The sequence below is a fragment of the Kaistia defluvii genome (genome assembly GCF_040548815.1).
Taxonomy (GTDB): Bacteria; Pseudomonadota; Alphaproteobacteria; order Rhizobiales; family Kaistiaceae; genus Kaistia; species Kaistia defluvii_A.
In genome coordinates this window covers 55,947-107,045 of sequence record NZ_JBEPSM010000004.1, presented here as the reverse complement: position 1 = coordinate 107,045, position 51,099 = coordinate 55,947, and the positions used below count along the sequence as shown (strand labels likewise).

Below are 51,099 nucleotides of genomic sequence, written 5' to 3'. Positions count from 1 at the left end.
TTCCGGATGCGGCTGCCCAGCGTCGTCTCGTTGAAGAGCTATGTGACGCCGACGCGAAATCCGGCCTTCACGCGCTTCAACGTGTTCCTGCGCGACCGCTTCCAGTGCCAGTATTGCAGCACCCGCGAGGACCTGACCTTCGACCATGTAATCCCGCGCGCCCATGGCGGCCAGACGACGTGGGAAAACGTCGTCGCCGCCTGCTCGCCCTGCAATCTGCGCAAGGGCAGCCTGACTTCGGCCGATGCGCGCATGTGGCCGCGGCAGAAGCCGTTCCAGCCCAGCGTCTCCGACCTGCACAACAATGGCCGCGCCTTCCCGCCCAACTATCTGCACGACAGCTGGCTCGATTATCTCTACTGGGATACGGAACTGGACCCGTAAACCCACCCTTTCGCAGCCATTGTCCGAGTCTTGCCGCAGCTGATCCGCATCACCGATCCCGCCGATCCGCGCATCGCGCCCTATTGCGCCGTACGCGAGCGCGACCTGGTCGGGCGCGACGATCACTTCATCGCCGAGGGCGAGGTGGTGCTGCAGACGCTGGTTCAATCGGAGCGCCACCAGCCGGTCTCGCTGCTGCTCGATGAAAAGCGCGTCGATGGCCTGTCAGCCATCACCAATCGCCTGGCGGACGAGGTGCCGGTCTATGTCGCCAGCCAGGCGGTGCTCGACGGCATTGTCGGCTTCCACATCCATCGCGGCATTCTCGCGCTCGGCCACCGGGCGCCCGCGCCTGTCCCCGACGCGCTCTTGGCCGGCCTCGAGGGCAGGGCGCTCGTCGTCGTGCTGATGGGCATATCCAACCACGACAATCTCGGCGGGATCTTTCGCAACGCCGCGGCCTTCGGCGCCGACGCGATCCTGCTCGATGCGCAATGCTGCGACCCGTTCTATCGCAAGGCGATCCGGGTCTCGGTCGGCAACACGTTGACCTTGCCGCATGCCAGGCTCTCGCCGGATGACGATGTCGTGGCGCTGCTGGAAAAGTATGGCTTCACGGCGGTGTCGCTGAGCCCGAATGGCGAATATCGGCTGGCGGAGCTGAAGCGTCCGCCCCGCGTCGCGGCGCTGCTCGGCACGGAAGGTCCCGGCCTCGACGCCGCCGTGCTGGCCCGCACGCTGACAGTGCGGATCCCCATGGCGCCGGGCGTTGATTCCCTCAACGTCGCGACGACGAGCGGCATCGTCCTGCATCAGCTGACGCAGGCGACCGGCGACGAGTAGAGCGGGTGGTACCTTCACCTCTCCCTGAGGGAGAGGTCGGAGCGGAGCTCCGGGTGAGGGTTTAGGAAACTTCCGGTGAGGCCGTAAACCCTCATCCGCCGGCCTCCTTCCGTCGACCTCTCCCTCAGGGAGAGGTGACAGGCTGTACGTCTGCCTTACGCCTGCCGCAGGCCGGCGCGGAGCAGGGCGGCGGCGATGATGGCCGAGACGACGGCGTTCCAGCCGGCGAAGGACAGGCCGAGCACGCGCAGCGCTGCCTCGCCGCAGTTCACCACCTTCGTCTTGCCGATCTGCGCCAGAAGGTCGCCGGCATTCCCTGTCGTCGCCAGGCCGCCGCCGCAATCGGCCGGTCCGAGCCAGAACTTCCATTCGACGCCGGCGTGATAGAGGGCGAGGCCGAGCCCGGCGAGGAAGATCAGGCCGGCCAGGACGAGTAGCGCGCGTGCGAACCCCTCGGATTTACGGGCGAGGAGCAGCAGGATCGCGACCAGCAGGACGGGCAGGCCGAGATAATAGGGGATGCGCTGTTCGAGGCAGAGCTTGCAGGGCGCATAGCCGCCGAAGATCTGGAAGCCCCAGGCGCCGAGGATCGCCGCGAGGCCCAATCCGAAGCTGAGGACGGCAAGCGGCAGGCGGCGGGAAGAACTATCGGCCATTCAGGTCTCGCTTTGATCGATGCGGTCTGCTTCTAGCCCGGTGGGGTCGAAGCTGTCGACGTCCCGGTATTTCACATCCGCGTGGGGTGGGGATAGCGCCTCGTGGGGGAGGCCCCGACAATTGGGCATAGGCGCGAAAACGCCGTTGCTTCTGGCGCAAGCCTGACTATAGTCGCGCCGTCGCAGGCCACTGGCCAGCGCGTTGCGGGCGTGGTGGAACTGGTAGACGCGCCGGACTCAAAATCCGGTTCCGAAAGGAGTGTCGGTTCGATTCCGACCGCCCGCACCATATCATTCAGGTGAAGCCTATCCTAAGGGGCTGTTTTTACAGCGCTTTTTGTTTGCCTGCCTCTTGACCATTGACCCCATGCCCTGATCTCGTGTTACTTACCGGGATACATACCGGGTTACAAAGGGGTCTTTCGTGGGGCGACCGAGAGCGGATTCGAGCGACCCGATGCGCTACCTTCAGGTGCGCTCCGGCCTCTATCGCTACTACCGCCGGGTGCCCCTTTCGCTCCAAGGAATCGACGATCGTTTCCCCTTCGTCCGGATAGCACTGAAGACTGCCGACCTGCGGGTGGCGATTGCCAAGCGCGATGCGCTCGAGCATGCCGATAACGAGCTTTGGGCTTCCTATCTGGGCGGGCAGGGCGTCGATGCAGCGCGGGCGCGCTACAGGACAGCGGTCAAGCTGGCGGAGGCCATGGGCTTCGCCTATCGGCCGGCAGCCCAGATCGCGGACGCCGAGTCGGTCGAGCAGATCCTGAAGCGGTTTGGCGCCATTGGCGGGCGGGATGCGCCGGCGGCGGTGGTCAATGCTGCGCTTGGTCTGGTCGACAGGCCGCCCGTCACGATCTCCCAAGCCTTCGAGATCTACAAGAATGAGATCGTCGCGGACACGCTGCTGGGCAAGAGCCAGAAGCAACGCCGCTCCTGGACGAACGTCAAGAAGTTCTCCGTTGCGCTGTTCGTCGAGCTGGTCGGGGACAAGCCGATCGAGGACGTCACTCGCGCGGATGCCAAGAAGATTTATGATCACTGGCGCGAGCGGATCGCGCCGGCCGAGGGCGTGCCGACGCACACCGCCTCGATTGGAAACCGGCATCTCGGCAACCTGCGCGTCCTCTATGGCGAGTATTTCTCGCACTTGGGCGAGGACAAGAAGAACCCCTTCGCCGACTTCAGCTTCTCTGAAAAGGTCCGGCGCAAGCGACGCCCGCCGTTCCAGCGGGAGCATCTGCTGCGGTTCCTGCAGCCTGGTGCGCTGTCGGCCATGAACGCCGAGGCAAGGGGCATCTTTCTAACCGTGATCGAGACGGGCTGCAGGCCAAGTGAGATCGCCAATCTGAAGCCGGACCACATTCTTCTGGACCACGAAGTGCCCCATATTTCGGTCGAGCCTAGCGTCGATCCTGAAGACCCGCGGGAGATCAAGAATCACAATTCCGTTCGGCGCATTCCCCTCATAGGGGTTGCCCTGGCCACCATGCGTGCCTTCCCGAACGGCTTTCCCAAATACCGCGACAACAACGACCGGCTATCCGCTGCGCTGAACAAGTTTCTGCGGGAAAATGGCCTTATGCCGTCCCCTCAACACACGGTCTACAGCGCGCGCCATGCCTTCGAGGATCGTATGCTGATGGCCAGCTTCGACACGGAGCTGCGCAAGATCCTGATGGGCCACAGCATCGACCGTCCCGAATATGGCGAGGGCGGCTCGATGGCCTGGCGGCTCGAGCAGCTCAAGCGGATTGAGCTGCCCTTTGATCCCGTGATTGTCTCGCTCTCGCGAGGGCGGCGGTCATAACGTCCTGATCGCTGCTGAGCTTTTCAAGCTCGCGCTCGAGCCGGCGATAGAGTGGCACGAGGCGGTCGCCGTCGGCCCGGCTCGTCATGATGGCGGCGAGGGTGTCGAGGCATTCATTCAGGTTCTCGACGGTCGGGGTCATCGGCGCGCCTATCGCCCGCCAACGTCTGGCGCGGGAGAGACAGGACGCAGACGGGATGCAACCAGTGCCTTCCGATTTGCTGCAGTCTTGAGCACAACAAGACCGACGTCGCCGTCGATATCGCCTGCTTCCGGCGCAACGCCCATGGCCTCGACAATGGAACAGCGAATGGCGCAACGGACGTAGCGACGCCCTTCGCGCTTGGTGTAATAGCCTCCGCCATTCTCGATCTCTGCGCGGGTGTAACGTCCCGCCCAAGGCAGAGGGAAGGCGTAGCCGGCATTTTTCGGCCGCCAGAAGGTGACGTAACGCTTCCCTCGCCATTCGGGCCGGAAGTCAGCGACATAGTAGAACTCGTCGTCAGCAGCTTGTGCCTCAGGCGCGGGGCGCTGGAACTTAGACCCATCGGGGTCGAAGCCGTGCTCCAGGCACAGCATGCGCGCGAAGGTCGAGCCCAAGCCGAAGATCTTCATCGCCACAACCCAATTGGGGGACTTCTGCAGCTCACGCTTACAGAAGCTGCGGGAGTTCAGGAGAATGATATCGGCGGGTAGCGCCGCCATCGTCTTCCGGAACCTTTCCCATTCTTGCTCGCGGGTTTCGCCCATCACGTTTCCCCCTTCGGCACGGGAGAGGCGCGGCCCGCGTCCCGGGCTGTCGCAGCCAGTGACAGGGCGCCTTCGCAGGCGTTCTGGCGCGTCATGCTGCTGCCCTTTCTGTCTCGACATGTTGGGTCCACTGGCGGGCTGAGGCTGTCGCCATGCCGGGAAAGGATCGGCTGCGTTCCTTCCATCTCTCCGGGCCGGGCGGCATCCGATGCACGCGGTTCCACGCCTTCCATTCCGGACTGTCCTTGTCAGGCAGGGCCAGCTGTTCAGTAGCCACCAGTCCCGGAAGGCCGCGAAGATACCAGCCCGTCGCCTTGAATTCGGGATGACCAAACCAGTGCGGTTGCACCATTTGGGGTCGAGGGAGATCAACCGGCATTCGGGCGCGCGCGAGGTCATGCATTTCCGGGTTCTCGATTGCCACGCGCGGCACGGGTGCATTCCAGCAGGCAAGGAAAAGATCCACGCCAATCTCGAATTCCTCAATCATGCTGGGCCATGTCCGGCCTTTCGGCAGACTTTTCGGCGGGGTCATCTTGCCCGCGCCCGAGAGCCAGCGCCGCCCGGATCGGCACAGGCGCGTGCAGGGCGGGTGTGCCACGACCAGCAGATCCCAATCCCAGCCAAGATACTCCCGGATATCTCCGACGAGGTGCCGGTTGCTTCCATCTTCGGCAGGCAGGAGATCGTTGGACCATGCGTCATGGCCCAAGGCGGCGAAGGCGCGGCGGAATATGCCGGAGTATTCGCAGCCGACCAGGACGCGCATGGGGCTTGCCATGCTCATTCCAGCACCCGATTGGCCATGCTGTCGGTGGCTTGGCCACCGGCGGTGATGTGGGCCTCGAATTCCGCACGGCATTGTTCGGGCGTGCGTGCGTTCTCGTCCGAGTCGACGAAGCCTTCGTTGTCGTCGATCAGCGCCTGATAGGTTGGGGCGAGGTCGGGGATGGCGCGGGTGAGGTAGTGGAGGACGTCCGGCAGGCGCCGGGTCTCGTCACCGATGCCGTGCGTCAAATGGCTGATCGCCACGCCCAGATCAGCACGGTCGATGCTGTCGTCATCGTAGCCGGAGCCGGAGCCGGAGCCGGCGATGGAAGTGCTGTCGCACTCTCTGCATCTCAACATGATTGCTTCTCCAGCCATGCCTCGAGCGCGGCGATGGCCGCCGGGTCATCGGCGTTGCCCGCGCTGAGGCGAAGGACGATGTCGGTGGCCTGGGCCAGCAGAACGACCGCCTCGCGCGGCGGCGGCACCTTCTCGTGGCGGGCGGTGCGGATCAGCGACCAGGCTTCGGCGATGTTGTCGCCGGCGAGGTCGAGCGCGCCGAGGTCGGCGGTCGTGCGCGCGCTCATGCCGCCCACCCATAGGCGAACAGGCCCAGGGCGCCGATGCAGAGGGGCGTGCAGAAAAAGGCCAGCCAGTCGGCGCGATCACTGGCGTGAATCGCACCAATCATTTCGATGATGGTGGTCATGGGGATCTCGTCGAAGGACATGATCGTCCGGCGACGCGGCTTCGGCGGAGGGGGAGGGCGCCGAAGCCGCGCTGGCCTGACGATCGGTGTCAGGCGGCGATGCGGTCGTTCGACTTGCGCTCGGCGAGCTGGCGGGCCTGCGGGCCGTACATCAGGATCTCGGCCTGGGTGAAGCCGCAGAGCTTCAGGTGGCTCTCGTCGCAGCTGCCGTTGATCGAGGTCTGCTCGATCATCTCGCTGGCCATAAGATTGTGGATGCCACCGGTGCGGCGGGCCAACTCAAGGGCGGTTTCGTTGCGGCTAGTGCGGCGGGCTCGCAGCGGGGTATTGGGGGTATGCATGGTCGCTCCATCGGAACCGGGTTCGGTTCGGCGCGCTAGGCTGATGCCTGTGCCGATGGGCCATAGTCAACACGATGCGTGTTAGGTGTCAACACGTATTATGTTGGTCGGCGGTGCATTCATTTCCAGCTGCACGCCGCTTGGAGTTCCGCGATCTTGTCTTGAAGCCCGGCTATCTGAAAAACAGTCTCCACTGGGGATTCACCGTATGGCACGACACGCATTGCCAACACCTCGCGATTTAAGAGGGTGCGGATGAACGGAATCGCGTTTGCGCCATTCCAAAGTCCTGCAGCCTCATGGTCGCTAGATATTTGCCAAGCGCCTGTCTTCCTTCCAAAATCGTCGATGCGCCATTCCACGCGCGTCTGGTCGGAGCCCAAGAACGTCTCCCAGGTGACGAGTACACTTGTGGTCTTTTCGTAGCACCTAACCCATAGCGTAGGCGTAACAGAGCGCTTGAATCGATCTTGGATGCTTGTCCCGCGCACCGAGAGGTAAACGTCGTCGGTCCCTGCAATCTTTGACTTGTCGTGTGCAACCTGCCAATCGCTCCGGGCGACATCAGAAACGGGCGCCTTCGTCGGATCTCCAGAGGGCTTAGAGATTGCGACGGGAGCACTTTCCAAAGAGATTTTCCCGTTGGCCTTATTAACCTCTGGGTCGGCGTCGACCTCTTTGTCGAAGCATCTGAGACGCTGCGCGTCGTCTGAAAGCCTGGCACAAATGGCAAGGCGGCTGCTCAAATCCTGAGCCCACAACGGTTGTTGAAACGCCCCAATTGCAAGTCCAACCAGTGCTGCTAAAGCCCGCCCGCCCAATCAGCTCACCACACCGAAGCGCCTAACCACTCTGCCGATAACATTCAAGTCGGCCAGGTTGCGCTCTTTGGGCGCGTGTTTAGGGTTGTCAGATATCACTCTCACCACAATGTCGTCGTCGCGTGGGTTGGAGGCTACCTCGAGGCGTTTCACAACCACGCCGCCAAAATCGTCAGTTAGGGCATATATGCCATCAGGTGAAGGAAGCCTGTGTCGGGTGTCGACGAAGACGAAATCGCCCTCCGTTAGTGTTTTCGACATCGAGTCTCCTTGCACGGGGAGAATGGCGATATCGCCGGGCTTTAGGCCGAGGGCTAGCAGAACTTCTGAGGGTAGACGCCAGTAGTCACGTATGTGTTCGGCGGCAAAGGTCATCCCGTGCTGTCCGGGGACGCCATGGCTAACGATCGAGACGCCCCCGCCACCCATTCCGCCTGTGACATCAATCTGCGCGATTGCATCGGATGGAATGCCTCGACGGCCAGTTTCCGAGCCTATGGTCGCCTGATCATCGGTTTGGACGTCCGGATCAAACTCCTGTCCGAGTGGCACACGCTTAAAATCAGACTCGTCGCCGGTCAAAAGCCAAGCCGCGCTGACCCCGAATTTTCGGCTGTACTTCTTGGCCATCTCTGCATCGTAGCCGTTCTGACCATTCTCATGAGCGGCGTAAGAAGATGCCTTCAGGCCTAGCGCAGCCGCAGCCCTGGCAGCTGAAGAAAAGCCAGCGTTCAACCGAGCCTGTCGCAGGCGTGTGCCTTGAGTGTCCATACCGACCACAACATCATATATGTCAACACTAATCATGTTGACCAGTCAACATGATGCGTGTAACTGTTCGGTCCATGCACACGATCGGCGATCTCATCTCGGCCTTCGACGGCAACACCAAATTTGCGGCGATCATCGGAAAGAATGCCTCAACGGCATCTGAGATGAAGCGGCGGAATTCCATCCCGCTTGAGTATTGGCCGAGAATCATCAGAGCCGCTCGGGATCTGGGGATCGAAGGGGTGTCCAATGACACCTTAGTCGCGCTGCACCTCGGCAAGGACGTCGCAGCATGACGCCTGACGAAATTCTTCGCCGTTTCGACGGCTCCGACTTTCCGGCCGTGGCCGGACCGCCAAGCGACCGCCACCTTCTCCCGGCGGTCGTGACTACCCTTTGCGCCACTCTCCGGCGCATCGGGCCTTTCCTCCCAAGACTTGGAGCGGGCCGGCACTACCTCCTTCAGCCGCGCCCGCTCCATTTTGGCCAGGATCCACATCCGGACGGTCGACATCTTCGAGGGCCTCCCTGAGCCGCTTCTGACGCTCCGTTTCTGACAGATCTAAACCGTTCCCACGCCGGGAAAGCCGCATGGCTTTTCCCAGCTCGGGAAAGCTTTGCCCGAGGCCAATATGTCCCGACCCATTTCCGACGCATGGTTCCACCGCGTGAAATCCGCCACCCGCGATCTCGTCCAGGCCTGCGGCGGCGTGGTGCGAACCGGCGAGATCTCGCACAACTCCAAATCCGAGGTTTCGCGCTGGCAGACAGCCACAGACGAAGCCATCATTCCGCTCCCGGCCGTGCTTGTGCTCGAGGCCGATTGCGGCCTGCCGCTCGTGACGACGGTCATGGCGGATCTGGGCGGGCGCCGGCTGGAGGGGCCATCCGACCAGGCGGGAAGCGCAACCGCCGTGCTCGGCCACTATGCCGACACCATGCGGGCCGCATCCGAGCTGATGGCTTCGACCGCCGCAGCGCTGGCCGACGGCAAGTTCACCGGCGCCGAGCTGGAAATCCTCGACCGCAACGTCGGCGCTCTGGAGCGCGCGGCGGCTGGCCTACGCTTCTGCGTTGCGAGCGCCAAGGGCGGGTCTGCACTCAAGGTCGTGGGCGAGGGCGCCTGACATGCGCGCCGTTCCGCAGTCGCAGCCTGCCCGCGACCGGTTCTGGCTGGCGATCGCCATCCTCATCCTCTGGCTCGCCTGCGGTGCCGGCCTGCTGATCGGCGCCGTCGAGATGTACCAACGTTCCCTCAAGCTCTGGTGGCCCGCATGACCTGGAAGCAAAGCCGCTCCGGCCTCGCGATCGATCTGGTGGATCCCGACCTGTCGGCGATCGACATTCATATCGACATCGCCATTCCGCTCTCGCTCATCAACCGTTTCGACGGCCACGCCAGCAACCAGGCTCTCGCCGGCTATTCGGTTGGCCAGCACTGTATCAAAGGTGCGGACGCGATCCTGCACGAGACCGGCGGCGACACCGACGCCGCGCTCGCCTTCCTTCTGCACGATGCGCATGAGGTCTTTTCCGGCGACATCACCACGCCCGTCGCCGAGAGCCTCGACCGCATGGCGCTCGACACGCTCGGCCGCCCGGCGAACGGGATCATCCGGCGCGCGATCAAGACGATGAAAGCCCGGCTGGACGTGGAGATCTACAAGCGGCTCGGTCTCGACTGGCCGCTTTCCGCGCACCGCGCCCATCTCGTCGCCGACATGGACCTGCGCATGCTGCGGGCCGAGCGAGACGAGCTGATGCGCCCAGCGCCGAAGCCTTGGGGCAATGCGATCGAGACGGCCTTGCCGATCCCCAGCCTCGGCTGGCGCGACTTCCTGTCGATGCGGCCGGCCGATGTGCAGGTTGGGTGGATGGATCGGCTCGTGGACTGGCACCCGTGCATTGGCCGCCTTCCCAAATGGGAGGGCGCGGCATGAGCGAGATGGGTCACAACAGCGGCGCTGACGACGAAGTTCAGGGCGTCGCCGCGGCGCAGCTGCGCTCGATAGTCGAGCGGATCGAGCGGCTGGAAGACGAGAAGAAGGCGATCGCCGACGACATCAAGGATGTCTACGGCGAGGCCAAGGCCAATGGCTACGACACCAAGGCGCTGCGCAAGATCGTGGCGCTGCGCAAGCAGGACGCCAACGAGCGCGAAGAGCAAGAGGCGATCCTCGAGCTCTACAAGAACGCGCTGGGGATGGTCTGATGGAACCGACATCCACCCTCCGCCCCATTGAGCAGCCCGCACCCGATGCGCTGCCGCACCCGGCCCATGCCGGCGCCGGCCCGGCACCGCAACTGGCCTGGCTCCGGATCGCCCAGCTTGTGGTCGACCCCGCCTATCAGCGCGGGATCACGGCTGGCGGGCGCAAGAACATCCGCGCCATCGTCGCCGGCTTCCGCTGGGCGCGCTTCTCGCCGGTGATCGTTTCGCCGATCGAGGGTGGGCTGTTCGCCATACTGGACGGCCAGCACCGGACGACGGCGGCTTCGCTGATCGGCATCGACAGCGTGCCCTGCCAGATCGTCTTCGCGACGCCGGGCGAGCAGGCCGAGGCCTTCACGGCCATCAATAGCGCGACGACTCGCGTCAACGGGCTCGCCCTGTTCCGGGCGGCGCTCGCCGCGGGAGACGCCGAGGTGATCCGCATCGCCGAGGTGGCGGCGCGCGCCTCGGTCACCATCCTTGCTTCGCCCACCATGGAGCTGAAGCAGAAGCCGGGTGAGACCATGGCCATCGGCGCGCTGAGGATGCGATCCGCGCGCATGGCGACGAGACGGTGATCCTGGCGCTGCGCTGTGTCCGCGAGACCCGCAACAATGTGCAGGGCGGGCTTTCCGCCGCCATCATCACGGCGATGGCGCACTTCGTGGCGAAGGCCCTTTCGTTCGGTCACGAGCCCGTGGCGATCATCGCCTTCTTCGATAGCGTGATCCTGATCCGCGAACTCGACAAGGCCAAGATGACCGAGCGGCCGAGGGGTGTGGCGGTCTGGTCCGTGCTGGCGGACCGGCTTGACGCCGCCTGGGCGAAGCACACTGCCAAGCGGGGTGCCTAGCGATGTTGCCCTTCCATGCCTTTGCCAATCTGTTCCCGCTGATCGAGGGCGTGGCCTTTGATGAGCTGGTGGCCGACATCGCGGCGCGCGGCCTGCGCGAGCCGATCCTGCTGCTGGACGGCCAGATCCTGGACGGCCGCAACCGCTATCGCGCCTCCCGCGCGGCGGGCGTCATCACCAGCGAAGACACGGTCGAGCCGAAGGATGCCCGGCACTTCGTGCGGTTCATTCCGGCCGCTGATGGCGACCCGCTCGAATTCGTTATCTCCAAGAACATGCACCGCCGGCACATGGACGAAAGCCAGCGGGCCATGGTGGCGGCGCGCCTTTCGAACATCTCGCACGGGGGCGACCGATCCGGCGAGCAAGAGGCAAATTTGCCGGTTGCTGTCACGCGGGCCGCAGCGGGCAACATGCTCAAGGTCTCGGAGCGCAGCGTCGGCACCGCACGCGCCGTGCTTTCCCATGGATCGGGCGAACTGATCCATGCCGTTGATCGGGGCGACGTCTCGGTCACGGCGGCGGCGGATCTGGCGTCGCTGCCCTTGGCCGAGCAACGCCGGGTCATTGAGGGGATGGACCGGCGCGCCGTGTCGGCCGTCGTGAAATCCATCCGCGATGAGAAGACGGCGGAGAAGAAGGCAAAGCGCGCCGGCCGCGAAGCCGCCCTTGCCGTCAAGCAGCGGGCGCTGCCCGAAAAGCGCTATGGCGTGATCTATTCCGATTGCGAATGGCGCTTTGAGCCCTTCAGTCGCGAGACCGGCATGGATCGCGCGGCCGACAATCACTATCCCACCACATCGACAAACGACCTGGTGTTGCGCGACGTCGGCAAGATCGCGGCGAAGGATTGCGTGCTCTTTCACTGGGCCACGGCGGCGATGCTCAAGGCCGCTCTACGCGTCATGGAAGGCTGGGGCTTCGAGTACAAGTCGCATGTCATCTGGGGCAAGGACCGGATCAGCACCGGCTACTGGAGCCGCAACAAGCATGAGCTGCTGCTGATCGGGACGCGCGGCAATGTGCCGGCGCCCGCCATGGGAGAGCAGTGGGAATCGCTCATCATGGCCCCGGTTGGCGAGCACTCGGCCAAGCCGGACGCCTTCTATGAGCTGATCGAAGCCTATTTTCCGAACCTTCCCAAGATCGAACTGAACGCCCGCCGCGCGCGGCCGGGCTGGGACGCCTGGGGCCTGGAAGCGCCGGAGGTCGGCGCATGAGTATTCAGGTTGGCGACGGCTTCGAGTTCATCCAGACCCGGGACCAGAAGATCCGCGCCTCGCGCGCGGCGCTGGCCGCTCTGCTTCGCCATCACGGCGACACGCCGCTCGACGACGACATGCGCAAGGCTTCTCGCTTCTGGAAGGCGAAGCTCGGGGCGCTGTTCCCGGCCGAGGCCTCCGCGCTAGCCGAACCGCCGCAGCCCGAGCCGCCAGCGCTCCCGATCGACGCGACGACGCACTACCACGCCTTCACGGTGATCGCGCCGCCGCGCGTTGGCACCATGGGGCGCATTCGCCAGATCATCACGCAGGTCGCGCGCAAGCACGGCCTGACCGACAACGACATCCTCTCCGCCCGGCGTAACACGAAAGTCGTTCGGGCGCGGCAGGAAGCCATGTATCGCGCAGTCAACGAGACGACGCACAGCCTGACCGTCGTCGGCAAGGTCTTCGGCCGCGACCATACGACCGTCATGCATGGCATTCGCCAGCACGCCGCCCGCAGCGGACTTCCGACACCACCAGCCTTCAAGGAGCGCCAGCCATGAGCGGGCCGCGCTATTCCATCATTCCGGCCGACGCCGTCACCGACAACCGCCTGGAGGGCCGCGACCTGCAGGTTCTGGCCCTGCTTGGCCGGCACACGAACGATGGCGGCTGGTGCTCCCGCAGCCAGGTCAAGATGGCTCGCGAGATCCATTGCGGGCGGGCCACCATCCAGCGCGGCCTCGCCCGGCTGATCGAGTGCGGCTATGTCCAGCAGCGCGCCATGACGCGCAAGGATGGCGGCGACCGGGCGCACGAATATCGCGTGCTTCTCGACGAGGTTCGGCCCGATTCATTCATCAACGATGGTGATGAATCCGACGCATCTGCCGCCTCGGAAACCGAGGGGGTGCCCACCGGTGGGCAGGGGGTGCCCACCCAGGACGGGCAGGGGGTGCCCACCCATGAGCGGGCACCCATAAGAACGACCCTTCTAAAACGAAATGAGAGAGAGACGCGGGCGCTTGGCGCCGACATCGAAGTGACCGTTGTGGCGGCCGAGGCCGACACGGCGTTCATGGCGTGGCTCATGAGCTGGCCGACGGCAGCATCCGACAGCCTGGTGCGGACTTATCGGGCATGGATCGGGCTGACGGAGGGCGAGCGCGCCGAGGCGGTCGACCGGACGGCGGCTTCGATCGCCCAGCACCAGGGCAAGGTGGGACGGAAGGGCTGCTATGCCAGCTTCACCTATCTCGAGGAAAAGCGCTGGAAGCGGCTACCGAGTGGGGCTGTGGCGACCGCCAGTAGCCCGGCGAGGATCTTGGTCAAGCCGCGCGGCCTCGACTGGTGCGTCGTGTTCTGGCGGCGCCGGCGGGCAGGCGAGCGGGTCAAGACGATGTTCGACATGGGCATGACCAACCCCGAACTCGGCTATGGCGTTGCGGTTGCGGACCTGCCGACTGACGGCGAGCGCGCATCGCTGGTGAAGATCGCCACCTGGGACGACGCCCGGCGCACGACGCCGGAGATGGCGGCCTGGGGCGAGGAACTGGCTCGCGAGGGCATCAGCTTCACGCCCCACGACCTGCGCACACCCTTCATCTGGGTTCCCAGCCGCTGGCCGCCTGGTCGCGAGGGCAACCGGCTGGCGGCGACAGGCGACGAGGCAAGACAATGACGATGGCAATGGCGAGGCTCACGATGAATGACAAGATCTGGCGGGTGGGCGATATCGTCGAGCCTGCCGCGCGCGGCCGGGCGCTGGCGTCGTTCGTGCCAGGCTCCTGTGGCTGGTACATCGTCTATGTGGCGGGCGGCGACAGCCGCGCGACGATGGCCCTGGAGAGGCGCGGCTATACGGTCTATCGGCCGATGGTGCAGCGATGGGTTTCGGTGAAGCGGCGAGGGGGGCTGCGGGCGGATCGCACCCAGTCGAAGCTGCGCAAGGGCAAGGCATGGCGCAAGCCCGAGCCTACCCTGCAGCGAATCAGCGTGCCGCTCTATCCGCAATACGTGTTCGTCGCGATCGATCCGCGTCGGGGAACGTGGTGGGATCTGACGGATATCCCGGGGGTCGCGGCGGTCATCCGGCACAATAGCAGCGAGGTCGTGAGGCTGGCCGACGACGTGATTTCCGGTATGAAGGGCATCGAAGAACGCGGCACGTTCGACGAGGCGAAGCCAGCTAAGGCCTTGAAGCCAAAGGCCGGAACCAAGATCCGGGTTGTGTCGGGACCCTTCGCATCCTTTGCTGGCGTGGTGGTCAACGGAGGCGACCCTGTGACTGTCATCTGCGAGGTGTTCGTATTCGGTGGCAATACGCCGGTTTCCATGCCACTTGACCACATCGAGGTTCTGGCATAGCGAATTGGGGCGGACGAGAGTGACTGGAACACCATCGCAGCCCTAGGCTCTGAGCGAGGTCGGTCCCCCCGGAAGACGGCACGAACCGTTCTTCACCAGAGACGAAGTATGGCCCGGATGCAGAGATGCAGACCGGGCTTTCGTTTGTCGGGAGGTATGTCGAAGCGCCCGACGGTGTTCCGTCCCTCCCACCTGCCGACGCGGGTCGAACAGAACCGCACCTATGACCGGCACCGGGGCAGCGCTCGAGAGCGTGGCTACAACGTGCGATGGGAGAAGGCGCGCCGGACGTTCCTCATGCGGTCGCCTCTTTGCGTTGGGTGCGAGGCGGTCGGGCGTATCGAGCCTGCCGTCATCGTCGACCACGTCGAGCCGCACCACGGTGACAGCGATAGGTTCTGGGATACGTCGAAATGGCAGGGCTGCTGCAAGTGGCACCACGACGTGGTGAAGCAGCGCCTCGAGGATAGGTTCGCGCGTGGCAGCCTCGCTGCCGCCGACCTTAGGCTAGACAGCCCCGCGGCGATCGCGGTCACCCTCGCGCTCAGGGCGTGACTACGAGTCGAGGAGCTCGTCTTGTTCAGCCAAAAATAACAACACTGCAGCGGTTTGATGAAGTTGATACGCCGCGAGATGTCTAGGGACCGCGCGTGGCTCAGTTCCTGCGCCATGCCCGCCCATCTTGTTGCGGACGGTTGGGGTAGAGCTTTCGATTAGCCCTACGAGATGGTTCAGTGCCGTTCGGTGAAAAGAAGGCAAAAATCCACTTTCCGCCGCAGCGTGGATCAGCCTGCTCGCTGCGTCGTTCTCTTTGATGTCCCAGCCGCGTTTCGCTCCAATGACCTTGAGAACGCTTTCCAAGGCTCGCGCGCAGCCTACTAGGCTGTCCTCCAACTTGCCATTTCGGTACGCGGCATGCGCCTCTCTGTATTCATTCTCGGCTGCTTCAAAGCGCGGTTCGCGCAAAAGGTGAAGTACGGGCAGGACTACTTCTTGGTGAATGATCACAGAATCAACTCGGATCATTTCACCTTCGTTGAACTGGAAGCCAAAGCCTGCCTCACGGAATCGAGCGTTTATTTCCTCGATCACGTTGTCCGGTGTTGAACGCACGATGCTGCTGTAGGAGTGCCAAGATTCACGAACGATGCGATCGATCACGGTCAATGAGAGTTCAACGGCGTCGATCCAAGCATCTAGATCGTTGGTTAATTCCAACCATCTAAAGAGTTCTACATCGGGCTCATACCCGCCTGATAGTTGGTGAACTCCTATCTCGCGGCGCATCGTCTTGACGATATGGTCATATAGCGGCGCCGTGGAAGAAGGAAAATTTCGACTATTAGAGTATGGACCAAGACCATCTCCGATAATCTGCACCACTTGGATGCGCAGATGCTCAGGTATCTTCTCATATTGATAGACGTCAGCCTCTTTGGCCTCTGACTGACGTTTTCGACGAGAGTAGAGCTGGGGTAGCGCCACGCTGTTCGTTCTCCTCGGAATTTAACAAGTATGTCATCGCGTCGCGGCGTCACGTCAAGCCATGGTCGCGCATTGGGGGGGGAGTCCTAACTCTGGAAGCCCTGCCGTCCGGACCGGCGGTCTAAGAAACTCTTTGTCGGCGCGAAATTTCAGCGCGTAACTTTTTTTCCCGTACCAGAAACTGAGGTTGGTCGTGGCCCGCAGAAAGCAGGACCCGCTTCTGCAAGCCGCTCAAGGGTTCCCCGGCCGGCGCAAGAAGTCGGTCGAACGCGAGATCGAAGCCGCCGCCCAGGCGGCGGCCAAGGAACCGATGCCGGCGACTGGTCCTTATCCGGTGCCCGCCGTGTTTCTTGAAGCGCCAACCTATTGGCGCGAGGCGATCAAGATCTGGCAGGAGAAGGCGGACAGCCTGAGGGCTTCCGGTCGCCAGCGCCCGGCATTCATGTCCGGCCTGGTCCGCTATTGTATGTGGACGCAGCTGTTCATCACCTCGGTGGTGCAACTGCGTCGCGACCTGCCGAAGGGTGGGGTCTCGATAAAGGTCAAGAAGGGGGATGGCGAAACCGTCATTCGCACTCATCCCAGCATCGACTTCATGGGAAAAGCCGAAACTGCGATGCGCCTTCTCGAGGCTGAGTATGGCTTCACCCCGTATTCGGACACCAACCTGACCCGGGTTGAAACCTTCAATGCGGGGCAGGGCCGTCAGCCGTATTTGCCGGGCATGGGGCCGGGGGCTGGGGCTGGCCAAGATGCCAGCGACGACCTGGATCCGAGCGACCTCATGAATCAGGCCGACAGCGTTCCACCGAGCCAAAGCGTGAACTGATGCCCGGCAACCAGGCGGCGCCGAGCGCGCTGCCATCGTGGCTGGCGCCGGTTGCGGACGACCCAAACTATCGGTGGGCGGTCCTCGCCTGGCGGCGTGCGGCCCTCGTGGAGGGTGCGTGGTTCGACCACGCCAAGGCAGACGCGATCGTCGCCAACTGGCCCCGCGTCTTCAGGCTGACGAACGACCGTTTCAAGGGCGTTCCGTTCAAGCTCTTGCTTTGGCAGGAGATCACCGTGCGGATGCTGGTCGGCTGGAAAAAGCCGATCGAGATCATCGACGCGGCGACGCATCTGCCGGGCATCCAGCATGTCCGCTTATTCCGGCGTCTCGATCTATGGATACCGCGTAAGAACGGGAAGTCGGAGTTCCTGGCGACACTCGGCGTGCTCTTCTTCGTGATGGAGAAGATCCCTGGCGCCGAAGCATACGTGTTCGGTCGCAACGAGGACCAAGGCCGCATCCCGTTCGGGAAGATGAAGGACGTCATCCTGCAGGCGAAAGGCCTGAAGGATGATCGCCAAGGCAATGAGCGCGTCACCTTCACCGATCGAGGGATCTACCTCCGCGAGACCGCTTCGCTATGCCAGCTGCTGACGGGAGCGCCCGATGGAAAGCATGGTCGGTCTCCGACCGTAATTCTCGGCGACGAGATTCACGAATGGAAAACCCGGGAGCTGGCCGATACGCTCCGACAGGGAACGGGCGCCCGCCTGCAGCCCATCGAACTGTATGCTTCCACCGCCGGCCGCAAGCAGAATCGGACGGGCTATGAGTGGTTCGAGGAATCGCTCGCCATCTTGCGCGGTGACCTCGACGACGCGACCACGCTAGTCGTCCATTTCGGCATCGCGGACGACGACGACTGGAACGACGAGGCAGTCTGGCGAAAGGCGAATCCCAGCCTCGGCCTGACGCCCACCTTGGACTATCTCCGCGGTGAGTATCGCAAAGCCAAGGGCCGCCCGGCGGCGGAGGCGGTGTTCCAGTGTTACCACCTGAACCGGTGGGTGGACCAGGTTTCCGCCTGGCTCCCTCGCGATAGGTGGGCAGCCTGCACCGTCGACCCGAAGTCCTGGCCGCAACTCTACGCGCTGCACAAGGGCCGCAAGGCGTTCGTGACTAGCGACGTCTCGGCCACCCGGGACATTACGGCGAGAATGATCACCATCCCGCCGGATGACACATACGATCGCTGGGTGCTCATCCCGAAATTCTGGGTGCCGGAAGCCACGCTGGGCGAGCGAGCGGCGGCTGACAAGCGGGTCAACTGGCAGAAGTGGGTCGCTGATGGCGCGCTTTTCACGACGCCCGGCGACTTTGTGGACCAGAACTTCGTGATGGAAGACGTCATTCAAGTCGGTCGGGACTTCGACTTGCAGGCATTCGGCTATGACCCCTGGAATGCCGCCAAACTCGTCGCCGATCTACAGACCGCGGGCCTCGACGCCGAACTGATGATCGAGATGCGCCAAGGGCACGCAACGCTCGGCGCACCGACGAAGGAAATGGAACGGCTCGTCTTCGCTACCAAGATCGAACATGGCGGGCACCCAGTGCTTGCCTGGATGGCCGGCCACTGCACGGTGCGCTTCGACGCCAATCTAAACTACGTGCCGGACAAGAAAAGCTCCCTCGACAAGATCGACGGCATCGCCGCCGGCGTCATGGGCATAGGGCTGGCGATCGCCGGCGGTGAAGAGGGCGGCATGGACGAATACTTCAAGAGCTTGGCGGGGGCAGCGTGAACCCACTTCGCAACTTCGCCCTGAAGGCCGCCCAGGCCGTCGTGCGGCAGCTTTCGTTTCGAAATTCCGAGGGCTGGGCAGCGTCCGGTCACATGGGCGATGCCGGGGAGATCGTCACCGAATCCAGCGCTATGGCTCTGTCTGCGGTCTGGGGTTGCGTCAATCTTCTCGCCGGAACGATCTCGTCCCTCCCGCTGGTGGTGTATCGGAATGGTCCGGACGGCACGCCAGTTCCGGCCGATGACCACCCGCTTTACCGCCTGCTGCACGACAGCCCGAACTACGACCAGACCGCCGTCGACTTCTGGGACTTTCTGGCTGCATCGATCGAGCTTCATGGCGACGGCATCGCTCGGGTCGAACGGTCCGGCGCGAGGATCCTGTCAATCGTCCCGGTTGCCCCGGACCTTGTGAGCCGCCGCCGGCTTCGTGATGGAACGATCGAGTATCGGTGGTCGGATGCAGGCAAGAGCTATGTAGAAACCGATCGGACGATGCTGCATATCCGCGGCCCGGGCGGCAATCCGCTGGGCGGAATGTCGACGCTGCAGTTCGGACGCCAGGCCTTCTCTTCGGCGCGCGCCGCAGACCGCGCCGCCGCCAAGATGTTCGCAAATGGCTTGCGCCCCTCCGGTGTCGTCACCTTCGAGAAGTGGCTGACGCAGGAACAACGTGACATCGCCGAAAAGGTGCTGATGGAGAAATATGCGGGCTCTATCAATGCCGGCCGACCGATGCTGCTCGAGGGCGGTTCCACCTGGAACCAGATCACCATCAGCCCGGAGGATGCGCAGATGCTGGAGACGCGCAGCTTCTCGGTCGAGGAAATCTGCCGCTTCTTTGGCGTGCCGCCGGTCATGGTCGGTCACACGTCCAAGACCACCAGCTGGCCGACCGGCGTCGAACAGCAGGGCCAGCTGCTGCAGAAATTCACCTTGCGTCGCCGCCTGAAGCGGATCGAGCAGGCGGTCGTCAAGCAACTTCTGACCGCCGCCGATCGTGCCGCGGGCATCACCATCAAATTCAATCTTGAGGGTCTACTGCGCGGCGATAGCGCCGGGCGCTCCGCCTTCTACCAGTCCGCGCTGTCGAATGGCTGGATGACCATCAACGAGGTGCGTGCGCTGGAAGGTCTGCCGCCGGTTTCCGGCGGCGAGGTCCCCCGCATGCAAATGCAGAACGTTCCGATCACCGAGACCCGAGGCATCGGTGACAATGGCGGCCCCGCCCTGGAGGATGACGAATGACTTTGTTTCGCACGAAGGACTCCGGGCTGCAGTTCAATCAGGCCGCACCATGCTTGGAAATCAAGGCGCTGAAGGATACCGGCGAGTTTGAGGGCTATGGCAGCACCTTCGGTGGCGAGCCGGACAGCTATGGCGATGTGATCGCGGCAGGGGCCTTTGCAGACAGCCTCGCAGTCCACGCTGCCGCGGGCACCATGCCGAAGATGTTCTGGCAGCACGACGCCCGTGAGCCGATCGGCAAGTGGTTGGAGGCCAAGGAAGACGCCCGGGGGCTTCTACTCCGCGGCAAGCTGAACATGGGGGTGCAGCGCGCTCGCGAAGCCTATGAGCTTCTGAAAGAGCGCGATATCGACGGCCTTTCGATCGGCTACCGGATCAAGGAGTACTCGGTCGACACCGAGACCGGCATCTGGACGCTGGAAAAACTGGACCTGAAAGAGGTCTCGGTGGTGTCGATCGGCGCCAATGACAGCGCCACGATCGGCAGCGTCAAGGCTGCCAAGCAGGCCCATGAATTGACGGAAAAGCTGAAGGCCGGGGACCGGCTGACAGAACGAGAATTCGAGACCTGGCTCAAGGGATTGGGCTTCTCGAATTCGCAGGCGGAGCGTGCCGCGCGCCTCCACCTGAAGGGGCAGGGGGAGCCTGCCAAAGCGGATGATCCGCTCGCATTCCTGCGAGCCCTCCGGGGCTAGGCCCCATCCCTCAATCTCTGGAGAGATCCATGTTTATGCACAAGCGTGCCATGTTCGCCATGGCCGGCGCAGCCCTGCTGCTTGGCCGTATGACCCCGATGGAACGCGCGGCGGGCCGCTACATGCGCGCACCCGATCACGACTCCAAGAGCGCGTCCGAGCTTGCGACCGAGATCAAGGCCGACTTCCAGAAGTCGTTCGACAAGGTCAAGGAAATCGCCGAGGAAGCGCTCGGCAAGGCCAAGTCTGGCGAGCAGCTGACGGAAGGCATCAAGCAGAAGGCCGACGAAGCGCTCACCAAGATGAACGGGCTCGGCGAGCAGATCGCCGAGATCGAGCAGAAGCTGGCGCGCAGCGGCGGCGGCAGTGATGGCGAGGCTCACAAGTCGTTCGGACAGCAGTTTGTCGAGAGCGACAACTTCAAGGCCTTCGCAGACTCCAAGTTCGGCCGTACCAGCAAGGCCGATCTGCAGATCAAGGCGACGATCACTTCGGCAACCAGCAATGCGGCCGGCTCGGCGGGCGCAGCCGTCGCGCCGACGCGGCTGGCAGGCATCAATGAACTGCCTCAGCGCCGGCTTACCGTTCGCGATCTGATCTCGCCCGGTCGCATGGACGGCAGCGCCCTGGAATATGTGAAGGAAACCGGCTTCACGAACTCCGCGGCGCCGGTGGCGGAGGGTGCGGCAAAGCCCGGGTCCGATATCCAGCTCTCGCTGGTCACGACGTCGGCCAAGGTCATTGCGCACTGGATGAAAGCGTCGCGCCAGATCCTGGACGACGTCGCCCAGCTCACCTCCTACATCGACGAGCGTCTCCTCTACGGCCTCGCCTATGTCGAGGAAGCGCAGCTGCTCAACGGTGACGGAACCGGCCAGAACCTGAACGGCATCATTCCGCAGGCCACTGCCTATTCGGCGCCCATTACGGTCAGCGGCGCGACCAGCATCGACATGATCCGCCTCATGCATCTGCAGGCGGCATTGGCGGAGTTCCCGTCCACCGGCACGGTCATGCACCCGTCCGACTGGGCCTGGATCGAGCTCCTGAAGGACACGACTGGGCAGTACATCATCGGCAATCCCCAGGGTGGCCTGTCTCCGACGCTCTGGGGTCTTCCGGTGGTCGCGACCCCGGCGATGTCTGTCGACAAGGTGCTCACGGGTGCTTTCCGTCTCGGCGCGCAGCTGTTCGATCGTTGGGATGCCCGCGTCGAGACGGGCTACGTCAACGACGATTTCACGAAGAACCTCGTCACCATCCTGGCGGAAGAGCGGCTGGCACTCGCCGTCTACCGGTCCGAGTCGTTCATTTACGGCGACTTCGGTCGCGTGACGTAACCGCCGCGGCGTTCGTGCAGGGAAGCCGACCATTCGGCCGGCTTCTTTCCCCTCCGCAGGAGATCACCATCATGAAATTCAAGGTCATCCGAGAGCATCTGGGCGATCGCTTCTACAAGGTCGGCGAGACCCGCGAAGCCCAGCGTGGTGATGTGGCGCACCTGATCGGCACCACGCTCGCGCCGTCCGGCAAGGCCGCCAAGCCGGCGAAGAACAAGGCGGCGCCGCCGGTCAGCAACAAGGCCGAACAGGCGCCCACCAATAAGGCCACTTGACCATGAGTACCGTCGTTATCACCGCGCCGGAGCCGGTCGTCTCTTGGGAGCAGGTCAGCGCGCATCTACGGCTCGATGGCGAGGACGAGAAGGTCTATGTCGAGGCGCTCGTCGCCGCGGCAACAGCCTGGATCGATGGCCCTGCGGGCTGGCTCGGCCGGGCCATCGGCGAGCAGGATCTGGAGACACGTTTCTCTGAATTCTGCGACCACATGGAGCTGATGGCGCCGGTCATAGAGATCGACGCGGTTGAATATGTCGACGAAAGGGGTGAGAGCAAACCAGCTATCAGCACCCTCTACCGCGTCACTGGTCAGCCATCGCGACCCCGGCTGGCGCTCGCCTATGGCGAGAGCTGGCCCAGCGCTCGTTCTGACGTTGATGCTGTTCGGGTCCGCTATCGTGCCGGTTACCCAGAGGTCCCGCCTCCCATCAGACAAGCGATCCTGCTGCTGGTGGGTCAGTGGTACGAGGCGCGTGAGGCCGTCAGTATCGGCAATGCAGTCAACCAGTTGCCCTTCGCCGTCGAAGCGCTGCTCTCACCCTTCCGCGTCTACCGTTGATGCGCGTCCGGTTTATCGCCGATTTCGATTGGTCACCCGCCGAGCGGCAAGGGCGGGTGACCGTCGCCTACAAGGCCGGCATGGAGCTGCGCGTCACGCGCGTGTGCGCCGCTGCCGCCATCGAGGCCGGCAAGGCCGAGGCCATCGTCAGAAAGAAACCAGATGAGCGCGGGTGAACTTCGCGAGCGGGTCGCCTTCGACAGGCGTGCGGTTGCCGATGACGGCTATGGAAACGCCGTCTCCGGCGACTGGCAGGAGGAGTTCGTCGTCTGGGCTCGCATCCAGCCGCTCAAGGGCGGAGAGGGCGTGCAGGCGGCCCGGCTCGCCGGATCCCAGCCGGTCGTCATCCGCATTCGACTTTCGGCACAGGCGCGCCAGATCAGCACGGAGTGGCGCGCCCGCGACGCCCGGGCGGGGACGCTCTTCAACATCACGTCGATGGCAAACATGGATGAGAAGGGCGCCTATCTCGATATCCTCGCCACAAGCGGCGTGGCGGTGGGCTGATGGCGACGAAGGTAGAAAACCGGCAGCGCCTGCTAAAGAAGCTGGCCGCAATGCCAGCGCAGGTTCGCGCGGCCGCAAAGCAGGCCCTGGCCGAAAGCGCTGACGAGATCCAGGACATGCAGCGCCGCCTGGCTCCCAAGCGCACCGGCCGCCTGGCGCGAAGCATCGTGCAGACCTGGGGTGGCGGTAAGGAGCGGTATTCGTCGCTGGCTGGCTCCGCCATGAGCGACGGTGATCCGGATCTGACGGTGATCATCTCGGCCGGCAATTCACAGACGCGGTACGCTCACCTTGTCGAGTTCGGGACCGCGCCGCACGAGAATGGTGGTTCCACCAAGGGCTCGATGCATCCCGGCGCGAGGGCACAGCCGTTCTTCTTTCCTGCCTATCGTGCGCTTCGGAAGCGGGCCAAGAGCCGCGTCAACCGGGCCATGACCAAGGCGATCAAACGTATCGCGGAGGGCTCATGAGTTCCGATCCGAGCCTCGCGCTGCAGGCGGCCTTTCTTCACGCCATCGTTGACGGCGCCCCTGCCGTGGCTGGTCGGGTCTATGACACACCGCCGGCATCGGCAGTGTTCCCCTATGTGACGATCGGCGAGATTCAGGTGAACGCGGACCTGGCGGACTGCTACGGCGGTTCGGAGAGTTTCGTCGACGTGCATGTGTGGTCGCGCGCGGTCGGCTTCCCGGAAGCCAAAAGGATCGCCGACGGGATTCGCGACGCTCTGCATGATGTGGAGCTGACCCTCGAGGATCACTCGCTTGGGCTCCTGCATTTCCGCGACGCCCGCACCCTTCGGGATCCCGATGGCGTGACCAATCATATCGCGATGACCTTCCGGGCCCTGACACAGCCCGCCTAACCCAAGCCACCAAAGGAGACCGCCATGGCGAGGCCCACGACGCTTCGAGGTTCGAAGCTGCTTATCAAGATCGGTGACAGAGCATCGCCGGAAGTCTTTGTTGCTCCATGCGCATTGAAGACCAAGCAGTTCAACCGCTCCGCCTCCATGAACGAGTTCAACATCGGCGACTGCGATGACCCCGACGCGCCGATCTGGACCGAGCGCGTCAAGAGCGCCTTGACCGCCTCGTTGTCGGGCTCGGGCACGCTGGCGAAGGAAAGCCTCGATCTCTACGAGGAGGCCTTCGCCGACCAGGATTCGCGCAACGTGCAGGTGACGATCGACTACGCGGTCGGACCGCGCACTTATGTCGGCCGCTACCATCTCGCTACGCTCAACATCACCGGCGAGGAGGACGGGCTCATTCAGGTCGAGATGGAATGGCAGTCCGATGGTCCGGTGGAACTGGCCGCATGAGCCGCGACGGTTCAGTTTCCTTCGCCTGGGGCGATGGCGAGCACCGGTTCCGGCTCGCCATCGGCGAATGGCGCGAGTTGCAGGAAAAGACCGGCGTTGGCCCGGCGGAGTTGCTGCAGCGCGTCAGCACGGGCCGCTGGCGGGTCGATGATATCCGCGAGACGCTCCGGGTCGGCTTGATCGGTGGCGGCATGAAACCGCTGGAGGCTCTCGGCCTGGTCACCCGCTATGTCGACGTGTTCCCGTTGATGGACAATGTCCCGGCCGCGCAGGCGGTCCTCATCACCGCGCTCGTCGGCCCCCCGGAGGAACCGGTGGGAAAAAGGGAGCCGGCGGAGGCCACGACGGAGGCGACAGAGATGGACGCCTCGCCTTCGCCGAACTCTATGGCGCCGGAGCCGTCCTAGGCTTCACGCCCGCCGAAGTCGACGCCATGAGCCTCTGGCAGTTCGCCGCCTGCATTGACGGGCACAACCGCGCCAACTCGCCCGATGAGACGGTCGACCCGCCGACCACCGATGAATTCCACGACCTGGTGAGGAGACTTGGCTGATGGCAACCGATCTGGAGCGGCTGGTGGTCCGCCTCGAGGCGCAGCTCAAGAGTTATGAGCGGTCGATGGCCAAGGCGGTAGGCATTGCCAATACCACCAGCTCGAAGATCGAGGGCCGGTTCAACAAGATGAATGCCAATCTGAACGGTATCGGCGATCGCTTTCTGAAGGGGTTTGCAGTGGGCGCCGTCGGCGCCCTCTTCTCCGCCCAGACCGTGAACGCCATCACGGATGCTGTCGCGGCACTCGCCGCCATCGGTGATACGTCCGAAAGGATAGGCATCACCGCCGAAAAGCTCCAGGAGCTGCGGTATGCAGCCGACATGGCGGGCGGTTCGGCGGAGTCGCTGGATAACGGCCTGCAGAAGTTCGCCCAGAACATGTCGCAGGCCGCCAGCGGGAGCGGCGACCTGGCCAAGGTCCTGAAGATCAACGGTATCGCACTGTATGATCAGGACGGAAAGCTGCGCTCTGTCACCGATATGCTCGGGTCTTATGCGGACCTCGTCACTCGGGCCAAGAACCCGCAGGACGCCCTCAACCTGTCTATTCTCGCTTTCGGCCGTTCGGCGGGCAAAGACATGGTGGGGCTGCTGCAACAGGGGTCGGCCGGCATCAACCAGTTGACGCGCGACGCGCAGGTAGCCGGCGTCGTGGTCAGCAACAGCCTGGTCGCAAAGGCTGGCGACCTTGACGACAAGCTTGTGCAGCTCAAGGCTACGTTGCGGGCCACCTTCCAAGGGTTCGCGGTCGAGGTGGCTCCCTATGTCGTATCGGCCTTGGAAGAGATCACCCTATCGGTGAAGGATCTTTCCTACACGCTGGCCCAGCTGAAGCTTGGGAACGTCGCGAACGCGCTGTCCCCGCTTTGGGACCAGTCCAACCAGGGCAAGGGAAGCCGGGCCTTCAAGATTGGTGCGTCAACGGCGTCGCCCAGCCAGTCCGAATCCGACGCATTCTTCGATTCCGTCCGGGGTGGCCGGAAAGTGCTGGACGCTGGAACAATCACCAAGCCGGCTGTCGTCCCGCCAGCGGGCTATGGCACCGATCGCAAGAATGAGTATGAGCGCGAGACGGAGGCGATCACGCGGCGGACGGCCGCTCTGATCTCGGAAACTGCCGCCCAGGCCTCGGTCAATCCGTTGATCAACGACTACGGCTTTGCAGTCGAAAAGGCGCGGGCTGCACAGGACCTTCTCTATGCGGCGCAGGAAGCTGGGCTGACGATCACGCCGGCTCTGCGCGAAAAGATCGATGCGCTGGCGTCTGGCTATGCAACGGCGTCGGTTGAATCGCAGAAGCTTGCTGAAAAGCAGGACCTTGTTCGGCAGCGGGCGGAGGAGATGCGCGATCTCGGCCGCGACGTTTTCAGTGGCTTCATCTCCGATATGCGAGAGGGGAAGTCCGCCACCGAGGCGCTCGCCAATGCGCTGGACAAGGTGGCATCGAAGCTGATCGACATCGCCCTGAATGATCTGTTCGGCGGAGGTTCCAGCGGCAGCGCGTTTGGCGGCATCGGCAAGCTGCTTGGCTTCGCGAGCGGCGGCTACACCGGCGACCGCGGCACGGGGAAGGTTGCCGGCGTCGTGCACGGCAAGGAATTCGTGGTCAATGCGCGGGCGACGGCAAAGAACCGTGCCCTCCTCGAGGCGATGAATTCGGGGCTGTCGGCCGTGGGCACTGCCATCGGCGTTCCGGTATTGCCGAGCGCGGTGGCACCCCGATCTGCATCGGCGCCGATCTTCCGCCTCGGCGATACCCATATCGACGCGCGCGGTTCGCAAATGAGCGAGTCGCAGTTTGCCTCGATCCTGGCCGAGAACAACAAGCGTCTCATGGCTGCATTGCCGGACAAGATCCGCAACATGCAGCGGGATCGGATCCTGAAATGACCTTGACCTATCCGCTCGACCTGCTGGCCGACTGGCCCGGCTGGGCGACGCTCGATCCTTCCTATGGCGATGAGACCTCCGGCCAGGCCGGCGGCCAGCTGCGCGTTAAATCGTTGCGGGCGCCCCTCTGGACGATGCAAGCGTCGTCGCGCGATTTGTCGCCAAATGAGCTGCGCCGATGGAAGGCGAAACTCGCGGCTCTGGAGAACGGGCAGAAGACCTTTTGGGGCTATGACTTTGCGTCCGTCTACCCTGCGGCGCATCCCAACGGCAGCTGGCCGACGGGCGTAGCGTTCAATGGTGAAACGGCCGCCATATCGGCCCTGTCGTCGACCATTGCGCTTCGTCTCAAGGCGCTCCCGCCTGGGTTCAAGGTTTCGATCGGGGACCATATTGCCTTCGCTTACGGCTCTGGCCCCTCCTATGCGCTGCACCAGGCGGTTGAAGATGCTGTTGCTGATGCCAGCGGCGTGACGCCGGCCTTCGAGGTCCGGCCACCGATGCGGCAGGGCGCGGCCATCAACAATGTCGTCAAGGTCAAGCGGCCTGCCTGCCTCATGCTGATCGTGCCTGGGTCGATATCAGCGCCTGCCAATCTGAATGCCCGGGGGCCAATCTCTTTCAATGCCATGCAGGTGATCTGATGCGGTCGCTCGATGCGGCCGAGATCTCGGCCATTGCCGCGCGGACTGTCGTTGCCCGCGATTTCGTCGTTATCACCGTGAAGGACCGGCTCACCGGCAACTCTAAGCCTGTGGGCTTCTGGTCCGATGCAGGCGCCTTCTCCTGCCTGGTCAAGAATGGCCGGACCGGGCTGGTCGAGGCGCAGGCTTTCGTCGGCGGCGCGCTCGTGTCGATCGGCGATATCCCGCTCACCTCCGATATCTCGGTGCGGACCGTCGAGGTCGTGCTGTCCGGGATCGACGCGTCGGTGATCGATGCCACGAAGACCTATGACGCACGCAATGCCCCCATCACGATTTACCGCGGCTATCTGAACCCCGACACGCTCGAACTGGTGGCGCCGGCGAAGTCCCGCTTCATCGGCTTCATCGACGAGGCGCCCGTCGTCACGCCGGCCGAGGGCGGCGCGTCAACGGTAACGCTCTCCTGCGCGTCCCACACGCGCGAACTGACCCGGAAGAACCCAGACGTCCGCAGCCACGAGAGCCAGATCCTCCGCAAGGCGGACGATGATTTCTATCACGACACCAGCGTCGTCGCGGACTGGGAACTGTTCTGGGGCAAGGACAAGGGGCGGGTAGGCTGATGGCATTGCACCGCATCCCGACGTGGCGAACGGCGCTGCACGAGACGATCGAGGCGCATCGCCGCGTACCGTTCGCGTGGGGAGAGCATGACTGCGCGCTGTTCGCGGCCGACTGCATCAAGGCGATGACCGGACTGGATCTGGCGACCGGTTTCCGCGGCTCCTACCGATCGGCCAGCGGCGCCCAGCGAGCGCTGAAGCGGGCCGGCTATGCTGACCTGGTCGCGCTCGCGGCGAACTTCTTCGATGAGATCGCGCCGATGATGGCGGGCGCTGGCGATATCGCTGCGTTCGATACCCAGGATGGCTGGGCGCTTGGCGTCGTCGCGGGCGAGCGCGTCACGGTGCTTGGGCTTGATGGCCTCGGCACGCTCGATCGCCTCACGGCTGCAAAGGCATTCCGAATCCCATGATCCGCCGCGCTCTTCGAACCGCATCAACGGCCGCGCAGCTGCTGCTGTGCTCGACGGCCCTTTGCCACGCGGCCCCGGTCTTCGGGTTGGTGGCGGGATTTGCCGGCTGGCTCGGCGGCGGCGGCATCCTGGCGGGGCTCGTCGGCGGCGCGCTCAAGCTCGGCATCGGCCTTGGCCTCAGCTATCTGGCGCAGAGCCTGTTCGGCAAAAAGCAGCCGGTCGGCGGTGTCGGCGGCGCTTCAGGCAAGCTGCAGTCCGGCGGTGCCGTGCCGCGCAGCTTCATCGTCGGTCGCGGCATGACGGCGGGCTCGCTCGTTTATGCGGGCACTTGGGGGAACGTCGACAACACGCCGAACGCGTTCCTGCACATGGTGATCGCCCTTTCCGACCTCCCCGTGAAGGGCCTGGCCGAGATCTGGGTAAACGGCTCCAAGGTCACTTGGAACGCGGCCAACGCTTCCGGCACACAGGCGGCGATCCCGGAATACAACAATGATGGCGATCGGCTCTGGGTCCGCTTCTATGACGGGAACCAGACGGCGGCTGATGCCCAGATGGTCGCACGGTTCGCCGGCTCGGCGCGGCCCTACAAGGCGACGCGCGTCGGCACGGGCGTCGCCTATGCCGTGGTCATCGCACGCGTCAGCGACAAGGTCTTCTCGGGCTTCCCGCAGTTCAAGTTCGTGCTGGATGGCGTGCCGCTCTATGACGTCCGTAAGGACAGCGCCATGGGCGGCTCGGGTTTGCAGGTGTGGGGCGATACCGCGACCTATAGCCAGGCGCCGGCCAACCCGGCGGTGATGGCCTACAACATCATCCGGGGCATCACCTACAAGGGCAAATGGTTCTACGGCGGCCAGACCGTTTCCGGCTCGCAGTTGCCGATTTCGTCCTGGTCGGCGGCGATGAACGAATGCGACCAGAGCGTTGCGCTCGTCGGCTCCGGGACGGAGCTTCAGTACCGCGCTGGCGGCGAGATCTCGCTCGATACCGAGCCCGCAGAGGTCCTGGCCGAGCTGATGAAGGCTTGCAACGGGCGTCTGGCAGAGGTCGGCGGCGTCTACAAGCCGCATGCCGGCGCACCGGGTACGTCGGTCTTTGCCTTCACGGATGACACGATCCTTTCGACGGATCCGCAGACCTTCGAGCCGTTCCCGTCGCTGGCCGAGGTGGTCAATGCCGTGACCGGCAAATACATCGAGCCCGCCGAGGGCTGGAGCGCCAAGGACGCGCCACCGCTCTATTCGATCACGCTCGAGGCCGCCGATGACGGTCGCCGCCAGGTGGCGGACGTCACCTATGGGCTTGTGCCTTTCGGCACGCAGGTGCAGCGGCTAATGAAGTCGGCTCTGGCAGAGGCGCGTCGATTCCGCCAGCATGCCCTTCCCATGCCGCCGGATGCGTTCCTGATCGAGCCCAACGACTTCGTGTCCTGGACCTCGGCCCGTAATGGCTATTTGACGAAGCTCTTTCGTGTCGACGCCGTGCAGGATCTCGGCAGCCTCAACGTCGGGTTCAACCTGACGGAAGTCGATCCGGCGGATTATCTCTGGATCCCAGGCACGGACGAGAAGCCAATCGTCACGGCGCCGACCGAGGTGGTGCGCCCGCCGGCGCAGCCGATCATCGACTGGAATGTGGTCCCGATCACGATCCGGGGCGACGGCGACAGCATGCGGGCCGGTATCCGCATGTCATGGGACCCGAATATCGACGATGTCGACGGCGTGCAGTTCGAGGTTCGCCTGGTTGTTGATCAGACAATGGTGTTGCAGGGGGAGACCGACCGTGTTGAAGCCGGCGCGATCGAGATCTCGCAGTCCATCTTGGGCCGGACGCAGTATGAGGTGAGGGGGCGCTATCGGCCCGCATCGCCCCGGCCGGCGGCTTGGTCCAGCTGGCGCTCTGTGCTTACGCCCGACATCGCAGAAGGCATCACGGCGCAGCAGGCCTATGAGCTGTCGCTGATGACCGGCGACGCTCGCGGCTCGATGCAGGAACTGCAGCGCCAGCTGGATGAGGTGATCGATCGGATCGCGCTGGACGGGGCCGAGAATGTCGGCGCCGACTATATCCAGCGCGCGGCGATGCGAGCAAATCTCGTCGCGGCGATCCAGCAGGTGACCGAGGCCTATATTGCCGGCGATACCGCCGTCGCATCGCAGGTGACGGCGATCAATGTGAAGGCCGACCAGATGTCGGCCGGTGGCTTCGTCAAATTCGCGGCGACCGCGGCGCCGAGCGGCGTGGATGTCCGGTTCCAGATCTTCCTAAACGCTGGGACGGTCGGCACGCCGAACTGGAAGGAAGCCGGCATGCTGCTCGACATCGTCGGCGGTGTGTCGCGATGCACGTTCCTGGTCGACCAGTTTTCGATCGGCGACGGCACGACCCGCGTCGTGCCCTTCGCGATCGTCGGGGGCGTCGTCTACATGACCGGCGTCGTGATCCGGTCCACGAACAGTGTCTTGCAGCTCGATCTCAGCGGCGAAAACCTGATCTTCTCGGAGCCCTGATGGCCCTTAATCCTCGCCTGTTCGCGGGCCAGCTATCGCCCGGCGACTGGCGCGCTCGCGTCTCCAAGCCGGGCTTTGATGCGTCCGATCCGAACCTGACACGGGAGAAGCTCGACTTCGACACGGCGTGGCCCTTCGCCGGCAATATCCACGCGGTCGCGAAAGAGCGAATTTTCGGCATTACCGCGAACCAGAGCCCGGGCGCTGGCAATTTGAGCCCGCGGACCCTGTATTTCCCGGCGCTGCCCTATGTGCCATGCGTGAAGATCTTCCTGTCGAATCCAAACGGCGCTCTCATCTATTGGCGCGAGGACATTGGCCCGAATGCCCCGGGCACCGGCTCTCTCACGTATGAGGTGTTTAACGACCGCGTCGTGATCTACGCCCAGTCGGGGCAATTCCGATTCGACCACTATGTCTGTGCCGTGGTCTTCAAGATCCCGGCGCGGGATCTCGGCGTCGTCGGCAATGACCCGCACCCATTGGCGCGGATGATGATGGGGAAGCGAGGCACCGACTATGGGCTCTATGTCTCGCGCCCTGGCTTCGATGTTCGGACCTGCGCCAAGGCCCAGATGGCCTTCAGCTCGGACGATGATTTCACGGTCATCAACGCCACCTTCGCGCCCCAAAACAGCCGGAAGGGCGTGGCGAGCAGCGCGACCGACAACGTCTATACGGTGATCAATTTCCCCTACACCTGGAAGGGCTACTATCCGATCATCTTCTTTTTCGGAACGTTCAACGGCGCACAGAACGACCAGATCTACACCCTGCCATCCGACAAAGAGGTGAACACCTGGGGCGGCGCTTATCCGATGTCGGGCTTCATCACTTCGCCGTCGCCCGGGGCGGGTCAGGTGCAGATCCGCCGTTGGTCGCAAAACGTCTGGGGTAACGTTTCGATCATCGTGCTCGACCGCCCCGTGCCGACGGATTGAACCATGCCGACAAAACGAGGACACCTGGGCAAGCGCGGCTCGAATTTCGTCATCCAGTTTTCCAAGCCCGGCTTCGATGTCGACACGGCGCCGCCGGAAGGGCTCGTCTTCGACAGTGGAACCCAGAGGCTGCGACCGCTGGTATCTGGCATCACGGCCGCTCTGCCGGCCGGCAACACCAACATCCCATTGCCGAAAACGTTCCTCGGCCTGCCGCTGATCCTCGTCGACATGTTCTACGGCACGAACGGCGTTCGGGGGCCAGGGCGTGGGTTCGAGGTCACCTATCGGCGTGCCAGCAACGTCTTCACGATCAACAACAGCACGGCCGGCGCGGTGTTTTCCTACAACGTGTTCGATAACGAGATGACCTAATGCAGCTGTTCTATCATGACGACGCCGGCAGGATCACAGGCGGGGTGAGTGGCGCTTTCAGCCCGGACGATCTGGATGATCTGCGGTCGAGGGGCTTCTCCTTCGTGGTCGTGCCGGGCGGGGCGTCGATGGCGACCAACTATGTCGTCGATGGCGAACTGGTCGCCCGCCCGGTCGCGCCGATCGCCATCAACCGCACCGAGATCCCGGCCGACAAGCGCAGCAAGGTCAAGATCACCGGCCTGCCGGTGCCGTGTGTCGTTCATATCGACGGCCAGCCGGTATCGGTCGAGGACGGTCTGCTCGAGCTGACGGCCGAGATGCCGGCGACTTATTGGGTCGTTTTCGACCAGTTCCCGTTCATGCCCTGGTCGGCCGAGATCACGGTGATCTAGCCCAGACATCTCCAACCCAAAGGACTGTGACTATGACCAGTGAAGCCTCCAAGCTTAGCCGCCGCCACGTCATCAAAATCGATTCCGAGACGGACCATCCGGGCGGCCGGGTACATCTCCGCCTGGACGCAATCACCTCTGCGGAGATCAGGGACGGCTACGCGATCGTCTCGCTCTCGAAGGATCCGAGCGAGCCCTTAGCTAAAGGGCAGTAGTGTCCAAAAAGTTGCGTGCTTCGCAATGCTGGCAGACCAAGTCGACGCCAGCCATGACCATGAAGCTTGTCGGGAAACCTTCGACCATCGGCTTTCCGCAGGCTGCGCAGATAAGCGTCGTTCCCTCTTGGTCCGACTGAAACATTTCCTGGAGATCGGCCGCATGGAGATCCATGCGCTCCGGCTGATCGTCCCCGCTCAGTTCGAGTTTCACTTCCTTCATTGGCCCCTCCCAAGGTTGCAACCAGAGGGTGGCCCATCATCCCCCGGGAGTCGAGTCGGATAGACGACCTCGGCCGGAGCCCATCACCTTGAAAATCCGTCTGACGAAGAACCTGGAGCCGCTCCGGGCGAGTGCTCTTGCGCGCCTTGATGAAATGGCGGGCGAGCAACTGCACCCGCTGACGTCGTCGCCGATTGCGGCGCTCCGGGCGCGCAAGTTGGCCGAGGCGAAGCGGGTACTGGGCGGTGAGGGCGGCGCGCCACTGCTGACCGCCGAGGCCGTGGCGAAAGGGCTCCCCGTCGCGGAGTTGGCGTCGAGCGTCGTCGCCAAAGCGGCGGCCGATGCAGCAGCACTGACGGCGATCGAGACCCGGCGCCAGGCCACGCAAGCCGCCATCCGATCTGCGCCGCATCCGGCGGCCATCGAAGCTGCCCTCGAGGAGTTCCTGAATGGCTGACAGCACCTATCACGCCGGCAACATCTCGGTCGCCGCCGGCGGCCTCGCCGTCGCCGGCACGCTGACGGCGTTCCTGAGCCAGGTGAAGCCCGGCGACACGCTGATGAAGGGCGACGGCTTCGCCGTAGTCGAGACGGTGCCGAGCAATACCAGCCTGACGCTGGCGCTGCCCTGGAACGGCACCATGCTGACCAACGAGCCCGACTACCGGATCCTGCGTACCGGCATCGGCTGGCGATCGGCCGCCGAGATCAACACCCGACTGACGGCGATCGTGGCGGCGATCGAGGCGGGCCTCGGCTTCAAGCCGGACGCAACCGGCACGCTCGCCGATCGCACGGCGAACAACGCCGCCGCGAAAGGCTTCATCTTTGTCCGCACCGACGTCGTGCCGTTCCAGATCTACATCAAGGCCAGCGCCGCCTCCGGCGACTGGGCTGGCCCGACCAGCATGCAGGGCAATCCCGGGACGCCTGGCGCGCCGGGCGCCACCACTGCCGACGTGCTCGCTGCGCTCGGCGTGCCCTCGATCACCATAAGCACCAACGACCCGACCGGCAGCGCGCCGGAAAACGCGCTCTGGCTGAAAGTCCCTGCCTAACCAAAGGACCGATCATGGCAACGATCCGCATAAACGAAGACATCACCGAGATCGACGGCAAGGCGCGCGTCGAGCGTGGGCCGGCCAAGAGAACCGGCAAGGCGACCGCCAAGCTGCTGGCGAATGACAAGACGGCCGCTCACTATCAGCTCGGCCACCGAGATGCTGCCGGCGAGGTGATCGAGGCCGACAAGACGATGACCTATCTCGACTGGCTCAATCCGAAGGGCTTCTACGTCTATTCCCGCGTGGAACCGACCGAAGACCTTCCGGAAGGATCCTGGCTCGAGGACAGCTTCCACCCGGAAGAAGCCGCCGCCATGACCCGCGCGACCCAGATCGCCGGCGGCTGATTTCTTCGCCTCGTAATCCCTAACGGAAAGGCAGTTTCCATGCCGTATCTCAACGACCGAGTCCTCGATCTCGGGTTGAACGTCCTCGACGCCGAGGCCGACAAAATCCTCATCTGTAATGCCGAGCCGGCGACCTTCACGGCCGCGAACGCCACCAATGCCCTTGGCAGCAAGACTTTCGCTGTCGGGGGGGCCTTCGGCTCTCCCGCCGCGCGCTCCGGGGGACGCAAGGTGACGACGACCGCCATCTCAGATGGTGCGGTGGCCGCCGGCGGAACCGCGTCGCATTGGGCGGCTGTCGACACCGTCAACAGTCGGCTCCTGGTGGCGCAGGCGCTGACTGGAACGCAGGTCGTGACGGCAAGCAACGTCTTCACGCTCGGCGCCATGGACGTTTCGCTGCTCGGCCCCGCCTGACCTTCATCCTGCGAGGATAGATGCTCGGATCAGCCCCTCTCGGCTCCGTCCCGCTTGGCCGACAGGCACCGGGCAACGTCGTTGCGCTCTCAGGCAGCGACGTCGTCTCTGCCAATGCCCAGATCGGGACCGCGGCACTTGGCCAGGTTCATGCTCTTTCCGGTGGCGCCGTTGCTTCCCAGGCGGCCGTCATCGGAAAGTTGGCGCTGGGTCAGATCCATGCCCTGAGCGGTCTGGGCGTCGTCTCGGTCCCGGCGGTCGTCCAGGTCGGAGCGCTCGGCCAGATTCATGCTCTGGCCGGTCAGAGCCTTGCCTCTGGTGGCACGGAGATCGGGCTGGGCTCGCTCGGCGTCGCCGGCGTGGCTCTGCTGGGCCTGTCGATCGTCACGGCGCCGGCCGAGATCGGAACGGCTGCGCTTGGCCAGATCCATGCCCTGACTGGCCAGGGCGTCGTCTCGGGTGCCCCAGCGATTAGTGTGGGGGCGCTCGGTCAGGTCCACTCCTTGGCGGGACTGCCCGTCGTCGGCACGCCTGCGGCAATCGCTCCGGGATCGCTGGCCGTCCTGGTGCCGCTCGTAGGCCTCGGGATCACGGGCGCGCCTGCGGAGATCGGCAGCGCCGCCATTGGTCAGATCCACAACCTTGCCGGCCAATCCCTCCTATCCCTGCCGGCCGTCATCACTGTGCCCGCTCTGGGCCAGATCCACGCTCTGCACGGCAATGAAGTGCTGTCGCTACCGGCCGAGATCTCGCTGGGACTGATCGGCGGCAGCCTGTTCTTCGTTCGCCGCGGCGGCATCGCCGTTCCGGCCAAGCTGTTCGTCCGCAAGGGCGGAAGCTGGAAGCCCGTCACGCAGGGCTGGATGGGCCGCTCCGGTGCCTGGCGCACCAACTACCAGTAAGGATTGACCATGGCTTTCGTGATTAAGGACCGGGCGCGGATGACCACCGCGACCACCGGAACGGGCGCTGTAACGCTTGGCGCTGCCGTGGCAAATGCGGCAAAGGGCTACTATCGCACCTTCGCAGCGGCAGGCGTCGCCAATGGCGACACGTTCAACTACGCTATCGAGGATGGCACCGCCTGGGAGATCGGGCTTGGCACCTACACGGCCAGCGGCACTGTCATGGCGCGTTCGCTGCTCGCATCCTCCACCGGAGGCCTACTGAACCTGACCGGAGCTGCCGAGGTCTACATCACCGCGCTGGGCGACTATCTGGTCGGGGCGTCAGGGGCGCAATACCGCGCGCTCGCGACAGCCAAGATCATCGGCACTGACGGCCTGGCGGCTGCGATGGTGCCGGTCCCCCTCTCGATCGTCTCGGGCTCTGTCGCCTGGGACATGACCGCGGGCATTGATTTCACGCTGCCAGTCAATGCGAATTTTACTCTGCCGGACCCTACAGCCTTTGTCGTCGGCCGTCGCTGCCGCATCCGCCTGGCCATCGCCGGCGCCTTTACGATGGCCCTGGGCCCGACCCTCAAGACGCCAGGCGGCTTCGGTCTGGTCCTGTCGCAGGCCTCGGGTGCGGTCGACTATCTCGATCTTGATTGCGTGTCGACGTCCGAAATCCGCGCCGTTCTGTCGAAGGATTGGAAGTGATGCTGCCGGGGTTCATGGGCAACATGATCGCCGCCTCGCAGGGGCCACTCTTCCAGACGAACTTCTCGGAGTATGCGACCGGCAGCCCGCCTATTGATTGGTCCGAGAAATGGGATGCATCGGCCTATAGCGCGAGCGTCGTGGCCGTGACTGGCTCCCTCTCCGGGAAGGCGCTTCGCATCACCAAGAACGGCGTCGCGGGGACGCAGCCCGGTTATGGTTGGGACAGAATCCCGGCGAGTGCGGACGTGGAAGTTCTGATGAGGGTGCGAGCGATCGCAACCTGGTCTGCGGTGGCCGAACTGGTATCGGTCATATCGAGGGCGTCAGGGGTGCCAGCATCGAAGAACGCCTATCGTGGCGTTCTTTCCATGCAGACCTCGGGCTCGCGTTGGTCCGGCGCACTGGTTCGATATGTGTCTGGCGCAGGCACGATCATCGGAGCGCAGACGTTCCTTCCGACGCCAAACTACACCGTCAATACCTGGGTCTACATCCGATATCGAAGCGTCGGTAACAACATCCAGGTCAGGATCTGGCCGTCTGGAACGGCTGAGCCGACCACATGGCTGCATTCCGTGACAGACACGAACATAGCCGGCCCCGGCTTCGTGGCGATCGGCACGGCTTTCTCGACCACGCCCAACAGCGAGATCGATTATTTCGCCGTTGACGTCACAGGTCGACCCATCCCCATACCCTTATAAAGGGGCGCCGAGATCGTGATTTTCTTCAGAGACCTAACCCGATGGGACCCCACTGTACGGATTGATGGCGTCCTCTACCCGGCCAGCATTGCCTGGCTCTGGTCTGATGCCGAGATGGCAGCCATCGGGCTCTATCGCGCGAAGGCACCCAGCGTGCTGCCGGACGGCAAGCAACCCGGCCCTGCCGTCGAATGGGCCGGAGAAGGCGTTCGTTACGTGCTGGAGGACATTCCGCCGGCGCCAATACCTTCGGAGGTCTCTGCCGCACAGGCAAAGCTCGCCCTCGATCAAGCCGAGATCTTAGACGACGTTGAGGCCATGATTGCAGCGCACCCGGTCCGAGCCGTGCAAATCTGGTTTGCCGACGCGAACAATTGGCAGCGCGGGCATCCCTACGTCTCGGCTCTCGGGCTCGAGATGGCACTCGATGAACAGGCGATCGACACTCTGTTCGTGGCTGCGGAGCGCTTTTAGGGCGGGGAGTAGTGGAGCCCGCCAGCGGGATTCGGGGGATGATGCTGGCGGGCCCTGGAGCACCACGCCGGGGACGGCGTGCTTGCTCGTCGGCAAGAGGGTGCGGGCGGTTCACTGGTGCCCTGAAACCGCGAACTGCCGGTCATGAGCTGGATTGACGGCCTGCATTAGCACGCCCGCATTGGTCAATACGCGACGGCAAAGCTGGTTCCCTGTCACGAAAAACCCGCCGGGGGTGCCGGCGCGCGAAGTGTTCTCAGCGAAGCGACGGAGGTATCAGTTGCCGTTGTAGCCGCTCGGCACGGGCTCAGCCGCCACGCGCTGCAGGAGTGCCGACTTCATGATTGCCGGCTTCTCATAGGTCTTCTTCATAGTGCCCCCTTGGCATTGTTGACGTTACGTTCTCTGCCATCGCGCCCGGCTCCTGTCGATTGCAAGCCGGCAACACCACACCCGAAATCCTCACATCGCTGGAGACAAGACATGAACCGCGAAATTTCGGCGGAAGGTATCGCTATGGTCAAACGGTTCGAGGGCTTCAAGGCGAAGGCCTACCTCGACACCGGCAAGGTGCTGACCATCGGCTACGGCCACACTTCCGACAGCAACTATGTCGTCAGGGCCGGTGCAGTCATTACGGAGGCTCAGGCCGAGCACCTGCTCAAGCTCGACCTGCGCGAGGCGGAAGAGACCGTCAGCCGGCTGGTCAAGGTGTCACTGAACGACAACCAGTTCGCCGCGCTCGTCTCCTTCGTCTTCAACATTGGCGAGAAGCAGTTCAAGGGCTCGACCCTGCTGAAGAAGCTTAACAAGGGCGACTATGCCTCGGTCCCGTCTGAGCTTCTGAAGTGGGTCAACGACAACGGCAAGCGCATCACTGGCCTGGTGAATCGACGCAACGCCGAGGGCGGCCTCTGGGTGAAGGGGGCGTTCGTTTCGAGCGCCTCGGTCCCGGCCGCTCCGCCGAAGGCAAATATCCTGACCAATCCGGCGGTGCTGATGCCGGCAGCTACCGCCGCCGGCACGGTAATCGCTGCAGCCAACGGACCCGGCCCGATCGCCTATGCCATCGGGGCCGTGATCGTCATTGGTGCCGCCGTCGCGGCCTTCCACTTCATCCGGCAATCGCTGCAGGCATCGTCGTGATCGCCTGGTTCTTCGCCACGCGCGCCGGCCGCTATATCGCGGCCAGCGGAGCTTCCTTGCTGGTCGTGGCCGGCTTCGTGCTGAAGCTGCTCGCCATTGGCCGCGCGCAGGAAAGGGCGGCCCAGGCGCACAGGAACGAAGTTGCCGCGCAGGATCGAAAGGATCTTGAGAATGAGATTGACGCTCTTGGCCCTGCCGATTTGGACCGCCGTGCTTCTCGCTGGCTGTCAGACGCACGGCGGCGGTGACTTCTGCCTCGTAGAGAAGCCCTGGCGGATCTCGACCGCAGCCTATGAGGCCCTGTCCAAGCCGCAGAAACAGGACTTCGTCGCTCACAACGAGTTTGGCGAGAAGCATTGCGGCTGGAAACCGTCGCCATGATCATCGCGCGCATCGCCACCGGCATCACCAAGCACCTGCCGGCGCGGGCCTCGGAATGGGCGCTCGCGCTGATCCTGATGATCTGGGCGCTCAACTGCCTCTTCACTCCCGGCTATCTCGAGCGGCCTGCCTGGCTGTGGCTGGCCGACCATGGATCGCAAGGGCTCTGGGGCGGCGCCGCCCTTGGCATTGCCGCACTTCGCCTGGTGGCGCTTGTCATCAACGGGACCTTTGCCGATACGGCCTGGTCGCGGCGATCGCCACATGTGCGGGCGGCGATGGCGTTCCTGTCCTGCTTCTTCTGGCTCAGCCAGTCGCTATCCGTCTGGGTGACCGCGACGACGGCGACCGGTCTATCGGCCTCGGCCGTCTTTTTCGCGCTCGACATCTACAACATCGTCCGGACCTCGACGGACGCCCGGCATGCAGACGAGGCCTGGAAACATGGACGCAATGCCTGATGTGTCGTCGCTGCCCGACTGGCTTCGCGCGATCCTCTATGTCGGCGGGCTGCTCGGCGCTGCCTTTGCCTGCTTCGTCGGATATTTCATCAAGGGGAAGGCTCAGCCGACCGACGACCTGGTGATCACGGCGGCCTCGATCGCCGACACCAAGCCGATCAAGGAACTGGTCGAAGAGGTGCGCGGGTTGGGCGCAGCATTTCGGGCATGCACCTCGGCCATCGAGGACATCCGCGACCTCATGCGTGACGCCGCAGATGAGGCGGAAATCGAACGCCGGGCTGACGAGAAAGCGGAGGTGAAAGTCCAGAGGATTTTGAAGCGGCTGCCGAGGCGGGCGGGGTGACGGTTTTCCTCAGATTCCTATGAGATGCCTGAACCGTTTGTGGACAGCGGCGCGAACCAAATCTGATCCTCCCTTTTGATCAGATTCGGAGAGCCCCATTTTTTAATGTTTATTAACTTCATGCTCTTACATTTTCTCGCAACCGATCCGCGCTTTTCAAATTGAAATTGAGCGACCACCAATCGCACTGGATTCGAGAGAAAAGCCAAGGATCTGAGCTGGAAAGATTCAACGAATTATTCGTGTTGTGATGTCAACACCTCTTTCGCAATGCGAATGGGCCTGATATGGTCGTAATACGGCCACATCATATTGACATTTAAAAAAAATGGTGTAGGGCGCCTCCAAATCGAGGTGCCACTCCCTATATGAATGGCCGAAGGAGCAGCATTCTGCTGCTCTGCAAAACTGCAGGAGGTCGATATGACAGATTCTAGCGCCCATATCAGCGGCTGCCTCAGTGAACGACAGGTCGGCACGAAGCTGAACAACGTGAAGTTTTTCCGCGGTGATGCCTCGCTGATTCGCGCTGAAGATTTTCGTGCTGAAAACGCCAAAATCGATGCACAGAAGCGCGATAATTCCGCCACCAAAAGTGCGGAAGGTCCCCGCGTGTCCAAGGAAAAGATCAATTTTCGCGATCTGGTCGCCTGATAACCCTCGTTTCTGATGAGAAAGGCCTTGGTTTTCCAAGGCCTTTTTTGTTAGACGGTACTTGTCAAATCGTCAGGGGGCAATCTTGCGGGCTAGTGATCTTGTACGTCTCTTTTCGACCCGCGAGAGCGGTCCCATCGACCTGTATGACGATATAATCCCAGCTATCAAGGAAGCGGGCGAATTTGAGGTATATTTCTGGAAGGCAGATATCGACACCAACATCCTAAAAGGCCGCATTGTCGAAGAAAGCCATTTCCAAGGGGACGACGAGATCCGGGTCGTCTCTATTGATTATGCTGCGAGCATGTCAAACGAGCTCTCGCGGCTCGTTTGCGCGAAAGAACTGATTCACGTTCTCGACCCGATTGACCAGCGTGTAACTACTGACGAGGCCGTCAACGACCTCATTAGCAAAATCATTCTTCCTACCGAAATGCAGAGCCTGGATGATGGCGTGTCGGTATGGGGTGACAGATATGGGTATCTATTCGCGCTTGCGGTATTATTCCCTTGGCAGATTCGCGAGTTGCTATACCCAAAGTATGCTTCCGGCCAATATAATATAGATGATATAGCGTCACTAATGGAATTGCCTGTGGAGTATGTTCAGATCGTGATGAGTCCGCTCTGGCAGCGTGTTCACCATATTCTGAGCGCTTGATGCTTCCGTACCATCACGGCTATTTGTGCTTCTCGATCTTCCTTTGATAGGCAAGTAGCGCTCAGCTCAGCCGCCTATTATTGCGAAGCCAGTCGTGGCCGGCTTTTGGAAACAGACCGGCATGTTCCTGCGCGGCCAGGCGTACGCTGGCCGATCTTCGGGGGAGAAGCTGCAGGGGGCTGTAGCGCTATTCGCCGATCGGCGCGAGGCCCGCACGCAGCGCCGCGCAGGCCAGAGCTACTGTCTTCGGAATGGCTACCGGTCGTCCATCATCGCGACGGCTGCCGCTCTCATAGTTCAGGATTGTCCCTCTTGCGACGCCAAGCGCATCGGCCGCTTGGCTCTGCGTCATGCCCATTTCGTCGCGCCAGGATTTGAACTGCTCGGGCGTCATGGTATTGTCCCGGTGTGAGGGGGTGAGGCGATCTACTTCCTCCGGTGGAGGCCGGGCTTTCGCCCGACCCCCGTTCTCCTAGAACTTGATCCTCAGGTGCAGGTGGCAACCGCAGAACCTGATGATCAGCCTAAGCCGGATTTTCAATCGTCTCACCCCCTTCCAATTCCCGGCCCTGATTGGCCGGTAATCAATGTGTACTACGGCCACATTTCTCCGTCAATACAAAAGTGTACTGTGGTCGCTTTTATTGACGAACCAGGCGGGGTTTGGGCCTCCTTGTGCGGCCCGCGATTTTGATCAATCCATGACAGTGATTGCCGCCTCGGGCTTGGGGGACGACCATGCGAGCGATAGGGTGGGTCGGCGCCTTGGCGGCGTCATGTGGCCTGTGGTGGGCGATGATAAAGCTGGCGGCCGACGTTAGCGTCGGGCTCTGATCGACCCGGCAACGAGCCGGCTGTTGCTACCCCGGGTGCCACAATTGTCATTTGGATTTTGCGCGCGCCGCAGGCGGAACACTTTAGCGAGCGGCGGAAGCGCGTGTCGGGGCCGACAATTAAATAGCCGCGCCCATGCTTCTCAGCGACCGGCCTCAGGTCCACCTTGACGTGCCGGCGGCAGCCCAGGCAATGCACGCTTAGCCCAGTGCCGCTCTCGAGAAATTCTCCAACTGTCCCGATTTTGCTCACAGCCAGCTTTCCGACTAACTCACCATCGCGCGGGATCCATTTCCCGGAATGTCGAAGATGAGGAACACGTGGCGGGAGCGACAGGAAGGGCACATGAGCCGATCCGAGAGCATTGCGATCGGGAAGTCCGCGCCGCGTGTCCAGAGCAGCGTTCGCATATCAAGGTCGACCTGTTGAAGGCAGGGCTTCGTGCCGTTCTTTGTCCTCGCATTGCGCCCCTTGCAGCGCGCCGAGACGGTCCAGCCTGCGCGCCAAGCGTCTCCGAGCGTCTCGACAGACATCAATCATCTCGACAGGTAAGTGCGGGCAGGCATCCCCGCACGAAGCCAAAAGAGACGCGCTCCGCCCGCGCATCCACGGCGAGCAAAAGCGTCTCGATCACGGCGAGCGGATCCCCGTTGTGGGACGCCAAGAGGCTTTTTACACGCTCGTCCAGTGCCTCTTGCACCAGGTCGACATTCTCGGCCGGGTCGCCCATCGCTCTTCTCCGTGCGCTGTTGTTCCTATTTTGTTCTCATCGCAGAGAGAGTCAATGAGACTAGGAGTTGAATCCTATGCTCGCATTTGAAGCTCCGAGGCAGGGCTTCCCTTTTTGCACAGCCCCGATAGGCTTGGGGCATGTGCAACCTCTACTCGATGACCCGGAATCAGGATGCCATCCGCGCGATCGCGAGAGCGATGCGCGACCAGACCGGCAACCTTCCGCCGATGCCGGGCATCTTCCCGGACTACCCGGTGCCGATCGTGCGGAACGCCCCAGACGGGGTTCGCGAGTTGGCGCTTGCCCGGTGGGGAATGCCGTCGTCTCAGTTCGCCCTCATGGAGGCGACCAAGAAGCGCGCTGCCAAGCTTGAGGCGAAGGGCAAGGCGGTCGACTTCAAGGAACTGCTACGGATGGAGCCGGACACCGGCACGACCAATATCCGCAACATCGGCAGCAAGCACTGGCAGCGGTGGCTCGGGGTTGAGAACCGTTGCCTCGTCCCGTTCACCTCATTCTCAGAATTCAACCGTGATGCGGGAGGGGACATCTGGTTCGCGCTCGCCGAGGATCGGCCGCTCGCCTTCTTTGCGGGTATCTGGGCCAGCTGGACGAGCGTGCGGAAGGTGAGGGAAGGGGAGACCACCAATGACCTGTTCGGCTTTCTGACGACGGAGCCCAATGCCGAGGTCGGCGCCATTCACCCGAAGGCGATGCCGGTCATTTTGCGGACCACGGAAGAGATCGAGCGGTGGATGACAGCGCCGGCAAATGAAGTGCCAGGCATGCAGAAGCCGCTGCCTGATGGCGCTCTCCAGATCGTCGCGCGGGGAAGCAAGCAGGATGGATAGTGCCGCTTGGAGGAGAGCCGTTCTTAGGACGCTGGTCTTCGCTGGGCTGATCGCCGCGAGTATCCTGCTGTGGTGGGCGGTCGCTCGACTGATGGTGGCGATGGGCCCTCATCCTCCGCCTGGATAAGCCATTCGATGAGAAAAGGTGGCTCCCGTCCAGAGCCGCCTTTGTGCCGTTCCCATCCGCCCGGTGGGGAACGGCCTGAAACAAAATCAATGCTGAGAGACGCCTTGTTTGACCTGCGATTGTCGGGTTACTAAACGGGATACATACTGGGATACAAATTAAGATGAAATTTCAAAAACATTAGCGAAATCAGCTGTCAAGCCCCCGGGTGGGGCGGACCGCCCGCACCACCTTCAAATAACCAAGGTCGATGATCGCTGTTGCAAAGACCTTCGCTCAGGCCGGCTCGCTGCATGCCGGTTCCTTCCAGCCGAAGAGCTCAATTTCGGCGCGACACAGATGGCTCACCCGCTTGATCTGCGCGGGGGAAAGGCTTTCTACCCCGTGTGACCGAGCGCGGATGCCTGACTTGTGCTTTGGCAGACTATCGACGGCTAGTGGCAGGCGCAGTTGTGTTGCCACCCCGCTCAGTTCGGCCCGCAGATGCGCGTAGTCCAGCACCCGATCCACGATGATGGAGCCGCCTTCGTCGGTGTAGGCGGGCAGGTTGGACCAGTACTGGACCAGGGGGTCTCCGTCATTCCTTTCGATCCGATCGAGGAAGTGATCGAAGGAAATCTCCCGCTTGAGGCGGTGCTGGCGCCAGGACCAGAGGGAAAGCAGCCGGTCCCAAGGCTGGCGCTCGATGCTGAACTTGTAATAGCTCCGCCAGACCTCCTCGCCGACAACCCGGCGCACGTCGACCGCGTCTGAGTGCTGATCGAGGCGAAACCCTGGGCGAACAAGCCGGAGCACCTTCTTGAAGGGACGCTCGACGGCCGCGAAGCGTGTGACCGGATGCGGTGTGCTGAACACGGGCAGCCGCCGGTTCTCGTCGCTCGTGATCACGACATCCCTTTGGCCGAGCAGAGGTGCCAACCAGCCCTCGACCGATGAACCCGCGGTCTTCCGCGACTTCAGGAAAATGAACTTATGCCGATGGGAGACGATTGTCATAGTAGTGGCGGAAAATTTTGAGGGTCGATTTGCAACAAAATCAGCGAGCGAGCCATTCTAGTCAATAACGTCAATCATGTTCGGGCTGATTTCTCAGCGTTTCTTCTCGAGAGAGGTCACTTTTTATACGGTATTATATTGCGCTGCGGTATTCGTCGCTCAAGGGTGTGTTTTGGCGGGCTCAACCCTCGGATGTGCTCCCGTTGTTCTCGGGCGCTATAGGTATCGTAGTCAGATTTTTCGGTGTTGAGGATGAGTGCCTCCGGCGCAGTGATCTCCGTCACTGTACGGAACCGGCCGGCGAACCGTACGTTGCGCGCCATGGACACAGCCCGGCCTGCCAAACTTACAGAAGCGGCGAATCTCGATACCATCCTGCAGAGCAAGCTGCGGGAAGGGGCTACGGCGCTGCGACGGTCCGAGTCTGTGCTCCAGCGGATCGATCGATTGCTGGAACGCTCGCACAGCGAGGAGCTTTAGCGCCCCCGGGATCGCTGGACCGCCCTTTGCGGCCCTTTGACCGGCCTCAATCCTTGCCGGGGATCGCGCAGATGTCGGAGCGGACGAGGAAGCGGCGCTCGCGGCCATTGTCGAGTGAGAACATGCCGCCGCGGCCGTTGACCGCATCGATCGTCAGTTCCGTGTGCTTCCAGACCTCATATTGTGCGGCGCCGATATAGAAGGGCGTTTCGCCGATCGTTCCGAGCAGCACGTCGCGGTCGCCAATCATGAAATCGCCGCGCGGGTAGCACATCGGCGACGAGCCGTCGCAGCAGCCGCCGGACTGGTGGAACAGCACCGGGCCGTGGTCGGCGATGATCTCGTCCAGCAGTTGCCGCGCGGCGGGCGTAGCCCTGACGCGGTCTTCCGAAACCTTGTCCATCCGAGCCTCTTTGCGGGAAAAAGGCACCGCGCGGGGGAAGCCACGCGGTGCCAGTTGGGGAGGAGCCCTATCAGAAGAAGCCGAGCTTCTTCGGCGAGTAGCTGACCAGCATGTTCTTGGTCTGCTGGTAGTGGTCGAGCATCATCTTGTGGTTCTCGCGCCCGATGCCTGACTGCTTGTAGCCGCCGAAGGCCGCATGCGCCGGATAGGCGTGGTAGCAATTGGTCCAGACGCGGCCGGCCTGGATCGCCCGGCCGAAGCGGTAGGCGCGGTTGCCGTCGCGCGTCCAGATGCCGGCGCCGAGGCCGTAGAGCGTATCGTTGGCGATCGACAGCGCTTCCTCATCATCCTTGAAGGTCGTGACGGACACGACCGGTCCAAAGATCTCTTCCTGGAAGATGCGCATCTTGTTGTGGCCGCGGAAGACGGTCGGCTTGACGTAATAGCCGCCGGCGAGGTCGCCCGGCAGTTCGTTGCGCTCGCCGCCGATCAGCAGTTCGGCGCCTTCCTTCTTGCCGATGTCGAGATAGGAGAGGATCTTTTCCAGCTGCTCGCTGGAGGCCTGCGCGCCGATCATTGTGGCGGGATCGAGCGGGTCGCCCTGCTGGATCGCCGCGACGCGCTTCAGCGCCTTCTCCATGAAGCGGTCATAGATCTTCTCGTGGATCAGCGCGCGGCTCGGGCAGGTGCATACCTCGCCCTGGTTGAGCGCGAACATGACAAAGCCCTCGATCGCCTTGTCGAGGAAATCGTCGTCCTCGGCCGCGACGTCGGAGAAGAAGATGTTGGGCGACTTGCCGCCGAGTTCCAGCGTCACCGGGATCAGGTTCTGCGAGGCATATTGCATGATCAGCCGGCCGGTCGTCGTCTCGCCGGTGAAGGCGATCTTGGCGATGCGCGGGCTGGAGGCGAGCGGCTTGCCGGCCTCAAGGCCGAAGCCGCTGACGACGTTGAGGACGCCCGGCGGCAGGATGCCGTCGATCAGGTCGAGTAGGACCTGGATCGAGGCGGGCGTCTGTTCCGCCGGTTTCAGCACGACGCAATTGCCGGCGGCGAGCGCCGGAGCCAGTTTCCAAACGGCCATCAGGATCGGGAAGTTCCACGGGATGATCTGGCCGACGACGCCGAGCGGCTCGTGGAAATGATAGGCGACCGTGTCGTGGTCGATCTCGGAAATGCCGCCTTCCTGCGCCCGGACGGCGCCGGCGAAATAGCGGAAATGGTCGATGGCGAGCGGCATGTCGGCGGCCGTCGTCTCGCGGATCGGCTTGCCGTTGTCCCAGGTCTCGGCCAGCGCCAGCGTCGCGAGGTTTTCTTCCATGACGTCGGCGATGCGGTTCAGCATCAGGGAGCGCTCGGCGGCGCTGGTGCGGCCCCAGGCGTCCTTGGCGGCATGGGCGGCGTCCAGCGCCAGCTCGATGTCGGCGGCTTCGGACCGCGCGATCTCGCACAGGACGCGGCCGTTGACCGGCGACGTGTTGTCGAAATAGCGGCCTGATACGGGGGGCACGCGCTTGCCGCCGATGTAATTGTCGTAGCGGGGTGCGAAGGGCGCCTTGGCGTTGCGAACGAATTCCGGCTTGTTCATGATGACCTCCCTTGGTCGACGCTGAAACCGCGTCATGCAAGGAAGGTTGTCCGTTCGGGCGCGCCTGTCAGCCCGGGCGCTCCGGGTGGCAAGGCGGAACTGTCTCAGCCTTGCGACACTGTGCGGTGCAATACTCAGTGGGAACGCTCGAGCCCCAGCTTGCCGAGCTTGCGGTGCAGGGTGGCGCGCGAGACCCCGAGCTGGCGGGCCGCCGCCGTCACATTGCCGCCGGAGCGCGAGAGCGCCCGCTCCAGGATGATCCGTTCGGCATGCCGCAAGCCGTCGTCGAAGCGGGTTTCGTCGCCGAGATCGCCAAGCGGCAAGGGCTGGCCGATCAGCGCCTCGCGATGGCGATAGGCATGGCGGGCGGCGCGCGTGGCGCCGATGACGATATCGTCCCTGTCGACGGCGAGTAGGGCGCTCGGCGACCACTCGGCCGTCGGCGCGACCAGAATGCGGGCGTCGGGAAAAGCCAGGCGGAAATTCTCGGCCTCGATCCGGCGCGTCGCTTCGCCGACGGCGATGGCGACGAGGTTGACGAGCTCCTCGGTCAGGTCGGTGCGGCAGGAGGAAACGTCGAGCGCGGCGGCGAGGCGGCCCTCATGGTCGAAGATCGGCGCCGTCGTGCAGGAAAGCGCCGTGTTGCGGGTGTAGAAATGCTGGTTGCGGTGGATGGTCAGGGCGCGCTGTTCGACGAGGCAGGTGCCGATGCCGTTGGTGCCCTCGCTCTCCTCGCTCCAGACGCAGCCCGTCCAGAGGCCCCAATCCTCGAAGGTATCGGCGTCCGCGTCGGCGCCGCGGCGCTCCACCGGGATGCCGTCGGCATCGGCCAGCAGGACGCAGCAGCCCATGCCGCCCACGGCGAGATAGAGCCGGTCGAGGCTCGCCTGCGCCGCGCGGAGCAGCGGCTCCATGCGCTGGCGCGCGACCGTCAGCTCCTGGTCGCTGAGGCGGGTCGGTTGCCGTCGCTCGGCCGGGTCGAGCTGATGCAGCCGGGCCGAACGCTGCCACGAGGCGACCAGCGCCGACGTCGCCGCCTCGCCCGATCGGATGGCCAGCTGAATCCTGTCGGCATGCTGTGCGATTTCCGGCTTCGACATCGCCTCCTCCCAGATGGCTTCTGCTTCAGCGTCGCTTGCTATGTCGTCCTATTTGAGGCGGCCCGTCCTCCGCGACCGATGGATCGCCGGGCTGTTTCTATGGACGCGAGAACAGCTATAGCGATCCCGCACGGCCTCGCACAGCCTGGACGTCGGCGCGTGCGATAGCCAGACTGTGCAACCCCCGAGCGGTGTGTGTCAATTGCGCCACATCGGCCCTGCATAGCTGCCCTGCGGCGCGCCAGGGGGCGTTAACCCTATTCCCGGCGCATTTGAGCCGATAGGAGACGCCCCAAGGCCCGCTGCTGCCAGCTGGGCCATCCCTTTTCCATCCAAGGTTCCGTTCCCGTGTCTTCCGTTCTATCGCGCCGGTCGTTCCTGACCGGCTTGTCCCTTGCCGGTGTGTCGGCGCTCGCCGCCTGCGCGCAGGTTCCCAAGGAACTGGGTGCCGAGCCCAGTCTCGCCCCGCTTGCCCCAGGATTGCAGCCCCAGCCGGCCGTGGCCGAGCCGGTCGCCATTGTCGAGCCCGCGGCGAACGCCAGCGACTATGCGCGGATGTATGCGGCCGTCACGGATGGCGACTTCAAGCTGCCGGCCATTCGCCACGAGGCCGTGGATGCCAAATATCTGCGCCAGCTCGTCGATGACCCCACCGGCGAGGCGCCGGGCACGCTGGTGGTCAATACCAAGGAGAAGCACCTCTATCTGGTGCTGAAGGACGGCAAGGCGATGCGCTATGGCGTCGGGCTTGGCCGTCAGGGCTACTCCTGGAAGGGCCGCGCGGTCGTGCAGTGGAAGCGGAAATGGCCGACCTGGACGCCGCCGTCCGCCATGATCGGCCGCAAGCCGGAGCTGGAGAAGTGGCGCACCGGAATGCCGCCCGGGCTGCAGAACCCGCTCGGCGCCCGTGCCCTCTACATCTACAAGGACGGCGCCGATACGCTCTATCGCATCCATGGCTCGCCGGAATGGCGCACGATCGGCAAGTCGGCGTCTTCGGGCTGCGTGCGGATGTTCAACCAGGACGTCATCGATCTCTACGACCGGGTGCCGTCGAAGACCACGCTGGTCGTGATCTGATGCCGGGCGCGTCCGCGCCCTAGCGCTTGCAGTCGGTGGCGAGCAGGAAGTTCTTCACCGACACGTCGCCCTTGAACACGAAGTCGAAGGCGCGCGGGCCCCAGAACACAACGTCCTTGGCCAGGCGCTTGGTGTAATCGCTGTCCTTGCCGATGCGGCTGAGCTCGATCGGGCCGTGCGTCGCGCTGGTGCCGTCATCCAGCACGAGCGGGCGTTCGCAGGTCGTGAAGCTGAGCTGCACCAGCAGGATCACGACGCCGATCACGCAGTAGAATATGGCCAGGCGGATAAGAAAGAACACGCGGATAATCCCTGTGCGACGCAAAGTTGGCCGAGCATAGAGAACTGTGCCCGCTGCGCCAGAGCCGGCGACGCTTGTCCCGCTAGAACGGCAGGAGGCCATCCTCCGTTCCACGCAAGGGCAGTTCGCGGTGACGGCTAAGTCCGGACATGAAAAGGCGCCGCGACCCGAGGGTGGCGGCGCCCATTGTCGAGCAGCCGGAGTTGCGCGGCCTAGCCGCCGCGCAGCCAGACCAGCATTTCACCCGGCTCGCGATTGTCCCAGGCATAGTAGGGAACGGCCTTGATCGGCACGGTCTCGGTCTGGGGCGGGGCGGTCCGGTAGAGATCGCCGTTCCAGTCGCTCGTTGCATCCGCTTCCGCCTCGGCCGCCAGCGTCACGACGCCTTCGAGCAGGCCCGGCTCGAAATTGGCCGTGAAGCTCGATGCGGCGGGAACGCGGATGCGGTTCAGCGACAGCGGGTTGTCGATGCCCTCCAGGCAATAGACCAGCGGCCCGCGCTTCAGCGTGACGCGGCCGACGTCCTGGCGGACTTCCGGATGGGCATGCAGCTGCTCGACGGTGAGGTCGAGATCGAGCTGGACGGCGTCGCCGGCCTTCCACTCGCGCTCGATCCGCGCATAGCCGTCCTCGGTCACATCCTTCAGATCGACGGGCGCGCCATTGACCGAAAGCGTCGCCTTGCGGCACCAGGCCGGGATGCGCAGGTTGAGCGCGAAGCGGGTCGGCTTGTCGACATCGACGGTGATGCCGATCGCGCCGTCCCAGGGATAGCGGGTGTTCTGGGTCAGCTTGACCTCGGCGCTGCCGATGTCGAGCGTCGCGGTCGAGTCGCAATAGAGGTGGACGGCGACTTCGCCTTCTGCCTGGCCGTACATGTAGGTGCCGATCGAGGCGACCATGCGGCCGATATTCGGCGGGCAGCACGGGCAGCGGTGCCATGTCCAGCGATTATGGCCGCCGCGGCTTTCGAGCGGGTTCTCGTAGAAGAACAGCGAACCGTCGAGCGACAGGCCGGAGATCGAGCCGTTATAGAGCGCCA

Annotated in this window: 72 protein-coding genes and 1 tRNA gene (2 of these 73 running past the window's edge); 54 read left to right on the top strand and 19 right to left on the bottom strand. The window is 63.5% G+C overall.

Going from position 1 to position 51,099, the window contains the following annotated elements; all coding sequences use genetic code 11:
- Together ABIE08_RS20650 and ABIE08_RS20645 are read left to right on the top strand one after the other, a co-directional pair.
- Nucleotides 1–384: the 3' portion of an HNH endonuclease gene (locus ABIE08_RS20650; protein WP_266331365.1), read on the top strand. 174 nt of this gene lie to the left of the window's left edge; only the last 384 of its 558 coding nucleotides appear in the window; its start codon lies off the left edge, out of view; the stop codon is at nucleotides 382–384.
- Between the two features lie 30 nt (nucleotides 385–414).
- Nucleotides 415–1,227 (top strand): TrmH family RNA methyltransferase, encoded by an 813-nt coding sequence (locus tag ABIE08_RS20645; protein WP_354553738.1) that lies wholly within the window; start codon nucleotides 415–417, stop codon nucleotides 1,225–1,227.
- A 155-nt stretch (nucleotides 1,228–1,382) separates the two neighbouring features.
- Here the strand turns inward: ABIE08_RS20645 and ABIE08_RS20640 are convergent, their stop codons facing one another.
- Nucleotides 1,383–1,883, bottom strand: coding sequence for a disulfide bond formation protein B (locus tag ABIE08_RS20640; RefSeq protein WP_354553737.1), 501 nt, complete (start codon nucleotides 1,881–1,883; stop codon nucleotides 1,383–1,385).
- 204 nt (nucleotides 1,884–2,087) lie between these two features.
- Between ABIE08_RS20640 and ABIE08_RS20635 the strand changes: the two genes are divergently transcribed.
- Nucleotides 2,088–2,172: transfer RNA gene (locus tag ABIE08_RS20635), tRNA-Leu, on the top strand.
- A 168-nt stretch (nucleotides 2,173–2,340) separates the two neighbouring features.
- Entirely contained in the window at nucleotides 2,341–3,693 is a 1,353-nt protein-coding gene (locus ABIE08_RS20630; protein ID WP_354553736.1) for a DUF6538 domain-containing protein, read from the top strand.
- A 150-nt stretch (nucleotides 3,694–3,843) separates the two neighbouring features.
- Here ABIE08_RS20630 and ABIE08_RS20625 read toward each other — a convergent pair whose 3' ends face one another.
- The 8 genes from ABIE08_RS20625 to ABIE08_RS20590 all read right to left on the bottom strand — a co-directional run bounded on the left by ABIE08_RS20625 (nucleotide 3,844) and on the right by ABIE08_RS20590 (nucleotide 7,889).
- Nucleotides 3,844–4,443 (bottom strand): hypothetical protein, encoded by a 600-nt coding sequence (locus tag ABIE08_RS20625; protein WP_354553735.1) that lies wholly within the window; start codon nucleotides 4,441–4,443, stop codon nucleotides 3,844–3,846.
- 91 nt (nucleotides 4,444–4,534) lie between these two features.
- Nucleotides 4,535–5,224 carry a hypothetical protein gene (locus tag ABIE08_RS20620; protein ID WP_354553734.1) on the bottom strand — a complete coding sequence of 230 codons (690 nt, stop codon included), beginning with the start codon at nucleotides 5,222–5,224 and terminating at the stop codon, nucleotides 4,535–4,537.
- Between the two features lie 2 nt (nucleotides 5,225–5,226).
- Nucleotides 5,227–5,571 carry a hypothetical protein gene (locus ABIE08_RS20615; RefSeq protein WP_354553733.1) on the bottom strand — a complete coding sequence of 115 codons (345 nt, stop codon included), beginning with the start codon at nucleotides 5,569–5,571 and terminating at the stop codon, nucleotides 5,227–5,229.
- Nucleotides 5,565–5,798, bottom strand: coding sequence for a hypothetical protein (locus ABIE08_RS20610; RefSeq protein ID WP_354553732.1), 234 nt, complete (start codon nucleotides 5,796–5,798; stop codon nucleotides 5,565–5,567). The genes ABIE08_RS20615 and ABIE08_RS20610 overlap by 7 nt, the downstream gene beginning before the upstream one ends.
- A complete protein-coding gene (locus ABIE08_RS20605) occupies nucleotides 5,795–5,920 on the bottom strand; it encodes a hypothetical protein (protein WP_354553731.1) in 126 nt (41 codons plus the stop codon). Before ABIE08_RS20605 ends, ABIE08_RS20610 begins: the two co-directional genes overlap by 4 nt.
- 89 nt (nucleotides 5,921–6,009) lie before the next feature.
- Complete coding sequence (locus ABIE08_RS20600; RefSeq protein WP_354553730.1) at nucleotides 6,010–6,261, bottom strand: hypothetical protein; 252 nt, start codon at nucleotides 6,259–6,261, stop codon at nucleotides 6,010–6,012.
- A gap of 119 nt (nucleotides 6,262–6,380) precedes the next feature.
- Nucleotides 6,381–7,007 carry a type VI secretion system-associated protein TagO gene (locus ABIE08_RS20595; protein ID WP_354553729.1) on the bottom strand — a complete coding sequence of 209 codons (627 nt, stop codon included), beginning with the start codon at nucleotides 7,005–7,007 and terminating at the stop codon, nucleotides 6,381–6,383.
- 75 nt (nucleotides 7,008–7,082) lie between these two features.
- Nucleotides 7,083–7,889 (bottom strand): LexA family transcriptional regulator, encoded by an 807-nt coding sequence (locus tag ABIE08_RS20590; protein WP_354553728.1) that lies wholly within the window; start codon nucleotides 7,887–7,889, stop codon nucleotides 7,083–7,085.
- Between the two features lie 38 nt (nucleotides 7,890–7,927).
- On the opposite strand from ABIE08_RS20590, the gene ABIE08_RS20585 reads away from it, so the two are divergent.
- From ABIE08_RS20585 to ABIE08_RS20530, 12 genes are all read left to right on the top strand, one after another.
- The gene (locus ABIE08_RS20585; RefSeq protein ID WP_354553727.1) at nucleotides 7,928–8,149 is read left to right on the top strand and encodes a carph-isopro domain-containing protein; all 222 of its coding nucleotides are present in this window, start codon (nucleotides 7,928–7,930) and stop codon (nucleotides 8,147–8,149) included.
- 336 nt (nucleotides 8,150–8,485) lie between these two features.
- Nucleotides 8,486–8,980: a hypothetical protein gene (locus tag ABIE08_RS20580; RefSeq protein WP_354553726.1), complete on the top strand. Its 495-nt coding sequence runs from the start codon at nucleotides 8,486–8,488 to the stop codon at nucleotides 8,978–8,980.
- 1 nt (nucleotide 8,981) lies between these two features.
- Nucleotides 8,982–9,131 (top strand): hypothetical protein, encoded by a 150-nt coding sequence (locus ABIE08_RS20575; RefSeq protein ID WP_354553725.1) that lies wholly within the window; start codon nucleotides 8,982–8,984, stop codon nucleotides 9,129–9,131.
- On the top strand, nucleotides 9,128–9,793 hold the full coding sequence (locus ABIE08_RS20570) for a hypothetical protein (RefSeq protein WP_354553724.1): 666 nt from the start codon (nucleotides 9,128–9,130) through the stop codon (nucleotides 9,791–9,793). The genes ABIE08_RS20575 and ABIE08_RS20570 overlap by 4 nt, the downstream gene beginning before the upstream one ends.
- 5 nt (nucleotides 9,794–9,798) lie before the next feature.
- Nucleotides 9,799–10,065 carry a DUF2312 domain-containing protein gene (locus tag ABIE08_RS20565; protein WP_354554217.1) on the top strand — a complete coding sequence of 89 codons (267 nt, stop codon included), beginning with the start codon at nucleotides 9,799–9,801 and terminating at the stop codon, nucleotides 10,063–10,065.
- Nucleotides 10,065–10,643, top strand: a complete 579-nt coding sequence (locus ABIE08_RS20560; protein ID WP_354553723.1) for a ParB N-terminal domain-containing protein — start codon at nucleotides 10,065–10,067, stop codon at nucleotides 10,641–10,643. The genes ABIE08_RS20565 and ABIE08_RS20560 overlap by 1 nt, the downstream gene beginning before the upstream one ends.
- Nucleotides 10,640–10,918, top strand: a complete 279-nt coding sequence (locus ABIE08_RS20555) for a hypothetical protein (protein WP_354553722.1) — start codon at nucleotides 10,640–10,642, stop codon at nucleotides 10,916–10,918. The genes ABIE08_RS20560 and ABIE08_RS20555 overlap by 4 nt, the downstream gene beginning before the upstream one ends.
- 2 nt (nucleotides 10,919–10,920) lie before the next feature.
- Nucleotides 10,921–12,138: an MT-A70 family methyltransferase gene (locus ABIE08_RS20550; protein ID WP_354553721.1), complete on the top strand. Its 1,218-nt coding sequence runs from the start codon at nucleotides 10,921–10,923 to the stop codon at nucleotides 12,136–12,138.
- On the top strand, nucleotides 12,135–12,689 hold the full coding sequence (locus ABIE08_RS20545) for a helix-turn-helix domain-containing protein (protein WP_354553720.1): 555 nt from the start codon (nucleotides 12,135–12,137) through the stop codon (nucleotides 12,687–12,689). The genes ABIE08_RS20550 and ABIE08_RS20545 overlap by 4 nt, the downstream gene beginning before the upstream one ends.
- Nucleotides 12,686–13,807, top strand: coding sequence for a helix-turn-helix domain-containing protein (locus tag ABIE08_RS20540; RefSeq protein ID WP_354553719.1), 1,122 nt, complete (start codon nucleotides 12,686–12,688; stop codon nucleotides 13,805–13,807). Before ABIE08_RS20545 ends, ABIE08_RS20540 begins: the two co-directional genes overlap by 4 nt.
- Before the next feature lie 23 nt (nucleotides 13,808–13,830).
- Complete coding sequence (gene nusG, locus ABIE08_RS20535) at nucleotides 13,831–14,493, top strand: transcription termination/antitermination protein NusG (protein ID WP_354553718.1); 663 nt, start codon at nucleotides 13,831–13,833, stop codon at nucleotides 14,491–14,493.
- Between the two features lie 156 nt (nucleotides 14,494–14,649).
- Nucleotides 14,650–15,048: an HNH endonuclease gene (locus ABIE08_RS20530; protein ID WP_354553717.1), complete on the top strand. Its 399-nt coding sequence runs from the start codon at nucleotides 14,650–14,652 to the stop codon at nucleotides 15,046–15,048.
- Here ABIE08_RS20530 and ABIE08_RS20525 read toward each other — a convergent pair whose 3' ends face one another.
- Nucleotides 15,049–15,978, bottom strand: a complete 930-nt coding sequence (locus tag ABIE08_RS20525) for an STM4504/CBY_0614 family protein (RefSeq protein WP_354553716.1) — start codon at nucleotides 15,976–15,978, stop codon at nucleotides 15,049–15,051.
- 193 nt (nucleotides 15,979–16,171) lie between these two features.
- Between ABIE08_RS20525 and ABIE08_RS20520 the strand changes: the two genes are divergently transcribed.
- From ABIE08_RS20520 to ABIE08_RS20415, 22 genes are all read left to right on the top strand, one after another.
- Nucleotides 16,172–16,807, top strand: a complete 636-nt coding sequence (locus tag ABIE08_RS20520; RefSeq protein ID WP_354553715.1) for a P27 family phage terminase small subunit — start codon at nucleotides 16,172–16,174, stop codon at nucleotides 16,805–16,807.
- Nucleotides 16,807–18,555 carry a terminase large subunit gene (locus ABIE08_RS20515; RefSeq protein WP_354553714.1) on the top strand — a complete coding sequence of 583 codons (1,749 nt, stop codon included), beginning with the start codon at nucleotides 16,807–16,809 and terminating at the stop codon, nucleotides 18,553–18,555. Before ABIE08_RS20520 ends, ABIE08_RS20515 begins: the two co-directional genes overlap by 1 nt.
- A gap of 92 nt (nucleotides 18,556–18,647) precedes the next feature.
- A complete protein-coding gene (locus ABIE08_RS20510) occupies nucleotides 18,648–19,802 on the top strand; it encodes a phage portal protein (RefSeq protein WP_354553713.1) in 1,155 nt (384 codons plus the stop codon).
- A complete protein-coding gene (locus tag ABIE08_RS20505; protein ID WP_354553712.1) occupies nucleotides 19,799–20,497 on the top strand; it encodes an HK97 family phage prohead protease in 699 nt (232 codons plus the stop codon). Before ABIE08_RS20510 ends, ABIE08_RS20505 begins: the two co-directional genes overlap by 4 nt.
- Nucleotides 20,498–20,595: 98 nt before the next feature.
- Nucleotides 20,596–21,837, top strand: coding sequence for a phage major capsid protein (locus ABIE08_RS20500; RefSeq protein WP_436409596.1), 1,242 nt, complete (start codon nucleotides 20,596–20,598; stop codon nucleotides 21,835–21,837).
- Nucleotides 21,838–21,908: 71 nt separating this feature from the next.
- Nucleotides 21,909–22,112, top strand: a complete 204-nt coding sequence (locus ABIE08_RS20495; RefSeq protein WP_354553710.1) for a hypothetical protein — start codon at nucleotides 21,909–21,911, stop codon at nucleotides 22,110–22,112.
- Between the two features lie 2 nt (nucleotides 22,113–22,114).
- On the top strand, nucleotides 22,115–22,675 hold the full coding sequence (locus ABIE08_RS20490; RefSeq protein WP_354553709.1) for a head-tail connector protein: 561 nt from the start codon (nucleotides 22,115–22,117) through the stop codon (nucleotides 22,673–22,675).
- Nucleotides 22,675–22,851, top strand: coding sequence for a hypothetical protein (locus ABIE08_RS20485; protein WP_354553708.1), 177 nt, complete (start codon nucleotides 22,675–22,677; stop codon nucleotides 22,849–22,851). Before ABIE08_RS20490 ends, ABIE08_RS20485 begins: the two co-directional genes overlap by 1 nt.
- Nucleotides 22,838–23,182, top strand: coding sequence for a phage head closure protein (locus ABIE08_RS20480; RefSeq protein WP_354553707.1), 345 nt, complete (start codon nucleotides 22,838–22,840; stop codon nucleotides 23,180–23,182). Before ABIE08_RS20485 ends, ABIE08_RS20480 begins: the two co-directional genes overlap by 14 nt.
- Nucleotides 23,182–23,652 (top strand): HK97-gp10 family putative phage morphogenesis protein, encoded by a 471-nt coding sequence (locus ABIE08_RS20475; protein ID WP_354553706.1) that lies wholly within the window; start codon nucleotides 23,182–23,184, stop codon nucleotides 23,650–23,652. The genes ABIE08_RS20480 and ABIE08_RS20475 overlap by 1 nt, the downstream gene beginning before the upstream one ends.
- Nucleotides 23,649–24,047, top strand: coding sequence for a DUF3168 domain-containing protein (locus ABIE08_RS20470; RefSeq protein ID WP_354553705.1), 399 nt, complete (start codon nucleotides 23,649–23,651; stop codon nucleotides 24,045–24,047). Before ABIE08_RS20475 ends, ABIE08_RS20470 begins: the two co-directional genes overlap by 4 nt.
- A gap of 24 nt (nucleotides 24,048–24,071) precedes the next feature.
- Nucleotides 24,072–24,506, top strand: coding sequence for a phage tail tube protein (locus tag ABIE08_RS20465; protein WP_354553704.1), 435 nt, complete (start codon nucleotides 24,072–24,074; stop codon nucleotides 24,504–24,506).
- Nucleotides 24,503–24,913 (top strand): gene transfer agent family protein, encoded by a 411-nt coding sequence (locus ABIE08_RS20460; protein WP_354553703.1) that lies wholly within the window; start codon nucleotides 24,503–24,505, stop codon nucleotides 24,911–24,913. The genes ABIE08_RS20465 and ABIE08_RS20460 overlap by 4 nt, the downstream gene beginning before the upstream one ends.
- A 145-nt stretch (nucleotides 24,914–25,058) precedes the next feature.
- Entirely contained in the window at nucleotides 25,059–26,951 is a 1,893-nt protein-coding gene (locus ABIE08_RS20455) for a hypothetical protein (RefSeq protein ID WP_354553702.1), read from the top strand.
- On the top strand, nucleotides 26,948–27,595 hold the full coding sequence (locus ABIE08_RS20450) for a hypothetical protein (protein ID WP_354553701.1): 648 nt from the start codon (nucleotides 26,948–26,950) through the stop codon (nucleotides 27,593–27,595). The genes ABIE08_RS20455 and ABIE08_RS20450 overlap by 4 nt, the downstream gene beginning before the upstream one ends.
- On the top strand, nucleotides 27,595–28,221 hold the full coding sequence (locus ABIE08_RS20445; RefSeq protein WP_354553700.1) for a hypothetical protein: 627 nt from the start codon (nucleotides 27,595–27,597) through the stop codon (nucleotides 28,219–28,221). The genes ABIE08_RS20450 and ABIE08_RS20445 overlap by 1 nt, the downstream gene beginning before the upstream one ends.
- Nucleotides 28,221–28,634, top strand: a complete 414-nt coding sequence (locus ABIE08_RS20440; RefSeq protein ID WP_354553699.1) for a DUF6950 family protein — start codon at nucleotides 28,221–28,223, stop codon at nucleotides 28,632–28,634. Before ABIE08_RS20445 ends, ABIE08_RS20440 begins: the two co-directional genes overlap by 1 nt.
- Nucleotides 28,631–31,150 (top strand): phage tail protein, encoded by a 2,520-nt coding sequence (locus tag ABIE08_RS20435; protein ID WP_354553698.1) that lies wholly within the window; start codon nucleotides 28,631–28,633, stop codon nucleotides 31,148–31,150. Before ABIE08_RS20440 ends, ABIE08_RS20435 begins: the two co-directional genes overlap by 4 nt.
- Entirely contained in the window at nucleotides 31,150–32,091 is a 942-nt protein-coding gene (locus ABIE08_RS20430) for a hypothetical protein (RefSeq protein ID WP_354553697.1), read from the top strand. The genes ABIE08_RS20435 and ABIE08_RS20430 overlap by 1 nt, the downstream gene beginning before the upstream one ends.
- Before the next feature lie 3 nt (nucleotides 32,092–32,094).
- On the top strand, nucleotides 32,095–32,466 hold the full coding sequence (locus ABIE08_RS20425; protein WP_354553696.1) for a hypothetical protein: 372 nt from the start codon (nucleotides 32,095–32,097) through the stop codon (nucleotides 32,464–32,466).
- Complete coding sequence (locus ABIE08_RS20420) at nucleotides 32,466–32,861, top strand: hypothetical protein (protein ID WP_354553695.1); 396 nt, start codon at nucleotides 32,466–32,468, stop codon at nucleotides 32,859–32,861. The genes ABIE08_RS20425 and ABIE08_RS20420 overlap by 1 nt, the downstream gene beginning before the upstream one ends.
- 32 nt (nucleotides 32,862–32,893) lie before the next feature.
- Complete coding sequence (locus ABIE08_RS20415; protein ID WP_354553694.1) at nucleotides 32,894–33,076, top strand: hypothetical protein; 183 nt, start codon at nucleotides 32,894–32,896, stop codon at nucleotides 33,074–33,076.
- Here the strand turns inward: ABIE08_RS20415 and ABIE08_RS20410 are convergent.
- Nucleotides 33,063–33,299, bottom strand: coding sequence for a hypothetical protein (locus tag ABIE08_RS20410; RefSeq protein WP_354553693.1), 237 nt, complete (start codon nucleotides 33,297–33,299; stop codon nucleotides 33,063–33,065). The genes ABIE08_RS20415 and ABIE08_RS20410 overlap by 14 nt on opposite strands.
- Before the next feature lie 88 nt (nucleotides 33,300–33,387).
- Here ABIE08_RS20410 and ABIE08_RS20405 point away from each other — a divergent pair, with 88 nt between their 5' ends.
- From ABIE08_RS20405 to ABIE08_RS20340, 14 genes are all read left to right on the top strand, one after another.
- Nucleotides 33,388–33,756, top strand: a complete 369-nt coding sequence (locus tag ABIE08_RS20405) for a hypothetical protein (protein WP_354553692.1) — start codon at nucleotides 33,388–33,390, stop codon at nucleotides 33,754–33,756.
- On the top strand, nucleotides 33,749–34,357 hold the full coding sequence (locus ABIE08_RS20400; protein WP_354553691.1) for a hypothetical protein: 609 nt from the start codon (nucleotides 33,749–33,751) through the stop codon (nucleotides 34,355–34,357). Before ABIE08_RS20405 ends, ABIE08_RS20400 begins: the two co-directional genes overlap by 8 nt.
- A gap of 14 nt (nucleotides 34,358–34,371) precedes the next feature.
- On the top strand, nucleotides 34,372–34,710 hold the full coding sequence (locus tag ABIE08_RS20395; RefSeq protein WP_354553690.1) for a hypothetical protein: 339 nt from the start codon (nucleotides 34,372–34,374) through the stop codon (nucleotides 34,708–34,710).
- Between the two features lie 39 nt (nucleotides 34,711–34,749).
- Entirely contained in the window at nucleotides 34,750–35,127 is a 378-nt protein-coding gene (locus tag ABIE08_RS20390; RefSeq protein WP_354553689.1) for a hypothetical protein, read from the top strand.
- A gap of 20 nt (nucleotides 35,128–35,147) precedes the next feature.
- Nucleotides 35,148–36,029: a hypothetical protein gene (locus ABIE08_RS20385; RefSeq protein ID WP_354553688.1), complete on the top strand. Its 882-nt coding sequence runs from the start codon at nucleotides 35,148–35,150 to the stop codon at nucleotides 36,027–36,029.
- Between the two features lie 9 nt (nucleotides 36,030–36,038).
- On the top strand, nucleotides 36,039–36,731 hold the full coding sequence (locus ABIE08_RS20380; RefSeq protein ID WP_354553687.1) for a hypothetical protein: 693 nt from the start codon (nucleotides 36,039–36,041) through the stop codon (nucleotides 36,729–36,731).
- A complete protein-coding gene (locus ABIE08_RS20375; protein ID WP_354553686.1) occupies nucleotides 36,731–37,438 on the top strand; it encodes a hypothetical protein in 708 nt (235 codons plus the stop codon). The genes ABIE08_RS20380 and ABIE08_RS20375 overlap by 1 nt, the downstream gene beginning before the upstream one ends.
- 15 nt (nucleotides 37,439–37,453) lie before the next feature.
- Nucleotides 37,454–37,912 (top strand): hypothetical protein, encoded by a 459-nt coding sequence (locus ABIE08_RS20370; protein ID WP_354553685.1) that lies wholly within the window; start codon nucleotides 37,454–37,456, stop codon nucleotides 37,910–37,912.
- 483 nt (nucleotides 37,913–38,395) lie between these two features.
- A complete protein-coding gene (locus ABIE08_RS20365; RefSeq protein WP_354553684.1) occupies nucleotides 38,396–39,058 on the top strand; it encodes a lysozyme in 663 nt (220 codons plus the stop codon).
- The gene (locus ABIE08_RS20360) at nucleotides 39,055–39,306 is read left to right on the top strand and encodes a hypothetical protein (RefSeq protein ID WP_354553683.1); all 252 of its coding nucleotides are present in this window, start codon (nucleotides 39,055–39,057) and stop codon (nucleotides 39,304–39,306) included. Before ABIE08_RS20365 ends, ABIE08_RS20360 begins: the two co-directional genes overlap by 4 nt.
- Nucleotides 39,307–39,435: 129 nt before the next feature.
- Entirely contained in the window at nucleotides 39,436–39,900 is a 465-nt protein-coding gene (locus ABIE08_RS20355) for a hypothetical protein (protein WP_354553682.1), read from the top strand.
- Nucleotides 39,884–40,246 (top strand): hypothetical protein, encoded by a 363-nt coding sequence (locus ABIE08_RS20350; protein WP_354553681.1) that lies wholly within the window; start codon nucleotides 39,884–39,886, stop codon nucleotides 40,244–40,246. The genes ABIE08_RS20355 and ABIE08_RS20350 overlap by 17 nt, the downstream gene beginning before the upstream one ends.
- Nucleotides 40,247–40,669: 423 nt before the next feature.
- On the top strand, nucleotides 40,670–40,900 hold the full coding sequence (locus ABIE08_RS20345; protein WP_354553680.1) for a hypothetical protein: 231 nt from the start codon (nucleotides 40,670–40,672) through the stop codon (nucleotides 40,898–40,900).
- 85 nt (nucleotides 40,901–40,985) lie between these two features.
- Nucleotides 40,986–41,564 carry a hypothetical protein gene (locus tag ABIE08_RS20340; RefSeq protein ID WP_354553679.1) on the top strand — a complete coding sequence of 193 codons (579 nt, stop codon included), beginning with the start codon at nucleotides 40,986–40,988 and terminating at the stop codon, nucleotides 41,562–41,564.
- A 187-nt stretch (nucleotides 41,565–41,751) separates the two neighbouring features.
- Here the strand turns inward: ABIE08_RS20340 and ABIE08_RS20335 are convergent, their stop codons facing one another.
- Both ABIE08_RS20335 and ABIE08_RS20330 read right to left on the bottom strand, forming a co-directional pair.
- Nucleotides 41,752–41,958 carry a helix-turn-helix domain-containing protein gene (locus tag ABIE08_RS20335; RefSeq protein ID WP_354553678.1) on the bottom strand — a complete coding sequence of 69 codons (207 nt, stop codon included), beginning with the start codon at nucleotides 41,956–41,958 and terminating at the stop codon, nucleotides 41,752–41,754.
- A gap of 972 nt (nucleotides 41,959–42,930) precedes the next feature.
- Nucleotides 42,931–43,128 (bottom strand): hypothetical protein, encoded by a 198-nt coding sequence (locus ABIE08_RS20330; protein ID WP_354553677.1) that lies wholly within the window; start codon nucleotides 43,126–43,128, stop codon nucleotides 42,931–42,933.
- 140 nt (nucleotides 43,129–43,268) lie between these two features.
- Between ABIE08_RS20330 and ABIE08_RS20325 the strand changes: the two genes are divergently transcribed.
- Complete coding sequence (locus ABIE08_RS20325; RefSeq protein ID WP_354553676.1) at nucleotides 43,269–43,982, top strand: SOS response-associated peptidase; 714 nt, start codon at nucleotides 43,269–43,271, stop codon at nucleotides 43,980–43,982.
- A 403-nt stretch (nucleotides 43,983–44,385) separates the two neighbouring features.
- Here ABIE08_RS20325 and ABIE08_RS20320 read toward each other — a convergent pair whose 3' ends face one another.
- The 4 genes from ABIE08_RS20320 to ABIE08_RS20305 all read right to left on the bottom strand — a co-directional run bounded on the left by ABIE08_RS20320 (nucleotide 44,386) and on the right by ABIE08_RS20305 (nucleotide 48,676).
- On the bottom strand, nucleotides 44,386–45,105 hold the full coding sequence (locus ABIE08_RS20320; RefSeq protein WP_354553675.1) for a sulfotransferase family 2 domain-containing protein: 720 nt from the start codon (nucleotides 45,103–45,105) through the stop codon (nucleotides 44,386–44,388).
- 526 nt (nucleotides 45,106–45,631) lie between these two features.
- On the bottom strand, nucleotides 45,632–45,988 hold the full coding sequence (locus ABIE08_RS20315; RefSeq protein WP_354553674.1) for a DUF779 domain-containing protein: 357 nt from the start codon (nucleotides 45,986–45,988) through the stop codon (nucleotides 45,632–45,634).
- A gap of 70 nt (nucleotides 45,989–46,058) precedes the next feature.
- Nucleotides 46,059–47,576 carry an aldehyde dehydrogenase gene (adh, locus tag ABIE08_RS20310; protein ID WP_354553673.1) on the bottom strand — a complete coding sequence of 506 codons (1,518 nt, stop codon included), beginning with the start codon at nucleotides 47,574–47,576 and terminating at the stop codon, nucleotides 46,059–46,061.
- A gap of 134 nt (nucleotides 47,577–47,710) precedes the next feature.
- Nucleotides 47,711–48,676 carry a helix-turn-helix domain-containing protein gene (locus ABIE08_RS20305; RefSeq protein WP_354553672.1) on the bottom strand — a complete coding sequence of 322 codons (966 nt, stop codon included), beginning with the start codon at nucleotides 48,674–48,676 and terminating at the stop codon, nucleotides 47,711–47,713.
- 348 nt (nucleotides 48,677–49,024) lie between these two features.
- Between ABIE08_RS20305 and ABIE08_RS20300 the strand changes: the two genes are divergently transcribed.
- Nucleotides 49,025–49,756: a L,D-transpeptidase gene (locus tag ABIE08_RS20300; protein WP_354553671.1), complete on the top strand. Its 732-nt coding sequence runs from the start codon at nucleotides 49,025–49,027 to the stop codon at nucleotides 49,754–49,756.
- Nucleotides 49,757–49,775: 19 nt separating this feature from the next.
- Here ABIE08_RS20300 and ABIE08_RS20295 read toward each other — a convergent pair whose 3' ends face one another.
- Nucleotides 49,776–50,057 carry a hypothetical protein gene (locus ABIE08_RS20295; RefSeq protein ID WP_354553670.1) on the bottom strand — a complete coding sequence of 94 codons (282 nt, stop codon included), beginning with the start codon at nucleotides 50,055–50,057 and terminating at the stop codon, nucleotides 49,776–49,778.
- A gap of 212 nt (nucleotides 50,058–50,269) precedes the next feature.
- On the bottom strand, nucleotides 50,270–51,099 hold the 3' portion of the coding sequence (locus ABIE08_RS20290; protein WP_354553669.1) for a glycoside hydrolase family 127 protein. 1,108 nt of this gene lie beyond the right edge of the window; the window shows 830 of its 1,938 coding nt (coding positions 1,109–1,938); its start codon lies beyond the right edge, outside the window; the stop codon is at nucleotides 50,270–50,272.

Bases quoted from the DNA above. Each gene is read 5' to 3' on its own strand.
- ABIE08_RS20640 (WP_354553737.1), bottom strand. From the start codon at position 1,883: ATGGCCGATAGTTCTTCCCGCCGCCTGCCGCTTGCCGTCCTCAGCTTC.
- ABIE08_RS20630 (WP_354553736.1), top strand. From the start codon at position 2,341: ATGCGCTACCTTCAGGTGCGCTCCGGCCTCTATCGCTACTACCGCCGG.
- ABIE08_RS20625 (WP_354553735.1), bottom strand. From the start codon at position 4,443: ATGGGCGAAACCCGCGAGCAAGAATGGGAAAGGTTCCGGAAGACGATG.
- ABIE08_RS20620 (WP_354553734.1), bottom strand. From the start codon at position 5,224: ATGGCAAGCCCCATGCGCGTCCTGGTCGGCTGCGAATACTCCGGCATA.
- ABIE08_RS20615 (WP_354553733.1), bottom strand. From the start codon at position 5,571: ATGTTGAGATGCAGAGAGTGCGACAGCACTTCCATCGCCGGCTCCGGC.
- ABIE08_RS20610 (WP_354553732.1), bottom strand. From the start codon at position 5,798: ATGAGCGCGCGCACGACCGCCGACCTCGGCGCGCTCGACCTCGCCGGC.
- ABIE08_RS20605 (WP_354553731.1), bottom strand. From the start codon at position 5,920: ATGACCACCATCATCGAAATGATTGGTGCGATTCACGCCAGTGATCGC.
- ABIE08_RS20600 (WP_354553730.1), bottom strand. From the start codon at position 6,261: ATGCATACCCCCAATACCCCGCTGCGAGCCCGCCGCACTAGCCGCAAC.
- ABIE08_RS20590 (WP_354553728.1), bottom strand. From the start codon at position 7,889: ATGATTAGTGTTGACATATATGATGTTGTGGTCGGTATGGACACTCAA.
- ABIE08_RS20585 (WP_354553727.1), top strand. From the start codon at position 7,928: ATGCACACGATCGGCGATCTCATCTCGGCCTTCGACGGCAACACCAAA.
- ABIE08_RS20580 (WP_354553726.1), top strand. From the start codon at position 8,486: ATGTCCCGACCCATTTCCGACGCATGGTTCCACCGCGTGAAATCCGCC.
- ABIE08_RS20575 (WP_354553725.1), top strand. From the start codon at position 8,982: ATGCGCGCCGTTCCGCAGTCGCAGCCTGCCCGCGACCGGTTCTGGCTG.
- ABIE08_RS20570 (WP_354553724.1), top strand. From the start codon at position 9,128: ATGACCTGGAAGCAAAGCCGCTCCGGCCTCGCGATCGATCTGGTGGAT.
- ABIE08_RS20565 (WP_354554217.1), top strand. From the start codon at position 9,799: ATGGGTCACAACAGCGGCGCTGACGACGAAGTTCAGGGCGTCGCCGCG.
- ABIE08_RS20560 (WP_354553723.1), top strand. From the start codon at position 10,065: ATGGAACCGACATCCACCCTCCGCCCCATTGAGCAGCCCGCACCCGAT.
- ABIE08_RS20550 (WP_354553721.1), top strand. From the start codon at position 10,921: ATGTTGCCCTTCCATGCCTTTGCCAATCTGTTCCCGCTGATCGAGGGC.
- ABIE08_RS20545 (WP_354553720.1), top strand. From the start codon at position 12,135: ATGAGTATTCAGGTTGGCGACGGCTTCGAGTTCATCCAGACCCGGGAC.
- ABIE08_RS20540 (WP_354553719.1), top strand. From the start codon at position 12,686: ATGAGCGGGCCGCGCTATTCCATCATTCCGGCCGACGCCGTCACCGAC.
- nusG (WP_354553718.1), top strand. From the start codon at position 13,831: ATGAATGACAAGATCTGGCGGGTGGGCGATATCGTCGAGCCTGCCGCG.
- ABIE08_RS20530 (WP_354553717.1), top strand. From the start codon at position 14,650: ATGTCGAAGCGCCCGACGGTGTTCCGTCCCTCCCACCTGCCGACGCGG.
- ABIE08_RS20515 (WP_354553714.1), top strand. From the start codon at position 16,807: ATGCCCGGCAACCAGGCGGCGCCGAGCGCGCTGCCATCGTGGCTGGCG.
- ABIE08_RS20510 (WP_354553713.1), top strand. From the start codon at position 18,648: ATGGGCGATGCCGGGGAGATCGTCACCGAATCCAGCGCTATGGCTCTG.
- ABIE08_RS20505 (WP_354553712.1), top strand. From the start codon at position 19,799: ATGACTTTGTTTCGCACGAAGGACTCCGGGCTGCAGTTCAATCAGGCC.
- ABIE08_RS20500 (WP_436409596.1), top strand. From the start codon at position 20,596: ATGGAACGCGCGGCGGGCCGCTACATGCGCGCACCCGATCACGACTCC.
- ABIE08_RS20495 (WP_354553710.1), top strand. From the start codon at position 21,909: ATGAAATTCAAGGTCATCCGAGAGCATCTGGGCGATCGCTTCTACAAG.
- ABIE08_RS20490 (WP_354553709.1), top strand. From the start codon at position 22,115: ATGAGTACCGTCGTTATCACCGCGCCGGAGCCGGTCGTCTCTTGGGAG.
- ABIE08_RS20485 (WP_354553708.1), top strand. From the start codon at position 22,675: ATGCGCGTCCGGTTTATCGCCGATTTCGATTGGTCACCCGCCGAGCGG.
- ABIE08_RS20480 (WP_354553707.1), top strand. From the start codon at position 22,838: ATGAGCGCGGGTGAACTTCGCGAGCGGGTCGCCTTCGACAGGCGTGCG.
- ABIE08_RS20475 (WP_354553706.1), top strand. From the start codon at position 23,182: ATGGCGACGAAGGTAGAAAACCGGCAGCGCCTGCTAAAGAAGCTGGCC.
- ABIE08_RS20470 (WP_354553705.1), top strand. From the start codon at position 23,649: ATGAGTTCCGATCCGAGCCTCGCGCTGCAGGCGGCCTTTCTTCACGCC.
- ABIE08_RS20465 (WP_354553704.1), top strand. From the start codon at position 24,072: ATGGCGAGGCCCACGACGCTTCGAGGTTCGAAGCTGCTTATCAAGATC.
- ABIE08_RS20460 (WP_354553703.1), top strand. From the start codon at position 24,503: ATGAGCCGCGACGGTTCAGTTTCCTTCGCCTGGGGCGATGGCGAGCAC.
- ABIE08_RS20455 (WP_354553702.1), top strand. From the start codon at position 25,059: ATGGCAACCGATCTGGAGCGGCTGGTGGTCCGCCTCGAGGCGCAGCTC.
- ABIE08_RS20450 (WP_354553701.1), top strand. From the start codon at position 26,948: ATGACCTTGACCTATCCGCTCGACCTGCTGGCCGACTGGCCCGGCTGG.
- ABIE08_RS20445 (WP_354553700.1), top strand. From the start codon at position 27,595: ATGCGGTCGCTCGATGCGGCCGAGATCTCGGCCATTGCCGCGCGGACT.
- ABIE08_RS20440 (WP_354553699.1), top strand. From the start codon at position 28,221: ATGGCATTGCACCGCATCCCGACGTGGCGAACGGCGCTGCACGAGACG.
- ABIE08_RS20435 (WP_354553698.1), top strand. From the start codon at position 28,631: ATGATCCGCCGCGCTCTTCGAACCGCATCAACGGCCGCGCAGCTGCTG.
- ABIE08_RS20430 (WP_354553697.1), top strand. From the start codon at position 31,150: ATGGCCCTTAATCCTCGCCTGTTCGCGGGCCAGCTATCGCCCGGCGAC.
- ABIE08_RS20425 (WP_354553696.1), top strand. From the start codon at position 32,095: ATGCCGACAAAACGAGGACACCTGGGCAAGCGCGGCTCGAATTTCGTC.
- ABIE08_RS20420 (WP_354553695.1), top strand. From the start codon at position 32,466: ATGCAGCTGTTCTATCATGACGACGCCGGCAGGATCACAGGCGGGGTG.
- ABIE08_RS20415 (WP_354553694.1), top strand. From the start codon at position 32,894: ATGACCAGTGAAGCCTCCAAGCTTAGCCGCCGCCACGTCATCAAAATC.
- ABIE08_RS20410 (WP_354553693.1), bottom strand. From the start codon at position 33,299: ATGAAGGAAGTGAAACTCGAACTGAGCGGGGACGATCAGCCGGAGCGC.
- ABIE08_RS20400 (WP_354553691.1), top strand. From the start codon at position 33,749: ATGGCTGACAGCACCTATCACGCCGGCAACATCTCGGTCGCCGCCGGC.
- ABIE08_RS20395 (WP_354553690.1), top strand. From the start codon at position 34,372: ATGGCAACGATCCGCATAAACGAAGACATCACCGAGATCGACGGCAAG.
- ABIE08_RS20390 (WP_354553689.1), top strand. From the start codon at position 34,750: ATGCCGTATCTCAACGACCGAGTCCTCGATCTCGGGTTGAACGTCCTC.
- ABIE08_RS20385 (WP_354553688.1), top strand. From the start codon at position 35,148: ATGCTCGGATCAGCCCCTCTCGGCTCCGTCCCGCTTGGCCGACAGGCA.
- ABIE08_RS20380 (WP_354553687.1), top strand. From the start codon at position 36,039: ATGGCTTTCGTGATTAAGGACCGGGCGCGGATGACCACCGCGACCACC.
- ABIE08_RS20375 (WP_354553686.1), top strand. From the start codon at position 36,731: ATGCTGCCGGGGTTCATGGGCAACATGATCGCCGCCTCGCAGGGGCCA.
- ABIE08_RS20365 (WP_354553684.1), top strand. From the start codon at position 38,396: ATGAACCGCGAAATTTCGGCGGAAGGTATCGCTATGGTCAAACGGTTC.
- ABIE08_RS20355 (WP_354553682.1), top strand. From the start codon at position 39,436: ATGATCATCGCGCGCATCGCCACCGGCATCACCAAGCACCTGCCGGCG.
- ABIE08_RS20350 (WP_354553681.1), top strand. From the start codon at position 39,884: ATGGACGCAATGCCTGATGTGTCGTCGCTGCCCGACTGGCTTCGCGCG.
- ABIE08_RS20345 (WP_354553680.1), top strand. From the start codon at position 40,670: ATGACAGATTCTAGCGCCCATATCAGCGGCTGCCTCAGTGAACGACAG.
- ABIE08_RS20335 (WP_354553678.1), bottom strand. From the start codon at position 41,958: ATGACGCCCGAGCAGTTCAAATCCTGGCGCGACGAAATGGGCATGACG.
- ABIE08_RS20330 (WP_354553677.1), bottom strand. From the start codon at position 43,128: ATGGGCGACCCGGCCGAGAATGTCGACCTGGTGCAAGAGGCACTGGAC.
- ABIE08_RS20325 (WP_354553676.1), top strand. From the start codon at position 43,269: ATGTGCAACCTCTACTCGATGACCCGGAATCAGGATGCCATCCGCGCG.
- ABIE08_RS20320 (WP_354553675.1), bottom strand. From the start codon at position 45,105: ATGACAATCGTCTCCCATCGGCATAAGTTCATTTTCCTGAAGTCGCGG.
- ABIE08_RS20315 (WP_354553674.1), bottom strand. From the start codon at position 45,988: ATGGACAAGGTTTCGGAAGACCGCGTCAGGGCTACGCCCGCCGCGCGG.
- adh (WP_354553673.1), bottom strand. From the start codon at position 47,576: ATGAACAAGCCGGAATTCGTTCGCAACGCCAAGGCGCCCTTCGCACCC.
- ABIE08_RS20305 (WP_354553672.1), bottom strand. From the start codon at position 48,676: ATGTCGAAGCCGGAAATCGCACAGCATGCCGACAGGATTCAGCTGGCC.